The sequence below is a fragment of the Agarivorans sp. 1_MG-2023 genome (assembly GCF_030548385.1).
GTDB lineage: Bacteria > Pseudomonadota > Gammaproteobacteria > Enterobacterales > Celerinatantimonadaceae > Agarivorans.
The window spans coordinates 1-57,671 of sequence record NZ_JAUOSJ010000001.1; the positions used below are offsets into that span (position 1 = coordinate 1).

Annotated in this window: 54 protein-coding genes; 38 read left to right on the forward strand and 16 right to left on the reverse strand. The window is 43.2% G+C overall.

The window, feature by feature from the left end; genetic code table 11:
* Window positions 1-170: 170 nt before the first annotated feature.
* The 10 genes from Q4592_RS00005 to Q4592_RS00050 all read left to right on the forward strand — a co-directional run bounded on the left by Q4592_RS00005 (window position 171) and on the right by Q4592_RS00050 (window position 7,400).
* Window positions 171-722 carry a hypothetical protein gene (locus tag Q4592_RS00005; RefSeq protein ID WP_303508190.1) on the forward strand — a complete coding sequence of 184 codons (552 nt, stop codon included), beginning with the start codon at window positions 171-173 and terminating at the stop codon, window positions 720-722.
* Window positions 723-866: 144 nt separating this feature from the next.
* The gene (locus tag Q4592_RS00010) at window positions 867-1,247 is read left to right on the forward strand and encodes a hypothetical protein (RefSeq protein ID WP_303508191.1); all 381 of its coding nucleotides are present in this window, start codon (window positions 867-869) and stop codon (window positions 1,245-1,247) included.
* A gap of 77 nt (window positions 1,248-1,324) precedes the next feature.
* Window positions 1,325-1,516: a hypothetical protein gene (locus Q4592_RS00015; protein WP_303508193.1), complete on the forward strand. Its 192-nt coding sequence runs from the start codon at window positions 1,325-1,327 to the stop codon at window positions 1,514-1,516.
* 117 nt (window positions 1,517-1,633) lie between these two features.
* The gene (locus Q4592_RS00020; protein ID WP_303508196.1) at window positions 1,634-2,002 is read left to right on the forward strand and encodes a VOC family protein; all 369 of its coding nucleotides are present in this window, start codon (window positions 1,634-1,636) and stop codon (window positions 2,000-2,002) included.
* Window positions 2,003-2,072: 70 nt separating this feature from the next.
* Window positions 2,073-2,387 carry a hypothetical protein gene (locus tag Q4592_RS00025; RefSeq protein ID WP_303508198.1) on the forward strand — a complete coding sequence of 105 codons (315 nt, stop codon included), beginning with the start codon at window positions 2,073-2,075 and terminating at the stop codon, window positions 2,385-2,387.
* Between the two features lie 111 nt (window positions 2,388-2,498).
* Window positions 2,499-2,735 (forward strand): hypothetical protein, encoded by a 237-nt coding sequence (locus tag Q4592_RS00030; protein WP_303508200.1) that lies wholly within the window; start codon window positions 2,499-2,501, stop codon window positions 2,733-2,735.
* A 111-nt stretch (window positions 2,736-2,846) separates the two neighbouring features.
* Window positions 2,847-3,260 carry a GFA family protein gene (locus Q4592_RS00035; RefSeq protein ID WP_303508203.1) on the forward strand — a complete coding sequence of 138 codons (414 nt, stop codon included), beginning with the start codon at window positions 2,847-2,849 and terminating at the stop codon, window positions 3,258-3,260.
* Window positions 3,261-3,667: 407 nt separating this feature from the next.
* Window positions 3,668-5,782, forward strand: a complete 2,115-nt coding sequence (locus Q4592_RS00040) for an LruC domain-containing protein (RefSeq protein WP_303508205.1) — start codon at window positions 3,668-3,670, stop codon at window positions 5,780-5,782.
* A gap of 7 nt (window positions 5,783-5,789) precedes the next feature.
* Window positions 5,790-6,332: a hypothetical protein gene (locus Q4592_RS00045; protein ID WP_303508208.1), complete on the forward strand. Its 543-nt coding sequence runs from the start codon at window positions 5,790-5,792 to the stop codon at window positions 6,330-6,332.
* A 12-nt stretch (window positions 6,333-6,344) separates the two neighbouring features.
* Window positions 6,345-7,400, forward strand: coding sequence for a glycosyltransferase family 4 protein (locus Q4592_RS00050; protein WP_303508211.1), 1,056 nt, complete (start codon window positions 6,345-6,347; stop codon window positions 7,398-7,400).
* Between the two features lie 93 nt (window positions 7,401-7,493).
* Here the strand turns inward: Q4592_RS00050 and Q4592_RS00055 are convergent, their stop codons facing one another.
* Both Q4592_RS00055 and Q4592_RS00060 read right to left on the reverse strand, forming a co-directional pair.
* Window positions 7,494-7,670, reverse strand: a complete 177-nt coding sequence (locus Q4592_RS00055; protein WP_154675871.1) for a hypothetical protein — start codon at window positions 7,668-7,670, stop codon at window positions 7,494-7,496.
* Between the two features lie 359 nt (window positions 7,671-8,029).
* The gene (locus Q4592_RS00060; RefSeq protein WP_303508219.1) at window positions 8,030-8,974 is read right to left on the reverse strand and encodes a glycosyltransferase family 2 protein; all 945 of its coding nucleotides are present in this window, start codon (window positions 8,972-8,974) and stop codon (window positions 8,030-8,032) included.
* Between the two features lie 70 nt (window positions 8,975-9,044).
* Between Q4592_RS00060 and Q4592_RS00065 the strand changes: the two genes are divergently transcribed.
* The 6 genes from Q4592_RS00065 (at window position 9,045) to Q4592_RS00090 (ending at window position 16,241) form a co-directional block, all read left to right on the forward strand.
* Window positions 9,045-10,442, forward strand: coding sequence for an O-antigen ligase family protein (locus tag Q4592_RS00065; protein WP_303508222.1), 1,398 nt, complete (start codon window positions 9,045-9,047; stop codon window positions 10,440-10,442).
* 101 nt (window positions 10,443-10,543) lie between these two features.
* Window positions 10,544-11,596, forward strand: a complete 1,053-nt coding sequence (locus Q4592_RS00070) for a glycosyltransferase family 2 protein (RefSeq protein WP_303508224.1) — start codon at window positions 10,544-10,546, stop codon at window positions 11,594-11,596.
* Window positions 11,596-12,561 carry a glycosyltransferase gene (locus Q4592_RS00075; RefSeq protein ID WP_303508227.1) on the forward strand — a complete coding sequence of 322 codons (966 nt, stop codon included), beginning with the start codon at window positions 11,596-11,598 and terminating at the stop codon, window positions 12,559-12,561. The genes Q4592_RS00070 and Q4592_RS00075 overlap by 1 nt, the downstream gene beginning before the upstream one ends.
* Complete coding sequence (locus tag Q4592_RS00080; protein WP_303508230.1) at window positions 12,548-13,987, forward strand: lipopolysaccharide biosynthesis protein; 1,440 nt, start codon at window positions 12,548-12,550, stop codon at window positions 13,985-13,987. The genes Q4592_RS00075 and Q4592_RS00080 overlap by 14 nt, the downstream gene beginning before the upstream one ends.
* Before the next feature lie 345 nt (window positions 13,988-14,332).
* The gene (locus Q4592_RS00085) at window positions 14,333-15,052 is read left to right on the forward strand and encodes an acyltransferase (protein WP_303508233.1); all 720 of its coding nucleotides are present in this window, start codon (window positions 14,333-14,335) and stop codon (window positions 15,050-15,052) included.
* Window position 15,053: 1 nt separating this feature from the next.
* Window positions 15,054-16,241: a glycosyltransferase gene (locus Q4592_RS00090; RefSeq protein ID WP_303508235.1), complete on the forward strand. Its 1,188-nt coding sequence runs from the start codon at window positions 15,054-15,056 to the stop codon at window positions 16,239-16,241.
* A gap of 57 nt (window positions 16,242-16,298) precedes the next feature.
* On the opposite strand, the gene Q4592_RS00095 is transcribed toward Q4592_RS00090, so the two are convergent.
* Entirely contained in the window at window positions 16,299-16,925 is a 627-nt protein-coding gene (locus tag Q4592_RS00095) for a hypothetical protein (RefSeq protein ID WP_303508239.1), read from the reverse strand.
* 161 nt (window positions 16,926-17,086) lie between these two features.
* Between Q4592_RS00095 and Q4592_RS00100 the strand changes: the two genes are divergently transcribed.
* On the forward strand, window positions 17,087-17,428 hold the full coding sequence (locus Q4592_RS00100) for a YajD family HNH nuclease (protein ID WP_137673096.1): 342 nt from the start codon (window positions 17,087-17,089) through the stop codon (window positions 17,426-17,428).
* A 289-nt stretch (window positions 17,429-17,717) separates the two neighbouring features.
* Entirely contained in the window at window positions 17,718-19,802 is a 2,085-nt protein-coding gene (gene fusA / locus Q4592_RS00105) for an elongation factor G (RefSeq protein ID WP_303508248.1), read from the forward strand.
* A gap of 136 nt (window positions 19,803-19,938) precedes the next feature.
* Here fusA and Q4592_RS00110 read toward each other — a convergent pair whose 3' ends face one another.
* The gene (locus tag Q4592_RS00110; RefSeq protein WP_303508251.1) at window positions 19,939-20,382 is read right to left on the reverse strand and encodes an RNA-binding S4 domain-containing protein; all 444 of its coding nucleotides are present in this window, start codon (window positions 20,380-20,382) and stop codon (window positions 19,939-19,941) included.
* Window positions 20,383-20,608: 226 nt separating this feature from the next.
* Here Q4592_RS00110 and Q4592_RS00115 point away from each other — a divergent pair, with 226 nt between their 5' ends.
* Entirely contained in the window at window positions 20,609-21,451 is an 843-nt protein-coding gene (locus Q4592_RS00115) for an alpha/beta fold hydrolase (protein WP_303508254.1), read from the forward strand.
* Between the two features lie 3 nt (window positions 21,452-21,454).
* On the opposite strand, the gene Q4592_RS00120 is transcribed toward Q4592_RS00115, so the two are convergent.
* The 3 genes from Q4592_RS00120 to Q4592_RS00130 all read right to left on the reverse strand — a co-directional run bounded on the left by Q4592_RS00120 (window position 21,455) and on the right by Q4592_RS00130 (window position 25,437).
* On the reverse strand, window positions 21,455-22,366 hold the full coding sequence (locus Q4592_RS00120; protein ID WP_303508257.1) for a heparin lyase I family protein: 912 nt from the start codon (window positions 22,364-22,366) through the stop codon (window positions 21,455-21,457).
* Window positions 22,367-22,395: 29 nt separating this feature from the next.
* Window positions 22,396-24,420 carry a methyl-accepting chemotaxis protein gene (locus Q4592_RS00125; protein ID WP_303508260.1) on the reverse strand — a complete coding sequence of 675 codons (2,025 nt, stop codon included), beginning with the start codon at window positions 24,418-24,420 and terminating at the stop codon, window positions 22,396-22,398.
* A 243-nt stretch (window positions 24,421-24,663) separates the two neighbouring features.
* The gene (locus Q4592_RS00130; protein WP_303508263.1) at window positions 24,664-25,437 is read right to left on the reverse strand and encodes a family 16 glycosylhydrolase; all 774 of its coding nucleotides are present in this window, start codon (window positions 25,435-25,437) and stop codon (window positions 24,664-24,666) included.
* Window positions 25,438-26,243: 806 nt separating this feature from the next.
* Here Q4592_RS00130 and Q4592_RS00135 point away from each other — a divergent pair.
* From Q4592_RS00135 to Q4592_RS00150, 4 genes are all read left to right on the forward strand, one after another.
* Window positions 26,244-27,173, forward strand: coding sequence for a GGDEF domain-containing protein (locus tag Q4592_RS00135; RefSeq protein ID WP_303508265.1), 930 nt, complete (start codon window positions 26,244-26,246; stop codon window positions 27,171-27,173).
* A gap of 212 nt (window positions 27,174-27,385) precedes the next feature.
* Window positions 27,386-29,443 (forward strand): TonB-dependent siderophore receptor, encoded by a 2,058-nt coding sequence (locus Q4592_RS00140; protein WP_303508267.1) that lies wholly within the window; start codon window positions 27,386-27,388, stop codon window positions 29,441-29,443.
* Window positions 29,444-29,451: 8 nt separating this feature from the next.
* Entirely contained in the window at window positions 29,452-29,994 is a 543-nt protein-coding gene (locus Q4592_RS00145; protein WP_303508269.1) for a YfiR family protein, read from the forward strand.
* Entirely contained in the window at window positions 29,991-32,033 is a 2,043-nt protein-coding gene (locus Q4592_RS00150) for a bifunctional diguanylate cyclase/phosphodiesterase (protein ID WP_303508272.1), read from the forward strand. Before Q4592_RS00145 ends, Q4592_RS00150 begins: the two co-directional genes overlap by 4 nt.
* A gap of 19 nt (window positions 32,034-32,052) precedes the next feature.
* On the opposite strand, the gene Q4592_RS00155 is transcribed toward Q4592_RS00150, so the two are convergent.
* Together Q4592_RS00155 and Q4592_RS00160 are read right to left on the reverse strand one after the other, a co-directional pair.
* A complete protein-coding gene (locus Q4592_RS00155; RefSeq protein ID WP_303508274.1) occupies window positions 32,053-33,354 on the reverse strand; it encodes an inosine/guanosine kinase in 1,302 nt (433 codons plus the stop codon).
* 161 nt (window positions 33,355-33,515) lie between these two features.
* On the reverse strand, window positions 33,516-34,181 hold the full coding sequence (locus Q4592_RS00160; protein ID WP_303508276.1) for a tRNA (adenine(22)-N(1))-methyltransferase TrmK: 666 nt from the start codon (window positions 34,179-34,181) through the stop codon (window positions 33,516-33,518).
* A gap of 314 nt (window positions 34,182-34,495) precedes the next feature.
* On the opposite strand from Q4592_RS00160, the gene Q4592_RS00165 reads away from it, so the two are divergent.
* The 7 genes from Q4592_RS00165 to Q4592_RS00195 all read left to right on the forward strand — a co-directional run bounded on the left by Q4592_RS00165 (window position 34,496) and on the right by Q4592_RS00195 (window position 40,228).
* Window positions 34,496-35,554: a porin gene (locus Q4592_RS00165; protein WP_303508279.1), complete on the forward strand. Its 1,059-nt coding sequence runs from the start codon at window positions 34,496-34,498 to the stop codon at window positions 35,552-35,554.
* Between the two features lie 106 nt (window positions 35,555-35,660).
* Window positions 35,661-35,933, forward strand: a complete 273-nt coding sequence (locus tag Q4592_RS00170) for a hypothetical protein (protein WP_303508282.1) — start codon at window positions 35,661-35,663, stop codon at window positions 35,931-35,933.
* A gap of 368 nt (window positions 35,934-36,301) precedes the next feature.
* Window positions 36,302-36,553: a DUF4212 domain-containing protein gene (locus Q4592_RS00175; RefSeq protein ID WP_137673083.1), complete on the forward strand. Its 252-nt coding sequence runs from the start codon at window positions 36,302-36,304 to the stop codon at window positions 36,551-36,553.
* Window positions 36,554-38,290 carry a sodium:solute symporter family protein gene (locus Q4592_RS00180; RefSeq protein ID WP_137673082.1) on the forward strand — a complete coding sequence of 579 codons (1,737 nt, stop codon included), beginning with the start codon at window positions 36,554-36,556 and terminating at the stop codon, window positions 38,288-38,290.
* Window positions 38,291-38,435: 145 nt separating this feature from the next.
* Window positions 38,436-38,876, forward strand: a complete 441-nt coding sequence (locus Q4592_RS00185) for a hypothetical protein (RefSeq protein ID WP_303508289.1) — start codon at window positions 38,436-38,438, stop codon at window positions 38,874-38,876.
* 79 nt (window positions 38,877-38,955) lie between these two features.
* On the forward strand, window positions 38,956-39,843 hold the full coding sequence (locus tag Q4592_RS00190; protein ID WP_303508291.1) for a LysR family transcriptional regulator: 888 nt from the start codon (window positions 38,956-38,958) through the stop codon (window positions 39,841-39,843).
* Between the two features lie 139 nt (window positions 39,844-39,982).
* Entirely contained in the window at window positions 39,983-40,228 is a 246-nt protein-coding gene (locus tag Q4592_RS00195; RefSeq protein ID WP_137673079.1) for a hypothetical protein, read from the forward strand.
* Window positions 40,229-40,231: 3 nt separating this feature from the next.
* On the opposite strand, the gene Q4592_RS00200 is transcribed toward Q4592_RS00195, so the two are convergent.
* A complete protein-coding gene (locus tag Q4592_RS00200) occupies window positions 40,232-40,627 on the reverse strand; it encodes a SufE family protein (protein ID WP_303508293.1) in 396 nt (131 codons plus the stop codon).
* Complete coding sequence (locus tag Q4592_RS00205) at window positions 40,620-41,834, reverse strand: aminotransferase class V-fold PLP-dependent enzyme (RefSeq protein WP_303508296.1); 1,215 nt, start codon at window positions 41,832-41,834, stop codon at window positions 40,620-40,622. The genes Q4592_RS00200 and Q4592_RS00205 overlap by 8 nt, the downstream gene beginning before the upstream one ends.
* Window positions 41,835-41,942: 108 nt before the next feature.
* On the opposite strand from Q4592_RS00205, the gene Q4592_RS00210 reads away from it, so the two are divergent.
* Together Q4592_RS00210 and nhaD are read left to right on the forward strand one after the other, a co-directional pair.
* Complete coding sequence (locus Q4592_RS00210; RefSeq protein ID WP_303508299.1) at window positions 41,943-43,118, forward strand: GGDEF domain-containing protein; 1,176 nt, start codon at window positions 41,943-41,945, stop codon at window positions 43,116-43,118.
* A gap of 60 nt (window positions 43,119-43,178) precedes the next feature.
* Window positions 43,179-44,594 (forward strand): sodium:proton antiporter NhaD, encoded by a 1,416-nt coding sequence (gene nhaD, locus Q4592_RS00215; RefSeq protein WP_137673075.1) that lies wholly within the window; start codon window positions 43,179-43,181, stop codon window positions 44,592-44,594.
* A gap of 80 nt (window positions 44,595-44,674) precedes the next feature.
* Here the strand turns inward: nhaD and Q4592_RS00220 are convergent, their stop codons facing one another.
* The 3 genes from Q4592_RS00220 to Q4592_RS00230 are packed head-to-tail and all read right to left on the reverse strand — an operon-like array spanning window position 44,675 to window position 49,394.
* Entirely contained in the window at window positions 44,675-46,174 is a 1,500-nt protein-coding gene (locus tag Q4592_RS00220) for a SpoVR family protein (RefSeq protein WP_137673074.1), read from the reverse strand.
* A 7-nt stretch (window positions 46,175-46,181) separates the two neighbouring features.
* The gene (locus Q4592_RS00225; RefSeq protein ID WP_303508304.1) at window positions 46,182-47,453 is read right to left on the reverse strand and encodes a YeaH/YhbH family protein; all 1,272 of its coding nucleotides are present in this window, start codon (window positions 47,451-47,453) and stop codon (window positions 46,182-46,184) included.
* Between the two features lie 18 nt (window positions 47,454-47,471).
* Window positions 47,472-49,394, reverse strand: coding sequence for a PrkA family serine protein kinase (locus Q4592_RS00230; protein WP_303508307.1), 1,923 nt, complete (start codon window positions 49,392-49,394; stop codon window positions 47,472-47,474).
* A 770-nt stretch (window positions 49,395-50,164) separates the two neighbouring features.
* On the opposite strand from Q4592_RS00230, the gene Q4592_RS00235 reads away from it, so the two are divergent.
* The 6 genes from Q4592_RS00235 to Q4592_RS00260 all read left to right on the forward strand — a co-directional run bounded on the left by Q4592_RS00235 (window position 50,165) and on the right by Q4592_RS00260 (window position 55,480).
* Window positions 50,165-51,844, forward strand: a complete 1,680-nt coding sequence (locus tag Q4592_RS00235; RefSeq protein ID WP_303508309.1) for a sodium:solute symporter family protein — start codon at window positions 50,165-50,167, stop codon at window positions 51,842-51,844.
* A 236-nt stretch (window positions 51,845-52,080) separates the two neighbouring features.
* On the forward strand, window positions 52,081-53,493 hold the full coding sequence (locus Q4592_RS00240) for a triacylglycerol lipase (RefSeq protein WP_303508311.1): 1,413 nt from the start codon (window positions 52,081-52,083) through the stop codon (window positions 53,491-53,493).
* Window positions 53,494-53,619: 126 nt separating this feature from the next.
* Window positions 53,620-53,829 carry a DUF2061 domain-containing protein gene (locus Q4592_RS00245; protein ID WP_303508314.1) on the forward strand — a complete coding sequence of 70 codons (210 nt, stop codon included), beginning with the start codon at window positions 53,620-53,622 and terminating at the stop codon, window positions 53,827-53,829.
* Between the two features lie 126 nt (window positions 53,830-53,955).
* A complete protein-coding gene (locus Q4592_RS00250; RefSeq protein ID WP_303508316.1) occupies window positions 53,956-54,357 on the forward strand; it encodes a hypothetical protein in 402 nt (133 codons plus the stop codon).
* 83 nt (window positions 54,358-54,440) lie between these two features.
* On the forward strand, window positions 54,441-55,040 hold the full coding sequence (locus tag Q4592_RS00255; protein WP_303508319.1) for a hypothetical protein: 600 nt from the start codon (window positions 54,441-54,443) through the stop codon (window positions 55,038-55,040).
* The gene (locus Q4592_RS00260) at window positions 55,040-55,480 is read left to right on the forward strand and encodes a DUF411 domain-containing protein (protein ID WP_303508321.1); all 441 of its coding nucleotides are present in this window, start codon (window positions 55,040-55,042) and stop codon (window positions 55,478-55,480) included. The genes Q4592_RS00255 and Q4592_RS00260 overlap by 1 nt, the downstream gene beginning before the upstream one ends.
* A gap of 83 nt (window positions 55,481-55,563) precedes the next feature.
* Here Q4592_RS00260 and Q4592_RS00265 read toward each other — a convergent pair whose 3' ends face one another.
* Together Q4592_RS00265 and Q4592_RS00270 are read right to left on the reverse strand one after the other, a co-directional pair.
* Entirely contained in the window at window positions 55,564-56,439 is an 876-nt protein-coding gene (locus tag Q4592_RS00265; protein ID WP_303508324.1) for a radical SAM protein, read from the reverse strand.
* A 225-nt stretch (window positions 56,440-56,664) separates the two neighbouring features.
* Window positions 56,665-57,510 carry an enoyl-CoA hydratase/isomerase family protein gene (locus tag Q4592_RS00270; RefSeq protein ID WP_303508327.1) on the reverse strand — a complete coding sequence of 282 codons (846 nt, stop codon included), beginning with the start codon at window positions 57,508-57,510 and terminating at the stop codon, window positions 56,665-56,667.
* Between the last annotated feature and the right edge of the window lie 161 nt (window positions 57,511-57,671).

A 57,671-nucleotide genomic window follows, 5' to 3' on the forward strand; every position in this document is an offset into this window, starting at 1 on the left:
GAAATTAATTAGATCAAACCACGGGGTGCGCGTCTACTTATATGAGTTCTCAGAGGATTATGAGGGGATTCGCTAGAACAGGGCGTTAAATTCTCTCAGACACTTGAAACTCTTCAGTACTGTTCATATATACATAAGTGACACTTATTGCTTAAGGTTGAAGATGGACTATGTATAAACAAGAATTCAAAAACGCGGTAGAAAGAACAAAAGGATTTGGACTTAATTGTCCAATTGTGAGATTCCAAGAAGGTCGACTGTTAACCCCTGAACTGATGGGTGGTTTTGCAAAAGCATTTCAGGAACATATTGGTGAACCGGATGTTGAAGATGTGGTTGCTCAATGCTTGTCCTTCCATTTTAGATTGTTGGAACCGATGAGTAATATAGTGGGTATGCCATGCCAATTTACTATCGGTTATGTTGAAACGAACGAAAGGTTAATGTTCCATCAAACAGAAGAGAGTTTGTTGAACATCTTGGAAAATGGAATCAAAGGTTCAACTTTAAATATCCACGCTTGGTTGACTCTACCCACTATGGAAATAATCGATCTTTCACTCCCTACTAGCTATGCGGTGATTAACAATCACAAAGAAGGTATAGGTGGAGTGATAGCCCAGCATCCAGATGAGCTAACGGGAGGGATGAAATACCACCCAATGTTAATTGGTGAGGATTTTCTAATCAAATCAGGTGCTATGATTGGGTTCCGAATTTAACAAAGCGTTTAAGACAGATTCCCAACGCATGGCATTTTTCATTCCATCGTTGGGTTTTGTGTTTAAGGTAGTATGGTTTAGGTTTGGTGGTAGCGTTGCTCACTACTTAACGCGGCGTTATAACTTTCTCTGAATATGGTGCACATGGCTAGATCAAAAGAACAGCAAATAGTTGCAGATCAAATGTTTGATAAATTACGGGATGACTTATTGTCACGAGATTTGTCGAATACAGAAAATTATGACAAAGCAATACTTACTTTATCTTCTAGTAGTCTAGCTCTGTCTTTGACTGTATTAAAATTTGTTGTTCCATTTAATACAGCTACACACACCTTGTTATTAAAATCTGCTTGGGTCTTACTAGCAATAAGTGTCATATGTTCATTGTGTGCGTATCTAATAAGCAACAAAGCTATATCAGTACAATTAAATAACGCCAGAGATTATTATAAAAATTGTATTGAAGATGCATTTTCTAAAAAAATGTATTTGCTTCTATCAATTATTACCTTAACTTATTAACAGGTTTGACATTTTCTGTAGCAATCTGCCTTTTAATAGCATTTATTACATTCAACTTAACAAACGGAGAAACAACTATGACGGATAAAAAATTTATTACAGGTGAATCAAATATCACTAAAAGTGCAAATATTCCAAGTATGGAAAGCGTTAATACAACATTAGATAATGTTGGTAATAGTGCCAATATACCTACAATGGAACAAGCGCCAAGTACAGCACCGACATCAGGTGGTGACGATTCAGGCTCGTCTGATAGTAAAGAGTAAAAAGTTATAACAAGAAGTTCAAAAGGAAAAAATACAGTTGGCTGTTCGCTTCGCTCAAGTATAGCCAACCATATTTTTCCTCTTAACTAGGCGTTATGTCCAATTGGAGAATCGGTAATGAAACTAGGGAAAGGTATACCTCAATTGCCATCTGGAGATATAAAAGTTACTGCGGAATTTTTTGAATCTAAGATTGGATTTAAAGTAGAAGCAATATTTCCAGATCATGGACACTTAATTCTTACCCGAGATGACGCAGAGATTCATTTTTGGAGCGCAGAAAGTGAAAATCACGCCCGAACTATTGGTTCTGATAGTAGCTGTTATATTAGAGTGGAAAACGTATCAGAACTTTATGCGGAGCTGAAAGAGCGAGATGCTCCATTCCGGTACGAATTAACCGAACAGCCTTGGGGTATGAGTGAAATGCAAATTGACGACCCCTACGGGAATGCAATTCGGTTTGGCGAACCTGTCGCTAAATAGCGACATAACAATCACAGGCAATGGACGCGAAAAAGACCGCGCCAATGCTGTAAGCGTTATAAGGCAAAACATGAATCTCAATGAACTTGCTGGATCTTACTTGCTGTCGATGAACCATGAACAAGAGAGCCTATGTATTGAGTTTGTATTGTTATCTGAAAGTGGGCAGAAAGTTAAATTATTTGCTCACAACAAAAACACCAGTCCAATTTTAGTTGAGTTTGTTGGGCTAACGTTGAAGGCAAACTTTACCACATGCGACGGTGTACCCAGCCTTGGAGAGGTAGAATCGGTTGAAGTAACTGATTCAGGTTTCAGTCTCGAAGGTGATATGGGGTTTATTAACGTTTTTGCTGACACTTGGTATTTTGAAAATGCCTTATAACAAGGTCATGTTGCGGAACTTCGTGTGCTGTCACTTTTTGTGCGGAGCACAAAAATCGCCAACCCACTCCGTCCGTAAATGGCGGCGTTAAATTTTCACAGGAGATGAACTATGAAATCATGGATCATTATTTTGGCCGGTTTATGGTCAACATGGCACTTCATGGCCATTGAGTCTGATAGTGATTTTTTCAGTGTGTTTCTTCCAATCCTATTTAGCCTTTTTGTTCTTGCCTTAGTAATAAAACTTTCTGGAGTTTCAGGTAACAGTGGTGGCGGTTATTGCGGCGGTGGCTTTGGTGGTGGAGATTCAGGCGGTGATTCGGGTGGTTGTGGCGGTGGTGATTGACGCTACACGATTTAACAATCGTTTCTAGCGGAACAATTAGCGCCGCTTAGCAGCTAAATAAAGCGTTAGCGGCTACTATAGTTCACACACATTGCAAAGATTGAGGGATTTATGAAAGGTAAAGGAACGTGTTTATGTGGCTCGGTTAAGTTGGAAGTAGAGTACGTTAGTAACGAATTGGCCGCTTGTCATTGTAGTATGTGTAGAAACTGGTCTGGCGGTCCGATGTTAGCTATTGATTGTGCTGATTCAGTTAAAATATCAGGTGAATCAAACGTTGTTAGGTATCAGTCATCTGATTGGGCTGAAAGAGGTTTCTGCGGTAAATGTGGTACTCACTTGTTTTACTATTTAGTGCCAAGTAACCAGTATCATCTTCCTGTTGGGTTATTGATATCAGGGGATGATTACACGCTAACTCATCAAATATTCATTGATGAGAAGCCCGAATACTACGAATTTAAAAATGAAACACAAAATATGACAAGTGCTGAAGTTTTTGCCCACTTTGAAAGTGGAGAGTAAATAGTTAATTGGTCGTTAACCCCGCCTATTCAATGCCTCCGTTAATCTTAACCCCTTTTGAGTAAGGGAATGCGCTAACGCATTTCTGTACAGAAACGCGTTTGAAAATGGTCAATATTTATTGTCCTCCAGCACTTTGTTGTTTTACTTGAAGGCTATTGCCAATAACGCTTACTCGTCGAAACAAAAAAGCAAATTCAAGTGGTAGCAGCAAGCGCCTGCAGAAATTTGTTAGCTAAATTTTCCGTTTGATATTTTAACGTATCGTCTGTTGCAAGATGCAAAAGGCTTTAGCTTTTCTTTTATTTACCTCATTTAATTTCTTACTAATCATATCGTTACAAGTTTGGCTCGGCTCTTGCTGATAAGCAGTATCTGACCTAAATCAGTAAACGATAGGATTACTTATGAAACCATGGAAACCTTTAGCTTTTGCCTTACTCTGCTCACCATTGAGTAGTTATGGTGCAGCATTTTCTAGTTGCCCTACACAGGCATTTCTCGTGCAACAGAACGTGGCGCAATTGTTTGGCGTTAATCTCGCCACCGGCTATTACCAAACGCTATCTGAAGACATGGGAACCACCGGTAAACTCAATGCCATTGGCTTTAATCTGCATGACGATTATTTGTATGCTTGGAGTTACCAGCACAAGACGCTGGCGCGAATTGGCAACGACTACCAAGTAGAGCCTTTAACGCTGGATTGGAATGGTTTTGCTAGCGATGTGAGCTTTTATGTTGGTGATGTGGCTGTAGAGAACAATGCTCATTACCTTTACCGAAGCGGTTCGGCATATGGCTTGTTTAGGGTGTCATTAGACTCAGCAGATGCAGATTATTTAAGCATGCAACGTGTGATTGATGGCAGTGCGCTTAATCTTAGAATTTTTGATATGGCGTTTCACCCTGATAACGGCATGCTTTATAGCGTAGATAACCAAGGACGTTTATGGCGAATTAACCCAGAAACTGGTGCCAGCGAAAACCTTGCCAATGTTGGCCAAGTAGGTACGTTTGGTGCGGTATATTTTGATGTAAGCGGCCATTTGTACATTAGCCGTAATTCAGACGGTTTAGTGTTCCAAATTGATATCGCGTCTAACTCTCCTGAGGCTCAGCTTTATGCTCAAGGCCCTGCATCAAGCAATAATGACGGTGCACGTTGTGCTATTGCTCCTATAGTAGCCGCCGATGATGCCAATATTGACTTTGGTGATGCACCAGACAGCTTTGGCACTTCATTAATTAACAATGGTGCTCGCCACCAGTTAGTTGATGGGGGGATTCAGCTTGGTTCAAATGTTGATGGTGAAGCAGATGCTTATGTTTACCCGGCTAGCGATGATAGCTCACGCTTATTTGATGATGAAGATGGAATAGCATTTGTTACCGATGTACAAGTAGGTTTGGACTTTGTTATTCAAGTGGACAGCTCGGCGAATGGCTTTTTAAGCGCTTGGTTCGACCTTAATGGCAATGGCACTTTTGATAACGAGGAGCAGTTGCTTACCGACCAAGCTGTAGTGGAAGGTGTGCAATCACTATTGGTGTCGGTGCCCGAAGGCTACGAAAGTGGCGACCGTTGGGCGAGGTTCAGAATCAGCTCTGGCGGCGGGAACACTGCTACAGGTGGTGCGCCAGACGGTGAGGTAGAAGATTATCAAATCTATGTAGGCGACTCTGCTACGCAAGTGAGTTACTACCCAAGTGCTGATGGTTATGCCACGGTAGCCTTTGAAGATAATTGGCCGGCAGCTGGTGATTACGACTTAAATGATTTAGTGGTTAATCTGCAAACCAAGGTGCTTAGCTTTGCTAACGGCGATGTAGCCCGCATTGAGCTGCAAGGCGAAGTACGTGCAGTAGGTGCCAGCTTCCATAATGGTTTTGCTATACGCATACCGGGGATTGATAAGTCGCTGGTTGATGTTGCCGCTATTCGTTATGAGATAAACGGTGAATTACTACAAGCCAGTGTATTGGACGAGAATACTAACGATATTACCGCCATCATTGCCGCTGACGTACGTGAATACATTAACAATCAAAATCAGTGTGACTTTTATAAAACCCAAGCTGATTGTAGAGGTACCGGGCAATTGCACTTTAAAGTGCTACTACCCATGCATGAGGGTTTAGCGAAAAATACCTTACCAAGTGCGCCGTTCGACCCATTCATTTATGCCACAGAGCATTCACGTAACCCTTATTTTGCCAGCTCGCCAGGCCGTGGTTTAGAGATTCATAGTAAAAATCAAAGCCCAAGTGCTGCTGTAGATAGCAGTTTGTGGGGAAGCTTTGATGATGTATCAAATCCCTCAGCCAGCAGCTATTACCAAACAGGTAACGGCTTACCGTGGGCGATTATTGTGCCGTACAACTGGCAGTATCCATTCGAGCGTATCAGCGTGGCTGATGCTTATCCAAAATTCCTAGAGTACGCCCAAAGCGAAGGCCAACAAAGCAGTGATTGGTATCTGCTTGAAAATGCCCGCGGCGAACTTATTTATCAAGATTAGGAGCAAGATGATGACTCAGTTAATTAAGTTAAAACAGTGTGTAAACAGTAGCCTATTGGTGTTAAGCGTTAGCGTATTGGTGGCTTGTGGAGGCGGAGGCGGGGGGGGAGAGAGCGCTACAGTTGTTGATACCACCGAGCCTAGCCCTGAGCCAGTAACAACAACGCCAACCGAGCCTACTACACCAGAACCAAGCCCAGAGCCAGTGGCAACCAGCTTAGAAGAAGTGCAAGTAGCAGAAAGTTTTACGTTTAGTAACCAGCAAGATGTGGCGGTAAACGTCTCTTACCCCTATCAAGAAAGTGAGCGTGCTTACTTAAACATTTGCACTCAATGGAAGGATCTTGCTAGTAACAGTGTTGAATACAGCTCGTGTGTATGGCGTGGCCAAATTAGCCAAGCACAAATGGCAATCAACTTTACTTTGCCTGCACATGCTTCAACCTTAGTTGCCGAAGTGTGGCAGCTGTCTTCGGGCAATGTAACGCGTATTCATCAAGAGCTAAGTATTGATGAGCTTAGTGCTGCTACACCTACGTTTAGCTTTTAATAGGTGACCACTATGCAAGCCTATATCACCAGCATCACTAAGCCTCGACAGGGTGCTGTTTGGCTGTTTATCGACAGCCAGACAGTGGGAGGCATTGAGTCTCATGTGGCTAATTTAGCCATTGCGCTACATCAGCGAGGTCACAATGTGTCGGTGGTGTTTTGGCGAGATTACGCCCAAACACACCCGATGTTGCAGCAGCTTAATCAGCAAAAAGTACCTTGGCTGATTTTAGATGGCAGCGTTGGCAGCTTATTGCATGCGGTGAACGATTTGTTACCTAGTGTGATTCATAGCCATGGCTATAAAGCTGGTTTAATCAGTCGTATGTTACGACTCCTCAAACCCATTAAGCTGGTCTCTAGCTTTCATGCTGGCGAGGTGAGCAAAGGGCGTTTAGCCTGGTATGACTGTATCGATCGTTACTCTGCGGGCTTGTCTCATGTAAGAATCGCAATAAGTGAAGACATTGCGAACCGTTTAGCGGCTAGCTCAGAGATCATCAATAACTTTGTTGAAGTGCCAAACCAAGTGCCTGCAATTGATAGCCAAGATAAACCCACCATAGGATTTGTTGGTCGTTTAACCCATGTTAAGGGACCAGACCGTTTCTACCAGTTAGCGAAAGCCTTACCGCAGTTTAACTTTGTTGTGTTTGGCGAAGGTGAGCTTAAGCCCAGTAAATCATATGCTTTACTGGAAAACTTACAATGTCGTGGAAAGCAAAATTGTATGGACGCCTGTTGGCAGGAGATTGATTTGTTGTGTATGCCTTCGCGAAACGAAGGATTGCCCTTAGCGGCACTTGAAGCGATGGGGCGGGGTATTCCGGTAATAGCGAGTGATGTTGGCGCATTGCCTAGGCTAATTACAGATCATAAAAATGGCTTTTTGTTATCGGGGTTTGATTTACAGCAGTGGACCTCTTCTATTGTTGAGTGGTCTGAGAATGCAGCACTAAGGCAGTGTGTAGCCATTCAAGCCAGCAAAACAGTAGAGCAGCATTATTCTGCGCAAGTGGTACTGCCGCAATTTGAAAATATTTACCAATGTTTAAGTGAGGCGTAGCAGGCGGTTGAGCTGAAGAGTATTGCCTTATAGTGGCTTAGAGCATGTAAAAAAGCAGTGAGTTTATCACTGCTTTTTTGTTTATGCTCGACGCTAGTTTTTCATTTTCATCTTGCAATCATCTATCACCGCTTTGGTGATAGGGCCACGAGACTGCTCGCTTTTAAGTACCTTAGTACAATCGAAATCTTGATTGAAAACGTAAATACCGACTGCTTGAGCAGAGCCCGCTGCAAAGGCAAGCGCTAAAAATAAACTTAATACTTTCATAGTTATCCCTTTTTCAAAGACCTCTTTTGCGTAACTACCAAGAGGTAAAACCGTTAAGTAGATTGAAAGGCCAATGCGTTCATTAACGATACTGCAATGATCCATCATGCAGTGTAAGTAATGAGTTAACTTACAGTTAAATGTTAGGTTAAAGATTCAAATTTGTGAAATAAAATAAAGGTGAAGTATTAGTCTTTTCTTTAGAAGAGGCGCATTTTAATTTTTATTGTTATTAAACATGGGTTTGAGCGGTTTGGCAGATACTAATATTTTATAGTGGCGGGTTTTAATAAACGATATTTCGTAATTCGCTTTACTTTTTAGTCTTTACTTAAAAAGTAAAGCGAGCCATGCATGCTTCATTTTAATAGGAGTAAGTTGCGAGCATCTGCCAAAGTTTCGATGAAGCGGCGTTTATCTGGCGATAAACTTAAGGCTTTTAGTCTCATCATCATCGCTGACATTCGTTGTTTCCTCTCATTGAATAACTCTGCTTCAGCAGTGGCTATTCTGGCTTTCGCTTGGGTGAGAGCGGCAGTGGATTGGCCGCTGATGCGGCTAGCATAGCGCTGATAAATAATATGCATTGCGTTAAGTCTCTGCTGACTTTTGCTGCTTTCAGAACCATCGCGCATTAGATATTCGCAGTCACAATAGCTACCCACAGCCACCGGCCCGGTTAAGGCGAGTTTTAACCAAAGATCCCAGTCTTCTGCAGACGGTAGGTGTTCGTCAAAACTGAAACATGATAACAAGGCCTCTTTAGACGCTAGCACGGTTGATGTGCCCACTACGTTTTCAGCAAATAACTTAGCCGCTGCATTAATTTGGAATTGGTATGATTTTTTTTGTTGGCCAAGGTGGTGGTAGCTGGGCCAAAACTCAAAGCAGGTTCCGCGGTCTTCGCCTTGTTCGCTTACGTGGCGATAGTCGGTAAAGCTAAAGCTAAGTTCGGGATGTTGTTGATGGTAGTCAATTTGGCGCTGTAATTTACCTTCCAGCCAAATATCGTCGGCATCTAAAAAGGCGATGAGTGGGGCATTGGCTTGTTTTATCGCAATGTTTCGCGCATAGGCTGGCCCGTTTCCGCTTAATTTTATACTGCGTAGATGAGGGTGGCTATGTTGATATTGCTGTAGCCATTGCCAGGTTCCATCACTGGAATTATCGTCGACAACAATGATCTCTAAGTTGTCTACGCGTTGTTCCTCTACGCTCGCTAAAGCTTGCTTTAAATAGTTTAAGCAGTTGTAGCTAGGAATTATCACACTACAAACGGGGTTTGGCTTAGTGGGCTTCGACATATTGGTGTCCTTGGCATTGAGGTTGCTTATGTAGCTACATAAGCACGACTTATGCCAGAGAGATAGAAAGATGAATTTAAGCCTTAAGCAACACTCAAGCATTCCCCGTAGTTACTTAGCAGTAGTGAGCGCTTTGTTAGCGGTAGCCTTAATTAGCTTAGTGTGGCTTAAGTTACCTAATGTACTGATTCCCATAGCTTTAGGGATTATTCCTTTGTGTGTCGTGGTGGTATTTAAGCTACCTTTTTGGGTTGTGTTAGGCTTTGTTTGCTTCTCATTTTTTCGTATTCACGAGGCTTTTCCCGCACTGTATGTATTACGAATACCGCAGCTTTTGGCGCTAGGTTCGCTAGCCTGTTTAGCTTGGCATTTGTTTATCTCTCGCAAATTGCAAATCTTCTGGAGTAGAGAGTTAAGCTGGTTAACGGCTTTTTTTGTTTTGTGTGCGATTGGGGTTATTTTTGCAAGTAGCAGACCCGTAGCCATGGCCTACTTTAATGGTGTATTTAGTAAAATTGGTTTAATGACGGTAGCTATTGCATGGTTAATGCGTAAGCCGGAAGACTTTGGTAAAGCTGCAATCGCCTTTTTTATCTGCGGTTTAATGATTGCCATTGTGGCCTTGCAAAATGCTGCTGCTGGCAGGGAGATGGTAGAGGGGACTCGCGTTACTATTGGTCGTTCTATGGGATCGGTACTGGGAGATCCTAACGACTTAGCCTTAACCTTATTGTTTCCTTTAGGTTTTGCCTTAGCATTTAGTTTGCAGCGAGGATCTTGGTTTATTCGGCTGTTAGCCGTTTGCAGTACCATTGCGATTATCGCGGCTATGTTAGCCACTCAGAGTCGCGGCGGATTGCTGGGCATTGCTACTATTAGCGCGGTATTGGCTTGGCGACGGGTTGAAAACAAAACCCTATTAATCAGTATTGGTGCCTTAGCTCTACCCATTTTGTTTGTGCTAGCCGGGGTGTCAGAGCGCAGCTCGGGTGGTGCCGGCGAAAGCGGTATTGACGAATCTTCAATGGGGCGTATTTATGCCTGGCAAGCGGCATTTAAAATGGCTCTGTATAACCCCTTAACCGGGGTTGGTTTAGATAACTTTTACGCCAATTACTATTTCTTTTCATCGCATTGGGATGGAAAAAACCATGCCGTTCATAGCACGTGGTTTGGGGTATTGGCTGAAACAGGTTTTTTAGGATTTACGGTCTTCTGTATCTTAGTGTTTAAAGTGTGTCGCTTGGCTCATGGGAATCTGCATTTGTTAGCCAAACAGCAAGCCAATGTTAATCTAGGTTTGCTTGCATGCGCAGAAGGCGTGTTTGCTGGCTTACTCGGCACCATTGTATCTGGCACCTTTTTAACTCAAGGGTTTACTTGGCCAGTGTATATTTTTACCGCCTTAGTGGTGGCTATTGCTCAGCTACTTCGTCAACCATTGCAGAATGCAAAACCTGTAATTTAGCGCAATTAAAATTTGCTTTTTCCTTCCTTATCTTACTGAAATTATTAAACTTTAAATTAGTGGTCTAGCTCTTGCTGTATTGCTGTTATAGGCGCTGCTTTATGAGGTTTAACCATTATCGGCAGCATCATAACTATGAGGGCTATCCCATGTTTAATGTGTCGATAATCGTTCCGGTATATAAATCTGAACAATACCTAGCCAGCTGCTTAGATTCGCTAGCCAAACAAACCTTAGAAAACGTAGAAGTAATAGTAGTGATAGATGCTTCTCCAGATAGCTGTGCCGCTATTGCGGGAGAGTATTGCTTAAACTACCCAGAGCGTTTTCGAAAAATTGTTTTAGAGAAAAATGTCGGTGTATCAATGGCTCGTAATATTGCCATGCAATCAGCTCAAGGTGAGTACATTGGTTTTGTAGATAGTGATGACTACGCTGAAGCCAACATGTTTGAACTGATGTTTTCCGAAGCGCTAAATAGCAACGCTGACGTAGTGAGTTGCCAAATGCGCTCATTTGAAACACATGACTCTAGTGTTGAGTATCACAACCTTCCTACTAAAGAGTATTACGACGATACCTTTGTTACCAATAAGCTATTTCGCCGAGTCTACCTGCTGTCTAAGCAAATCAATTTTTACAGCAATGTGATTTTTGAAGATGAACCTTTTGCTTACACTGCGCGTTTCGCCACCGATAATCTCGCAGAGGTGAACCAAGTTCTTTACAACTACCGTATGAGCCCCGAAGGACTATGTAGGGGTGACAATCATGGCCGATTTAACCTTTACGACAAGCAATTAATGCTGGCGCGTTTTCTAGCTGACATGGAACGCCGAGGTGCGATTGATGCTCACGCTGAAGAGTTATTGCAGTGTTTAGCTAATCACGCTTTAAGCGCACTTTACTACCACATTTCTGCGATTGATTTGGTCGGCTTCTTTAGTTTTGTTGATCATTTAGTGATTAAGTATCAACTATTAGAGCGTGCTGGTGATTGCTCGCAGGACTACAAGGTGAGTCGCTACCTTAAATTTAGAGGCTCTGCCCCCCGCATCATTTTGCTCAGCTATTTTGTGAAGGCTCGTCAAGCAAAGCAAAAATTCTTAGATAATATTGATCTTGCCAACCTCACCGCACAGGGAGCGAAGTAATGAGTGTGATTCTTAATCGTTCGCCTAGTGTTTCAATTGTGGTGCCGGTGTTTAATACCGAACAGTATCTGTGGCAATGCCTAGAAAGCCTCGCTGAACAAAGCTTAACGTCGATTGAAGTGATTGTGGTGATTGATGCTTCGCCAGACAATGCTTATCTGCTAGCTAAACAGTTTGCCGAGCAATCAAATTTGGCGATGAGAATAGTCAACCTTACTACCAACGTAGGGTTGGCTCAGGCTCGCAATATTGGAATGAGTCACGCCAAAGGGCAGTACCTTGGTTTTGTGGATAGCGACGATTACGTTGATAAACAAATGTATAGCCATTTGTTTAACCAAGCGGTTGCCAACAATGCTGATTGGGTGAGTTGTGGGTTTAGTAAGTTCTCTGCGCAAGGAATTGAGCAATACGCACATAGCAACATAAGTGAGAATACTTCGGTATGTAACAAGTTGTTTCGTCGCAGTTTTATTCATCAACACCAAATTTGTTTCCCTGCGGGGGAATTATTTGAAGACGAAATCTTCTCTTATATGGCGGAGCTATACGCCCAAACAATATTGCATATTGAAAACCCGTACTATTTTTATCGCCATAACGCTAACGGTATTTGCCGCAAACCGGGGGCAGACAAAAGCCGTTTGTATGCGCGTATGTGCTCAATTGGCGACTTTATGCAACGCATGGAACAAAGCGAGTTATTACCAAGTGCAGCGCCATTATGCTTAGAAATGCTTTGTCGACATGCCTATTTGCAGTTACGTACCCAGGTGAGTTGGTTTGATTTACTGTGCTATTGGCGTTTCACTCAACATTTAATCGAGAAGTATCACTTAGCTCAAAGCATCGACTTGGTGAAAGACAACTATTTTGTGAGCAGCTTTAACAAGTGGCAGCATCGCGAATGGGCTTTATGGCTAATTCGCCTGCGAGCAGGGAGAGCCAATTATGCTGTGGAATAAGATACGTAACGCTCGCCAATCGCTGCAAGAAATGGGTGTGTATGGGCTACTAATGGTGCTGCAAAAAGGCATGGGGCTGATGATGCTGCCTGTCACTACGCGTTACCTGAGTTTGCATGAATACGGCTTGTTAGAAAGCTTAGTTGTGGTGTTCTCTCTGTGTTCATTACTAGAAATTAGCGCAGGTGCCTTGCCGCGATTTTATCCAGAATGTAAAACGGCAGCGGCAAAAAGTAACCTTATTTCATCATCATTATTACTCAGCCTCACTTATGGTTTATCGCTAGCTGTTTTAGCCGCTGTTAGCTTGGCTGCGTTGCCTTTTGATTTGTTCTCGGCTTTGCACTTTTGGCAGTTTGCCGGGGTAGCTGCGGTGATTGCCTTTTCGATTGCCCTGCAGCCTTTAATGATGTGGTTGCGCATTGAGCGCCGAGCCGATTGTTACTTTTATTTAGTCGTTTGCCAGTGCCTTACTCAAGTAGGGCTTACTCTGTGGGGGCTACAACAAGGCTGGGCTATGGACGCCATTATCGTCGCCAGCGTTGCGGCAAATGCCGTGGGGCTAAGTTTAGGGATTTGGTTTTGTCGGCAACAACTCAAGCTTAAACTTGATTGGGCTTTGGCTAAATTAACCATGAGTTACCAACGCTGTTTAATAGGAGCATCGTTAGCCTTGTTTGTTATGCACGGTCTTGACCGACTGTTATTAGCTGAATGGTTGGGGGCAGAAACGCTGGCGCAATATGCCATTATGATTAAAGTGATAGAAGCAACCGCGATGGCATTTGGCGTGTTAGAAAGTTGGTGGTTACCGCGAAGATTTGCGGTATTGCAGCAAGCCAATGGCCAAGCGGAAGTGGCTTTAACTCATCAGCGTTTAATGTTGGTGATTATGTTATTGCTATTAAGCGCTGCGCTATTTGCCCCCTTACTAATTAAACAAGTGCTGCCGTTAGCTTATTTGGGCGGTATTGATTGGTTGCCACTAATGCTGCTAGCGCTAGGCTTTAAATTAGCGACAGCGGTTACCGACATTGGCTGTTATTTACCTAATAGCCCAGTATGGTTACCGAGAATCAATATTGCATCTGCACTATTGGCGGTTGTGCTTTATTACAGCTTGATTCCTACTTGGGGAGTGTGGGGTTTAATTGTTGCCTCAAACATTGTGTTTGCCTTGCGCTTTGTATTGTTCACTACCATTAGTTTGGTTCTACAACCTTTGCGCTATCGCGTATCGACTTTGCTAAGTGCTTTTATTCCTCCCTTGTCCGTGTTGCCTGCGTTGGCCTGGTTAAATCACAGCATTTGGTTACACATTCTGCCCGCTTTGGCGTTATTGTGGCTGTTGGTATGGTCTGTTTGGATCATAAAGCCTAGCCACGATGCACCCAATACTGCCTTGGGCATCGTTGCTAACCATTGATTTTATTTAAGGCTGCACGAATGGGGGCTTAGTCAGGTTTTAAGTGCTTTGTGTTTTGTCTGTGTCTTCTTCTTATCTTTGTGTAAGCACTGTGAGTGCTTACACATTCTTTCCCCCTTCTCGTTTTAGCTAAAGCTCGTTCTGCACGTAATGCATTTGGTAGATAAAGCTTGGTCATTTAGCCCTTATTACGACCTTAACTTAGCCGTTAGTCGCTGATTTTCATTTTGCAAAACCACTTTTCGAAAGATTCTAAGTAATTGTTTTATAGTTGATTTATTTGCTGGCACGGATGCTGCTAATACCTATTCAATAGCAACAATATGATGAATTGAGGAAAAGCGGATGAGCAGCCTTTTTTTGCACAATACCAAGTTATGGTTAAAACGTAGCGAATCGCCGTTAGCGAAAGCAGTGTTTTCATTCTTAAAAAACCTACGGCTTTTTCAATTACCTAAAATCCCCGTGTTGTTTAGCGGCTTGTATCGTATACACAAACTGCTGAGTGGCGTGATGCAAAGTACGCTGAGGATCTTATGGTGGACTCCGCTATTTAGAAGCAAAACCCTGGGGCCGTCAAAACGCCTCTACTTATATGGTGGAATGCCGTTGCTCGGAGAAGGCTTGGTTATTCACTTAGGCAACGATTGCCGTGTTTCGGGCGCAACCACATTTAGTGGTCGCTGCAGTGCTGCGCAGCAAGCGGTATTGCACATTGGGAATAATGTTGATGTGGGTTGGCAAACAACTATCGCAGTGGGTAGCAAAGTAACGATTGGGAATAATGTACGTATTGCCGGACGCTGCTTTATTGCGGGTTATCCGGGCCATCCATTAAACGCGGAGCAGCGAGCGGCCGGATTACCTGAGAAAGACGAGCAGGTAGGGGATGTAATACTGGAAGATGATGTTTGGTTGGCTACTGGAGTGTCTATTATGGCCGGCGTCACTATCGGCAAGGGAACCGTTGTAGCGGCGAGCAGTGTAGTCACTAAAAGCCTGCCAAGTGGTGTTATGGCTGCAGGCGTTCCTGCCAAAGTAATAAAAGCCATTGAGGAGAAGTGATATGAAACGCGATCTCATTGTATTTGGTGAAGATTGGCAACGTCACCCTAGTAGTAGCCAACATGTAATTACCGAATTGGCTAAAAACCATCGTATTCTTTGGGTTAATTCTATTGGCTTACGTCGTCCGCGTTTAAGTTTTCGCGATGCAAAGCGGGTTATAGAAAAAGCTAAGTCGATGCTAAGGACAGCTAAAAACGCATCTGGGGAAAAGGAGCAATCGACGGAATTTTCGAGTAAGCCTTCAATTAAACCAAGCAGCATTCATGTGTTATCGCCGATTGCATTTCCTGCACCTCGTAGTCGCTTTTTTCGTTGGCTAAATCGCTGTATTTTGAAAATGCAGGTTAACAAACAAGCTGAACAGTTGGGCATTAGTAACCCCGATCTTTGGATAGCATTACCGACTGCAGTAGATATGCTGGGGCACCTTAACGAGCGCCAAGTGATTTATTATTGTGGCGATGACTTTAATGCTTTAGCGGGAGTGGACCATCAGCACGTGACCCGTTGCGAACGAGAGCTGGTGAATAAAGTTGATCATGTACTAGTGGCTAGCGATATGCTGTTGCGTAAATTTAGCAAACAAGCTGCGGTGGCAGCAAAAACTCGAGTACTACCTCATGGCGTTGATTACAATTTATTTGTACACCCATCAAGCCCTGCGCCTTCATTGTTGGAAGGTGGACCAGTCGCTGGATTTTACGGCAGTATTGCTGCTTGGTTAGACATTCCGCTAATCGTAAAAGTAGCGAAAGCACTGCCAGAATGGCGCTTTGTATTTATTGGCGATGTACAAACCGATGTATCCGCGTTTAAAGAGGTGAGCAATATTGAGATTGTTCCAGCGATAGCGCACAACGAGTTACCTCATTACGTACAACATTGGCAGGTCTCTTGGCTGCCGTTTAAAGCCTGTAAGCAAATTACGTCGTGCGACCCACTTAAGTTACGCGAATACCTAGCTGCGGGTAGGCCGGTGGTGAGTACGCCATTTCCGGCGCTAAAACCTTATGCCGGAATGGTGACTCAAGTGAAAGAAGCTTATCAAATGGTACAGGCTCTAGAAGATAGTTTGAATACACCACAAGCCTTGCAGCATCGCAGAACATCATTCCAACGGATGAGCGTGCGGTCTGAGAGTTGGTATGAACGGGCTAAGCAAGTGAATCAATTGCTATCTTGTTAGCTATAACATAGCCATATAAAAGGTGAGGCTTTGCAACTGAGCAAAGCCTTGGCTTTATTAAGCCACATTTTGCTGGTTCTTTTCATCGTGTGATGGGGGATTTATCAAGCCTTTCGAATCTTGTAAATTCTCCGCTTGCTGAGGAATAGCTTGGTTGTTTACTGTTGTAGATGCCGGTCGAGCAATGAATTCGCCACCACAATTTGGATGAGTTAAACCGGTAGCAATGCTATGTGGTTCATGTTGTTGCCAAAACTGTTCGATGAGGTTGAGTGACGAATTAATCACTGAAACCTCTAGCGAGCCACAGCTTATACATTTGGCTTTATTGGAGCGCTGCCTAGCAACATCTAGCTCAGCTCCTAGCGTTAATAATGTTTCCACCGAGCGGCGGCGCAAACGGCGTAGCTTTCGGTTAAACAAGCGTTGCCAATAATTGGTTTTAAGGGTGCCCTCGTAAGCGGCAACCTGTTGTACCAATTCACCCATTTCTTTAATGATAAGGTCAAGGTCTCTCAATTCTTCGGCGCTAACCAGTTGTTCACACTGCTTACACCAGCCTAAGGTTTTACGTAACGGTAACGCCAAACCATGGTGTAAAAATACTCTCCAGCCATTCACTTGTTTAGTGGTGGTTTCACAATCACAGCGGTTACAAAGTATTTGGGTAAGCGGCTTCGGCATAGCGTCATCCTTTAGTGATACTGATTTAAGTGTGGCTTATGATTGATAGTTTTGAAACCGCTTACTGGGTTTAGGGTGTAGATTCAAAATATTATTTTTTGAATAAGCGTTTTTCGACCCGCCAGTGGTATAGTATTTGGCAAAAATAGCGGGAGATGAACATGGCTAATATTCCAAATAATTATGCAAGCTTAGAACAAGGGTACCGCGAGAAAGCGCTAAAGCTGTTTCCTTGGGTATGTGGGCGTTGTGCTCGTGAATTTCCCTATTCAAATTTACGTGAATTAACGGTTCACCACATTGACCATGACCATACCAACAACCCTAATGATGGCACTAACTGGGAGTTACTGTGTTTGTATTGTCACGATCACGAGCATTCTAAATATACCGAGGCAGCACAATATGGTTCAACGGTAGAAGCTGGAGCCGACTTAAAACAAGAACAAGCTACTTCTAATCCTTTTGCTGACCTTAAAGCAATGATGGCAAACAAGAAGTAAATACCTCTCTGTACCTTTCATTTATGTTGAGTTGCGTTGCTGCTTAAGCCCACTATGCTATTTAGTGGGTAGGGGAGTCGCCCAATTATTGTTATGACGGATTGAAAAAAGGCTTTTTAGGCTCAAGTTTGCTAGTTATTGCGTTTTTAATTAACCAATTGCAGCAGTTTGAGATACTTTTTTTAAGAAAATTTGCAATAAATCGCTCAAATACAGTTCACCCTCTCGCCTTGTGCGACAGTAGTGGTATACTCCCCGCGAATTTGAAACAATTGATTAGAGTTGAACAATGGCTGATTTATCAAAATATAGAAATATTGGTATTTTTGCTCACGTTGATGCAGGTAAAACTACCACAACTGAGCGTATCCTAAAACTTACTGGTCAGATCCACAAAACTGGTGAAGTACATGACGGTGAGTCTACTACTGACTTCATGGAACAGGAAGCTGAGCGTGGTATTACTATTCAGTCTGCAGCAGTAAGCTGTTTCTGGGATGACCACCGCTTCAACGTTATTGACACTCCTGGACACGTTGACTTCACTGTTGAAGTATACCGTTCACTTAAAGTGCTTGATGGCGGTATTGGCGTATTCTGTGGTTCTGGTGGTGTTGAGCCTCAGTCAGAAACTAACTGGCGCTACGCGAACGAATCAGAAGTTGCACGTATTATCTTCGTTAACAAACTAGACCGTATGGGCGCTGACTTCTACCGTGTTGTTAAGCAAACTCAAGACGTACTAGCGGCTAACCCGTTAGTAATGGTTCTGCCTATCGGTATCGAAGACGACTTCGTTGGTGTTGTTGATCTACTAACTGAAAAAGCGTACATCTGGGATGACACAGGTCTTCCAGAAAACTACGAAGTAACTGATATCCCTGCGGATATGGTAGAAAAAGCGGCTGAATACCGTGAAATGTTAGTAGAAACTGCCGTTGAGCAAGACGATGACCTAATGGAAGCTTACATGGATGGCGTAGAGCCAACTATTGAGCAACTTAAAGCGTGTATCCGTAAAGGTACGCGTACTATGGACTTCTTCCCAACTTACTGTGGTTCAGCGTTTAAAAATAAAGGTATTCAATTAGTACTTGATGCTGTTGTTGATTACCTACCAAGCCCAACAGAAGTTGATCCACAACCTCTTATGGACGAAGAAGGCGAAGAAACTGGCGAGAAAGCTATCGTTTCTACTGATGAAACATTCAAAGCATTGGCATTCAAAATTATGGATGACCGCTTTGGTGCATTAACCTTCGTACGTATCTACTCTGGTAAATTGAACAAGGGTGACACCATCCTTAACTCGTTTACTGGTAAAACAGAACGTATCGGCCGTATGGTTGAAATGCAAGCTGATGACCGTAACGAATTAACGAGTGCGCAAGCTGGTGACATTATCGCCATCGTGGGCATGAAGAACGTACAAACTGGTCACACATTATGTGATCCTAAAGACCCTTGTACGCTAGAGCCTATGGTTTTCCCTGTTCCAGTAATCTCGATTGCTGTTGCGCCTAAAGATAAAGGTGGTTCAGAGAAAATGGGTATCGCAATTGGTAAAATGGTTGCTGAAGATCCATCTTTCCAAGTTGAAACTGACGAAGATTCAGGCGAAACCATCCTTAAAGGTATGGGTGAGCTTCACTTAGATATTAAAGTTGATATCTTGAAGCGTACATACGGCGTAGATCTTGTTGTTGGTCAACCACAGGTTGCTTACCGCGAAACTATTACTCAAGAAATTGAAGATAGCTACACGCACAAGAAACAATCTGGTGGTTCAGGTCAGTTCGGTAAAATTGATTACCGTATTAAGCCTGGTGAAGCAGGTTCTGGTTTCACTTTCACCTCTTCGGTTGTTGGTGGTAACGTACCTAAAGAATTCTGGCCTGCAGTACAAAAAGGCTTCAATTCAATGATGGAAAATGGTCCTCTAGCGGGCTTCCCATTATTGGATATGGAAGTTGAATTGTACGATGGTGCATTCCACGCAGTAGATTCATCAGCCATTGCTTTTGAAATTGCAGCTAAAGGCGCTTACCGTCAATCTGTTCCTAAGGCGGGACCTCAACTTCTTGAGCCAATCATGAAAGTTGACGTATTCTCTCCAGAAGATCACGTTGGTGATGTTATTGGTGACTTAAACCGTCGTCGTGGCATGATTAAAGACCAAGAAGCTGGCGTAACCGGTGTACGTATTAAAGCTGACGTACCACTAGCAGAAATGTTTGGTTACATTGGTTCTCTACGTACTATGACTTCTGGTCGTGGTCAGTTCTCTATGGAATTCTCGCACTATGCTGCTACTCCACAAAACGTGGCTGAGTCAGTAATTGCTGAAGAAAAAGAGAGACAAGCTAAAAAGTAACTTAACTTTTTAGTACGAAGCCGCTCCTAGAGCGGCTTTTTTTATGCCTTAAATAATGTTCTATCTATTTAAGTTAGCGATTAAAAAAGCAGCCACTGGCTGCTCTTTTTGATTTGATTAGGATGAAAGTTGCCGGTTAAAACTTAATGGAATGACGTCCGGTTTTTTGATTCTTTTTAGACGTATCTACCGGTTGTTGGCGTGCTTTGGTGGATGGTTTTTTGCTCTTGGCTTGTTTGGTCACTTTATTGTTGGTTTTAGAACTGGCCACTTTTGATGTTTTATCTTGGGGGATCACCGCAGTCGCTTTTGTCTCTGTAACAGCTTGATCGCACACGACATACAAAAATTGGCCATTAAACTCAATGATGTCGCCAGCATAGATCTTCTTACGCTTTTGTTGCTCTAACTCACCATTTACGCCAACGTAACCCTCGGCTATGGCCATTTTGGCTTCGCCACCGCCGTTCACTAAATTGCCGATTTTCAGCACTTTATAGAGTTCAATAGGCTGTTGTTCTACAAAGACTTCAAGTGCTTCTACTTCAATTTCTTCGGGAGAGTCTTCGTATTCGTTCATTGATATTGGCCATTCTTTTAAAGTGCAGGGATTATCGCGAGCCGCTTTGCTGGGGTCAAGTGAGTAATCGGGTCATTCATGATGAAATAATAGTAGCCGTTTGGCTTTCTAGTGCATTAAGGGCTAATAATATGTTCAGCTAATAGTGTATCGAGGGCCAAGTAGAATGGGCGTACGCCACGGATTAACCATACTCTTTTTGGGCGTTCTCACAGCTTGTAGTCCAATGCCTGAGGCGATTCAACAGCAACAAGACTTTATTAAAACAAATTTGTTAAACAACCCTAATGTTAACCATTATCAAGTAGTTGATGGTGAATTTTCTCTCAGCGTACACAGCAATGGGCGGGCTAAAAAAGCGGTGATGCTTTGGGTACACGGCACGCCAGGTTCTTGGCAAGATAGCGCTTATTTGATCACCGAACCGAGCTTGCTTAGTGAGGTATTAGTGGTCAGTATCGATAGGCCAGGCTGGGGGGAATCTCAATACACAGCTGCTCCTCAACCAGTTGCAAGTATGTTTGACCAGGCGCGATTGATAAGCCCTCTTATTCAACAACTAAAACGGCAGCATCCTGATGTGCCGTTGATTGTTGTGGGCCACTCTTGGGGAGCGTCTTTAGCGCCTATTTTAGCCCAACAACATCCCAGTGACGTAGGCGGCTTACTATTATTGGCTGGGGGACAAAGCGCTGAGCTCACCGAGCCTCGCTGGTACAACAAATTTGCCGCTAACGGAGTGGGCCATTTTTTGCTGTCTCTATCTGAAATGGGGAGGCAACTTAATCAAGCTAATTTAGACATGTACGCTTTACAAGATGGGTTAGCAAATTCTGCTGAGCGTTTAGCATCGATAAGTATTCCGGTCGTTTTGGTGCAGGGCGGTGAAGACCATTTGGTTGATCCTAAAAATGCCGATTTTGCTGAGAAGTATTTGTCAACGGAACATAGCAAGGTGATTCGTTTGCCCAAGCAAGGGCATTTTATGCAGGTTGAACAAGTTAGCTTAATTGTTAGCTGCATATTTGCATTAGCAGCCAATCAGCTTGACGATTGTAATCCCGTTTAGCCGCTATTTGTTAGCAAACTGCTTTACCTGAAAATTAGCAAAGTCGACATGCGTTTCTGGCTTGAGTTTGTGCGCTTCGACTGTTGAGCGGTAGATCCCCCATTTCGGGCGCACAAAGTGCTTGCTAGTGTTACCACGCCACATATCAAGGTTGTTCTCATGAAGATTAAAAATCTGATGGCCGTCGCTCAGTCGAGTGAGGGTTAAGCTAAACCAACCTTGGTCACTGTATTGAGCTTTTACCACAGCTTCTAGCCATTGACCTTGTACCAAATGCCAATCGTTACGCGCTAACACATTGGTTTTTACTAAAGGGCTATGACGAACTTCTATACCTGATTTGCCATTTCGGGTATTGCCGGTGAGGGTAATAATTGGCATTGAATCCTCGCCCCCCACGGCTTTTAGCTGAAATAAATGCGTAAACTTGTTGGTTACTTGCATTTGCTCACTGACTCTAAACTTCCAAGAGTATTCGAAAACGCTATTTTCATAGCCTTTTAGTTTATCTGGCGAGCCGCCGTATATTTTGATCTCGTTGCGTTGACGGTCAATGAACTTGCCTTTGTTACCATCTGCATCACGATGCAAGATAAAACGAAAGTAAGGGCCTATTTCTGGGTCACTGTGTTCTTCAATGTGGGCTACACCTTGATGGTCGCCGCTGAATCTATCGGGAGATTCAGCGGCGTTACTTCCAAACTGTGCTTGTACTAATTGGTAAGGTGTTAAACCGCTATTTTTGCCATCTGCGTCTAAACGAGCGCTGGCTATAACTCTTTCACCAAGCTCTTGGCTTGAGGGCTCATGCTTAAGTGCTGAGTGGGTAGGTATTGCGCTACTGCAAGCCAGTAGCGCAGGTACACTAAGCAATACCAATAAATACCCAACGGCGTGTTTAGCTTGAACATTCATCCTGTTTACTCTTGTTTAAGTGTATGTGCTTAAGTGGTTAATGGTTGCTCAGAAGCTGCAATGCAGTCTTTAAGTTTAAAGATGGCTAGCTGGCCAAGCTGTTGCTCAGACTTAACTTTTAATGATTCACTGGCTTGCTCGTTGTGCTCTGCGTCTTTATGAGCCGAATGACCGAGATCTACTATTTTTTGTACATTGTTTGCAACTTGCGAGGCTACTGCCATTTTCTCTTCAGCAGTGCTGGCAATTTGTTGGCTATAGGCGCGAATTTGCTCCAGCATGACCGCAATATTCTCTAATTGCTGGTCACTTTGCTCGGCTTGGGTTAAGCATTCTGCCACCATTGACTCACCTTGTTTCATTAGCTCAACCGCAGCGTTGGCACCTTTTTGTAGTCCGTCTATCACACTGAAAATCTCGGTCGTTGAGTTTTGGGTTCGGCTAGCCAGATTGCGCACCTCGTCTGCAACGACCGCAAAACCGCGACCTTGTTCACCAGCTCGGGCGGCTTCAATGGCTGCATTTAGCGCGAGTAGGTTAGTTTGCTCGGCGATGCTTTGAATAACATCAAGGATAGAGCCGATGTCGTCGGAATTTTGTTTTAAGGTATCTACTTTCTCAGCGGCATTAATAATGGTGGCCTTAAGTTGAGTGGTTGTATTGCGGGTAGTATGTGCGGCTTTTCGCCCTTGTTCAGTGAGTGCAGATACATCGCCAATATCATCGCGCGAGGTATTAGCTTGCTGGGAGACATCTTGTACGCCTTCTTCCATGGCTTTAACGGCATCGGCCACAATGTTGGTTTGAGCGCGTTGCTCGGAAATAATGGTGCGAGAATGCTGGCTAGCATTTAGGCCGGTTTCGGCACTGCTTTCTAGTTGTTTGGCACTGTCTACCATAGAGCCGATAACCTGGTTAAATTGCTCGGTGAGTAAGTTGAGTTGTTGGGCAATTTGGCCAAATTCATCATTCTTCTCAATAGTAATTTGCTCACTAAAATCACCGTCTACTAGCTTTTTCATTTGTGCCAAAGTGCGTTTTAGTGGCCCTTTGATGCTAGAGGTTACGCTCCACGCTACCACCAGTGAGATAGTTAACGAGGCTAACACCACCGCAATCATGGTTGTTATGGCAGTTTGAGAGGTGTTGCTTACTTGGGCTTTTGCCTTAACAATCATGGATGACACCGCATCGCTAGCGAGTGTTAGCTGTTCTAGGGCTTCTGCGGTTTGGGTATTAATTACCTCAAAGTTATTGCGTTGTTGTTGGCTCAAATGAGTGAGGTGATCAATTTCACTAAACAAACCATTTTTGTTAATGGATTCATTGAGCAACACAAAGTAGTTCACGACACTTTCAATATCATCTTCAATGTAGAACTCAAGCTCGTCGCGTTTTTCTATCATTTGTGCATAAAGCTTTTTAAGTTGAACCAATTGCTCGGTGGTTTGTTTGACCGTTTTGGCATAAAAGGCTTCGTCTAGCAGGCGCTCTAAAATGGCACCATCGGCTTGTAAAGCAATGGCTATCCATTGCGCATCACCATCTACAGAGTCAGCAATAAACTGAAGATCCTCGTGGTAGCCACTCCATTGCTGCTTAAATTGGCGACGCAGGCTTTGAACGGCTTTGTTAGTTTTTACCCATTGTTGGTGATTGGCAAACTGGGTGCTAGCTGTGGTAAAGGTTGTTTCAGCGTGGGCTTTAACGGGTTTAAGTATTTGGTTTAGCTCAGGGTAGCTTTTGGTGAGTGTCAGTAAGTCTTGATAGGTGTTTTGATAGGTTAGGGTAAGGGAGGCTGCTTGGCCTTCTAACTGATTCATTTGCTCAAGAGATTCGGTGTTGCTATGTAAGCCAATCACCCAGGCTGAGTTAAGTAGCAAGCCCGATAAACGGTTGGATAGCTCTGCAGTGGGCGTTAGCTGGTCAACAGTCTCGTTAAGTTGAGACTCCAAACCTCTAATATTAAATTGGCCAATCAATGCGATGGCAATTAACAGCACCAGTAGAGTGGCAAAACCGATTAGCGTTCTCATCACAACAGAAATTTGCATGGGCCATCCTTAGCGTTCAGTCAATTTACAGCTTGTTTATTGCGCAATGTATTTTTGTTGTTATGGTATTACAATTAAATTATTGCGCAGATGTGATTAAACCAACACTTATGCCATAAATGAAAAGCGTTAAAGAGAGCTAACGCAGATGCTTTGAGAGCGATATATTTAGGAATGGTTCAAGGGGGACTTAGATAGAACTTGAAACAGCAGACTTAAAATAAAGTCTGCTGACAGCTTAGATTACTTTGGGGTGTATTCTAGATAATCGTAGTAAGCCCAGTTGTTTTGGTTGAAGTACTCTTGTGGGAAGTACTTTGCATCTGCTGAGTTATCTCCATGCCAATGGTTAATCATTATACGTGTGGGATCGACTGGCCAAGCATATTGTGGAACCTCGTTGGCAGCAACATAGCCATCTCCATTGTCTTTATATAAGCTGCGAATAATTCGCGTATTTCCTGAAGAGTCTATTAAGTACCAATCGATTTTCCAACTCGACCAATCAAAGCCTATATGGACCATATCTTGGTGGATGTTGAGTCCGTATTGGCCTAAATCTATATCTTGCTCCCAACTCTGATATTGGCCTCCTTGAGGCTGGTAGATAAGATTAGTGTGCACCACGTTGCCAAGGCTAGGCAAAAACTCGATATCAATTTCTTGCCAAGCTCGACCAGGAACATCGTGCCACGAGGTGTAAGTAAAGATTGAAGATACAGTGCCGCGTGCGTTACCTGTTTTTAGGCTCGATTGCACTTTGCCATAACTTAGTAACGATTTTGTTCTAAGTTCGGCGCATTGGTTTGGCGCTACGTTAAGTGTAATTCCGTGTGAACTGGGTGAAATTTTGGATGGGGTAAACTTACAGCCAAAGGGGCTGCCGTTACTGCCATCGCGAGCTTGCCAAATGCCTGAGTTGTATCCCCAGCTAAAATCATCTTTAAAAAAATTAGCATGCGCAGGTGTGATCGTCGCTACGGTTAATGCAATTGCAAATATAGAGGTAACTTTCATTTCTATCATTTTCCTTATGTAGAGTTTGTTGTTATTTTTAATGATGTTACTTTTGTCTAAACGTCGCTAAACCCAATAAATACTGAGGCTGAGTAGCGTTTGGGACTCGGTGCAGCCCTGCCTAACACAAGGTTAATAGCTCAACATTAACTGAAGAGGTATTGATATAGGCACGGCTTTTAAATGCGTTATTGATAGCGATTAGCCATTGATTGCGTAACTGCTTAGGCCTGTGGCTATCGACACGAAAATGGCTAGGCGAATCAGTGACGCAGCTAGAGAACCTACCCACCTAGTAGAGTTTAATGTTGTAAATGAGTTCATTAGCTGTCCCTAGCGTTCATAAATTCTTAACAATTGATTAATACTTTTATCTTGAACGCTTGGTAACACAATTGTTGTTTTATTAGGCTGTGACAGTTTTAACGGTTAAAAGCATTTGCCTGAAACACCATCAAGAAACTTAGCTTTTACTGGTTTTAAGGGGACGATGCTCTAGAAAACGCGTTACCAATAAGCTTAAGCACTAGCATGAGAACGCTAGTCTCAGAGAGATTGTTGGAATGTTCTACTTTAGGTGGACAAATATTCTTGGTATGTATGATTTTTTAGATTTACTTACTATTTTTTTAGCTAATTGATATAAATCAAATTTGGACTTGGGTGGTCGGAGTAGTCTGATAGTTGAGCTTAAACTGAAATTGTCATCCTTGGTTGAGCATAATAATTCTAATAAATTCAAACTAGTATTTGATACGCGTAACTAAACCTTGTCGATTGTTTTTGCAATTAGTTAAGGCTCCAGAATGCATTTATCTACTGCCCAGTTACTAGAAATCGTTTCAGCATTTCCTGACTCGACCCTCGTGTTCACTGAAGACGGCTATTGTATCGCTCACCTTGGCGACCAAGAAACACACTCTTTTTCCTGCAGCCGCTTGTTAACCGGACGTTTTGTTGCGGACGTATTTTGTGAAGAAAAAGCTAAGTGGTTTATGCAGCAAATACGGATGAGTATCTTTGACCAAAATTTACGCGTATCCGAATATTCCATCTCTCCCATGGATATGAGACTTCCTTGTAGCGAGAGCAGCAAGCTAGAGCGTGAAGAGTGGTTTGAAGCCCGAATTTTACCATTACAGTCCTTTATTGATGGGCAGCGTGGGGTGGTGTGGGCTGCACGCAACATCAATGAGCGCTATAAGTTGGAGCAGCAGTTGCGTTTTTTGAGCGAAACCGATGCACTAACAGGCGCCTTTAATCGTCGTCGATTCTTCGAAAGCTTAGCGAATCATTTTCAAACTTATCATCGCCATTATTTGGATTGCAGTTTAATAATGATCGACATTGACCACTTTAAAGCAATTAACGATGAGCATGGTCACCCTTGCGGTGATCGTATTTTGAAGCAGTTATATGAGGTTATAAAGTCTCAGTTAAGAGATGTAGATCTATGCTCTCGTATGGGCGGAGAAGAGTTTGCGATTTTGTTACCGCATACTAAGGTTAATGACGCGTTCGTAAGTGCTGAGCGAATTAGAAAGGCCGTAGAACAGCAACTGTTTAGTTATCAGCACGGTTGTTTACATGTCACCGTTAGTATCGGGGTTAGCAGTATTGAATCAAGTGATATTAGTCGTGACAGTGTTTTACAGCGGGCTGACGATGCCCTTTACCAAGCTAAAAAATCGGGGCGAAATCGTAGCTGCCAACATCGCCACTTAATGAAAGTTTAATTATAATTTTCAATAGTTTGTTTATTATTTTAGCAATTTAAAATCCCCGCTAACATTATTAGTTTGTGGTTTTCCTTGATCTATTTCTTTGAGATAAATACTATCAATTTTTGCTGAATAAATGCTCATGGCCTTAGCCATTTCATACCCTTGTTACCTCGAGCTTTTTTGTTTCAGATACTAAGGATAGTTTTAAAGACCAAGGAGTTGTCTTGTTGAAGCCTTCAACTAGTGCTTGTTTTTTGTTGTTTTGCGCAAGCAATCTGGTCGCAGAAGAAAATAATCCTCTGTCGAGCTTAGAATTAGAATCGCTAATGGCCACCGACGTGCAAGCTACGTCGGCGATGAAGCGTGCCCAATCTGCGTTTACCACAGCCGCCTCTTTATACGTATTAAGCAAAGAAGATATTAAAGCGTCTGGTGCGGTTACCGTTGCTGAGTCTTTAAAGCTGGTTCCTGGTTTAGAAGTGAGGCAGCTTGATAATAATCAGTGGGCTATAACAGCAAGAAGTGTGGCTGGCCGTTATACCAGTAAACTGTTAGTGATGGTGGACGGCCAAAGTGTATATAACCCGTCTTTTGCTGGCGTTTACTGGGAAACCTTAGATGTGCCTTTATACGATATTGAACGTATTGAGGTGATCCGCGGACAAGGTGGCTTGTTATGGGGCAGTAACGCCACCAATGGGGTGATTAACATCATCACTAAAAGCAGCCTAGATACGCGAGATACATTGGTACAGGTGAGCAGCGGTGACCAGCTTAATTACGATGTAGGTCTGCGTCATGGCGGCAATTTGGGTAATAACGGCAGTTATCGCGTATATGGTAGCGTACGTGATTCCGATGCGTCGAAACATGGAACTAAAGCAGAACCTAACGATGATGCTAAGCAAAAAAGTATCGGCTTTCGATTAGATTTTGCGCCGAATGATGATTTATCTATTCTTACTCAGCTGAACTATACCCACACTGACATGGGGCAGAATTTGAAAGCTTTGTCAGTAGAAACTAATCAAAACACACTTCATCAAGATCGGTTTCAGCGCCAAGATGGGCGGGTAATGGCGCGAGCGGAACACCGTATGTCGCACTCATCGAATCAAATGTTGCAGGCTTCGTGGGCGATTCAAGATGGTGAGCAGCTTTATTTAGATGAACGCTTTCAGTCATTAGACATCGATTATCAAATGAATACTTTATTTGGTCGTACTCAGTTTGATTGGGGTTTAAATTACCGTAATAGCGATCTACCTTTCGAAGAAAATGCGTTAATTAGCAGCGACGCAGACCTGTCGCGTTTGCAACAATATGGCGCATTTGTTCAAGCTCAGTTTACGCTTGTTCCGGAAACCTTAAATTTAATTGTGGGTAACAAGTCAGAGCACAATAGTTTTACCGGCTGGGAACACCAGCCTGTGGCACGATTGTTATGGCAACCAAGCAATAACCATGTAGTTTGGGGAGCAGTATCGCAAGGGGTGCGCACTCCTTCGTTGGCCGAGTATGATTACGACTCGGCGCTCAACGGCACCCGTGTAGGAGAGTTTATACAAACCGGTATCGATGCTATTGATCAGTATCACTTGCGAACGGTTTTAAATGGTAACCAACAAGTCGAGCCAGAAAAGTCTCTGTCTTATGAATTAGGTTACCGTTTTAGCCAGTCTAACTGGTCTTTAGATGTGGCGTTGTTTCATACCCAATCTAAAGATGTATTTGCAGTTCAACCCAATACGTCTCCTGAAGGTGTTGACGAAATATTTGCGTTGTTAGCGGCCGGCAAATACCAAGAGGCGCAACAAGCGCTTACTGAAACGGTAGTAGAGTTTGATGTTGTATCTAATGCAGAACTCAATGTGAAAGGCGGCGAGGCCTTAATTGCTTGGCAGCCTAACCCTCGATTTACCAGTGAGCTGGGCTATAGCCAAATGTCGTATCGCTATAATTTACAGCCAGATACCCAGCCAGCCATTGGTTACGATTCTGATTCAAAGCAATTGTTTGCTAAAGCAGGTTGGCAGGTATTTAAACAACATTCTTTATTTGCGCTATTCCGTTCAATCAACAGCGATGCCTATAGAGTGGATGACTATGATGTTTTAGATCTTAGTTGGAATTGGCAGTTTAAACCCAGCACCCAATTATCTCTTAGCGGTAAAAACCTGTTAGCTGGTAGCCATGTTGAGTATAACAATACCTCGGAAACATTTACTGTCCCAAACTATATTGAGCCCAGTGTAGTGATTCGTTTAATGGCTGAGTTTTAGGTTGTTTAATGCGATTAATTAAGCGCTTTTTCAAATCAGTGGGTGTGCTATTACTGCTACAAGTAGCGGCTGTAAACGCAGAACTCAATGATAAAGAAGCGGCGCTAAAAGCTGGCTTTTTGTTTAACTTTGCGCGTTATAGCGATTGGCAAGTAGCGGCGACTCCGGTGGGGTATTTTAAGCTGTGTAGCCCCGATAGTGACTTTTTAGATACTGCGAGTTGGGTATTACACCAGCAAACTATTCATGGTTTAGGCATTAAAGTCGCCCTTGTCGAGCTAGACTCATTAAACATTAACCAATGTAACTTGTTGTTTGTTACTCATCGTTATCGTGAGCAATGGGTCACCACCGATAAAAGTTTGCTGCTACATACTATGCTAGTGGGCGAAACTCCTGATTTTATTAAGCTTGGCGGTCATATACGATTTTTCTTAGCATCAGGGAAAATTCGCTTTGAGGTTGCTCCAGAGTCGTTGAAAAAGGCTGACATTGTTATGAGCTCCAAGGTATTAAGGCTGAGTAGAATTGTTAAAGAGGGCGAGCAATGAAATCCTTTTTTAGCATGAATACCATGAGCAAAAAGTTGCTACTGATATTAATGAGCATGGCTATTTTTTCCAGTGCGATGGTGGCGGGTGTATTTAGTGCCTACGAAGTCGTCAGTGCCAAGCGCGATCAAACTGAAAGTCTGCAGAATATGGCTGACATTTTGTCACCTAATATCACCGCGGCCTTGTTGTTTGATGATCAAGAGGCGATGCAAGAACTGGTTGAATCTTTGTTGTTACGTGAAGACGTAATGAAAGCAGAAATAAGAAATACCGAACTTAAGGTACTCGCCAGCATTCAAAGTATGACTAAGCATCATGAGTTTGGTGAAGAACCTGGTGAAGTTATTGAAATCATCAGTTTATTGATACTCGATGAGCAAGTGTATGGGCAACTGATTGTTTGGGCTAACGATAGCTATATTGACCAACGGATTGGCTTTTATAGCCAGTTTTTAGTCGTACTTTTATTGTTTACCTTTGGTTTGAGCCTGTTCTTGTCGCTGTTCTTGCAACGCGGTTTTTTACGTCCTTTATTGCACCTTTCCCAGGTGGCAGAACGAGTAACGCGTAGCAGCGATTATAGCTTGCGCGCTCAACAATCTAGTGCCGATGAAGTGGCTGATCTCACCGAGTGCTTTAACAGCATGTTAGAAACCATTGAGTTACGTGAACGGATGTTAGAGAAGCAAGTGAGCGTGCGAACGCAAGAGCTTGAGAATGCCAATGAACAATTGTTGCAATACGCCTACACCGATGGCTTAACGGGTTTACCTAACCGCCATTATTTCTACGAAAAAATCCAAGAGTTAGTTAAGCAAAATAGTCATTTTGGTTTGATATTCATTGATTTAGATGGCTTCAAAGAGATTAACGATACCTTAGGCCACGATTATGGCGACATTTTACTTAGCCAAGCTGGTCAACGGATCCTTAGATGTGTACGAGAGCAAGATACGGTCGCGCGCTTGGGGGGCGATGAGTTCACCATTGTTATTGAAGGGGTGAGTGAACAACAACCATTGGCCAACATTGCAGAAACCGTGCTGCAAGGTTTAGCTAAGCGCTTCACAATTAAACAAGAAGACGCCTATGTTAGTGGCAGTATCGGCATCGCTTTTCATCCTTTAGATGGCGCTAACGTAGAAGAGTTAGTGAAACATGCCGACCAAGCGATGTATGTTTCAAAGGACCGTGGGCGTAATTGTTATCAGTTTTTCTCATCTGCTATGCAGGTAGAAGCTCAACAAAAACGGCGCTTGGTTGAAGAGTTACGTACGGCTTTGGTTGAGCAGCAATTCGAGTTGTATTTCCAACCCATTACTGCCCTTGAGTTCTCGGCAGAAACAAGCGCGGTGACTAAGGCTGAAGTACTCGTGCGCTGGAATCACCCACAACGTGGTTTAGTTTATCCAGGCGAGTTTATTGAGGCAGCTGAACAAGCCGGGCTAATTAGAGAGCTTAGCCAGTGGGTCATGCATCAAACCGTGGAAACGGTGGCAGAGTGGTATCGACAAGGGGAGTGCAATATTCAAGTGGCGGTTAATACCTCTCCCTCGCAGTTTAATGATGGCGGTAAATGGATTGATGATTGGTTGCATGCCATCGCAATGCATCAACTTCCAGCTCATAGCATTATGATTGAAATCACTGAAGACGTGTTAATGACTACCGATGCTTCGATTAAAGATCAACTCGCGCGATTACATCAACGGGGTATTGATGTTGCGATTGATGATTTTGGTGTGGGGTATTCATCGTTAGCTTACTTGCAGCAACTCGATATCGATTTACTTAAAATTGATCGTTCGTTTATTCAGCACTTAACGACCGACAAAGATAGCGTGGCCTTAGTTAAAGCGATTGTAACAATGGCCCATCATTTGGGTTTGAAAGTTGTTGCGGAAGGGGTGGAAACTGAGCAGCAACGCCAACAGGTATTAAGCGTTGCTTGTGATTATGTGCAGGGTTATTTAGTCTCTAAGCCAATACCTAAAGACTTATTTAGTCAGCGCTATTTGTTCCAAACTACTGAATAGCTTTGTTGATTTAGCTCACTTAACGCTCCCAGTAAGCCTCTTCTAGGCTTTCTTCTCGCTCTGGCAGGCCACGTGATAAACGTGGACTGTGTTGGGCGAGTACTTCATAACTTACGCGGTTAGCGTATTTACAAATTTGTGCAAATGATGAATAGCTAAGTGCATCGAAGCGATGTTTGCTAGATTGCTCAACATTGCTACGGTGGAATACATTGGCTGCCATGTCGTGTAATAGTGCAGACAATGCGCCATCACCCGCACCGTTGGTATTGGTGATTTTTTCAGGCCCACCCATAAATGGTGCAATATGCGAGTACACCTTAACTGCTTGTTTACAATCTTGTTTTAGCATGGGGCGAGAAAACTCATATTGATTGAATTCTGGTATCGCTCCTGGCAATAGCGTGTGGCTTGTTACGCGTTTATGGCTTTCATCGGTGTAACCTGCCATAAACAGCCCCCGAGAACCGGCAGTACAAAGGATTAAATCACACCATTCAAGTGCGGCTTCACAAGCTAGTAGTACATCGCTATGTCCGGTTAGGGCTTCCGCTTCTTCTTCGTTCATTGCTAGCACAGTAACGTGCTCCGCGACAAACTGTTGCCACCACTTTGGGTCGTCTTCAATTAAGAAGCGAGTCCCTAGTGTGAGAACAACAGGTACCTCTGCTTGCTTGGCGTAGTCAATCGCCTGCATGGCGGCTTGAGTAATAGGGTCATTACCCGCTCGCATCAAATAGGCGGTAAGCGCTAATGCTGCGCCAGATTTAACTAAGCTTTCATCAATGTATTCTGGGCTTAGTTTGTCCATATGCCCTTTAGAAATGGCAAAGGTACGCTCGCCGCACTCGGTAATTAATGTAAAACAGCGGCCAACGGGCCCGTCTACGGATTGCAGGTGGTTTAAATCAACCCGAGAAGAGGTATTACAAAGGTAGCGGTAGGCATAGTCACCTACAGTAATGTTTTGGCTCATCACGCCAAACATGACAGAACGGCCGTCAGCAAGGGTAGAATAATTGTGTAAAGTATTGCCTATAGTGCCGCCAGCAAATTCTGCTGCGATCAGTTGCTTGTCTTGCAGCTCTTGGTATAAGCGTTGAGCCGCTTGATCGTCAATCAGTAACGAATTTCCTTTTACCAGTTTATGGCGTTGAATAAAGGCATCATCTACGTGCGCCTCTATATCCACCAAGGTTTGGTCAATGCCAGTAATATGGGTGAGTTTTGGGCGTAAAACCGGGTTTAGCTCGTTCGTTAGTGGATCGCGAGACTCAACCGGGAAATAATGCTTTGACTTACGTTGACCAGGAAATTTCATGTAAAAGATCGCTTGTTTTTATTTAGTCATATTTTAGCAGTGTAGTTGGCTCACTACTCAAGGGCGGCGATTCTAGCACACCCGATACAAAATGTTGCTTACTGTTTTATATGTAGATTTAAATATTTTATTTATTGAATATAAGTGATTGATTCGGCCTCTCACTGCCATTCGTTGAGTAGAGTTTGGTAGGCCAGTAATGCGGGGTGAGCATGGCTAACACTTATACGTTGGTAGTGAGCGATGGTTTTGTCTAAATACTGCTGATGTTCAGGGTTATTGGCCTGCCACATTTGGCTGCCGGTTAAGCTAATTGCTTGTGACACTTCAGTGCTTAAATGAAGAACTTCATAATAGCGTTTGTTTTCAAGTACAAGGTGTTCGCTAAGTAGCCCCAGTTTTTGTTGACTTAAAAACTCACGAAGTTCGTATTGGTGATGTACCGGGCACAAAATCAACTCAAAGCGTTTACCGACATTGTGGGCGAAGAACTTTTTCAAAATACTGATACACAACTCTCCACCAACGCCGGCGATAATTACTAGTTGCTTAGCGGTATCTTCAAGAGAAATTTCAGCCGAATCCATACAATAGACCCGCCACGAACTGGTGTTGGAATTAGCCGAGTAGGGCAGGTGTTTTGCCAGTTTTATCTCAAGTTGTTGAGTGATCTTGGGGACGCAATCTACAAAGTGAACACGCTCGGCCGCCTTGCGCTGAACTAAGTGTGCGCCAAGCATTCCATGGTCGCAGCAGCAGTCCCAAATATCTTGATAAGAGTGTGTTATCAGTTGGTCGATACAGGCTAAACGGTGGCTGAGTTTCACAAAATACTCCTTAGTAAGGTTATGAATAGTAGTTATTTATTCAGTGGTGGCAAGAAACTTTGCCAGCTTGAATAGAAGTAAATAGCAAGAAAGAACACATACACGCTAAAAAACACTGATTCTTTGTTGATTATTAACAAACTTCACTAAGTTACTCATAAGCCTATCAATGTCAGCATTATCTTCTTACAACAGCCAGTTTGTTCATTTAAAGATTCGTTACTACGCTAAATTTTGGGGTGTTTAACTGTTAGCACAATTTCCCACCTCATTTGTGAAGAGTTTATGAAGAAAGCTCAAACCAAGGAGTGAACATGAATAAGTTAATTGCAGGGCTCGCACTTAGTGCGATGGCAAGTAGCGTCTCAGCCGCTACTATTTATGAAAATGGTAAAACAAACGTCAGCATAGGTGGCTATCTAGGTATAGAAGCCTTCTATCAGGCGGGATACGGAGATGGGGCTAATAAAGACAGCTCATTTGAACTACAAAATAAGACCTCACGGATCCGGTTTGCCTTTGAGCATGAAATGGTCCAAAACTGGATAGCGGGTGCTCAGCTAGAGTGGGGGTTTAACCCTACAGAAGGCTCTAGTGCTAGTGACCCTCTGTTTAGTAATCGTTTAGGTAACATCTACTTTAATAACGATGGCTTTGGAGAATTGCGGGTTGGTAAGCAATGGTCTGCTTATTACGACATTGCAGTATGGACCGATCAATTCTGGAAGTTTGGTGGTGATGCCTCTGGCACCTATGACGGTCGTAACGGCGGCGATGAATCTGGTATGGGTCGTGCCGACGAAGCAATTGTTTATCGCAAGTCATTTGGTGGTTTTGGTATAGCCGCTCAATATCAATTTGAAAAAGATGATAGTGCTCGGGATTATGGTTATCAAATTAGCGGTAAGTATGATTTTGATTTTGGCTTGTCCTTTGGTGCTGCGTACGCGGCGAATGGATATGACAACACTAAAACAGGTTACGTAGGTGCTGCTGATCAAGATAAAGCCAAATCTTGGTTAGCGGGTGCGGTGTACGAAGACGATATGTTTTATGTGGCCGGTTCCTACGGTGAGTATGAAAACCTGAGTCGGAAGTTTAGTACCTTAGCCGATAAAGCTAATGGTGTAGAGCTAATAGGTTTCTACAAAATCGATGGCGGTCTCTATCACGTATATGCCGGTTATAACGGCTTAGAGGATAAAACTAGTGGTAGCCAAGGCGAGTTAAGTTACGCCGCGGCGGGTGTGGGTTGGAAGCCAGGCCAAGTATTGCTAGCACTTGAGTACAAATTCGGTTTAGAAAATAAAGACGCAGCAGGCGCCGACAAAAAGCAAGATGAAATGTCGATACAAGCGCGTTACTACTTCTAGCTAAACGTTATGGCGCTAGTTCAGCTAGCGCCGCTTTTTAATCTGGGTCAACACGCTTCATTTGTAAAAGCTGATACAATTGCTTCTTTTTAGTTAGAGATTGAAAATGAAGTGGTTAACGGTGTCTTTTCTGGTGATTATTGCTTTGGTTAACTTTGGCCCTAGGGTAAGCGCTATGTTTTTTTCTAAACCTAATACCACGGTGTTGTTTAACAGCGGGTGTTTCCTTTACGGCGAATTACGGATTAATCCCGTTAACCTTTCCTACTTTATCGTGCTAGATGATGGCCAAGAGCTGTCTTTTGCTGATGATAGTTATGCTGAAATTTCTTCTGAAGATAACCCTATCGATATCTCTGAAGTAGATTTTTGCGTATAGTCTGATTACAAAATATTTACATTTATAAGCCTGAACCCTCAGGCTTTATTACTCTTCTCCATTGATTTTTCACCCACATAGCTGAAGTGGTTTGGTGTTCAGCTTATCCCTCATAATAATTCCACTTATTTTTATAGCCTAGATCTCAGTTTTTGCCTATATCACTTGGGTTTAGACTAAAGATTAATACCTAGCCTGTTAATCGTTTGTTAACTTTTACTTCGATAGGCTTGAATTGAGTTTATATGTGTATCTATCTGAGTAGCTGCAGATAAAAACTCAATGATTTGTTCGGCCGTTAACATTTTAGTTACATCCTTAATACCATAACACTGCAGTATCCTTTGCGATCTGCTCGGAGAAATATCATGGAAGAACAGACTACATATTGGCAAGAAAACTTGCGTCTAATATTTACCTGTCTCGTCATATGGTTCGTGGTTTCATTTGGTTTTGGTTTGCTATTAGTAGAGCCGCTAAATGAAATTCGATTAGGTGGTTACAAGTTAGGTTTCTGGTTTGCACAACAGGGCTCAATTTACACCTTCGTAGCTTTAATATTTTGGTATACCGTCAAAATGAACAAGCTCGATAAAAAATACCATGTTGAGGAGTCTTAGATGGACGAGTTAAAACTCTATACATACATCGCTGTATTCGGTTCGTTTGGTTTGTATTTTGCTATTGCTTGGTGGGCACGTGCGTCTTCTACTAGTGACTTTTATGTGGCTGGTGGGGGGGTTACACCTATTCAAAACGGTATGGCAATTGGTGCTGACTGGATGAGTGCAGCTTCGTTCATCTCTATGGCGGGATTAATTGCCTTCCTTGGATATGGTGGTTCTGTTTTTCTAATGGGCTGGACAGGTGGCTACGTTCTATTGGCCATGTTACTCGCCCCGTATATGCGCAAACACGGTAAGTTTACCGTCCCTGAGTTTATTTCCGACAGATATTACTCAAAAGGTGCGCGTATAGTTGCGGTGCTGTGTTTAATCATTGCATCTCTTACTTATATTATTGGCCAAATGAAAGGTGTAGGTGTTGCCTTCTCTCGCTTCTTAGAAGTTGAGTACGACATGGGCCTATACATAGGTATGTTTGTTGTTTGGGTTTACGCAGTACTAGGCGGCATGAAAGGAATTACCTATACCCAAATTGCCCAATATTGTGTGCTTATCTTTGCTTACACTATTCCTGCTGTGTTTATTTCATTGCAACTTACCGGTAACCCGATCCCTCAAATTGGCTTGGGTAGTACCTTGGCCGATGGCAGTGGTGTATATCTGCTAGACAAGCTGGATATGGTCGTTACCGATTTAGGCTTTAAGGAATACACCACCGACAACTTGGGTGGCACACTTAATATGTTTGCTTACACCATGTCGTTGATGATTGGTACTGCAGGCTTACCTCACGTAATTATGCGCTTCTTCACTGTTCCTACGGTACAAGCTGCACGTTCTTCAGCGGGTTATGCCTTAGTATTTATTGCCTTGCTGTACACCGTTGCTCCTGCGGTAGGTGCTATGGCTCGCTTTAACTTAATGAATACTATTGTTCCAAGTGCCGGTGATAACCTGGTTTACAACGAGCGTCCTCAGTGGTTTAAAGATTGGGAAAAAACTGGCCTACTTCAATACGAAGATAAAAACGGCGATGGCAAGATCCAATATGTTGCGGATAAAGAAACCAATGAAATGGTGAAAGTAGACCGAGACATTATGGTATTGGCTAACCCAGCTATTGCTAACCTACCTAACTGGGTAATTGCCTTAGTGGCTGCTGGTGGCTTAGCCGCAGCATTGTCTACAGCTGCGGGTTTGTTGTTGGCTATTTCGTCCTCGATATCTCATGATTTGATGAAAGGGGTGCTTACGCCTAATCTCTCGGATAAAAATGAACTGTTAGCAGGGCGAATAGTGATGACCTTGGCCATTTTGGTATCTGGCTATCTCGGTTTAAATCCGCCTGGCTTTGCCGCAGGTACTGTAGCCTTGGCCTTTGGTCTTGCTGCATCCTCTATCTTCCCGGCATTGATGATGGGTATCTTTGCTAAGAAAATGAGTGGCACTGCGGCTGTAGCTGGTATGTGTTCTGGTATCGGTGTGACTATGCTGTATGTATTCCAGCATAAGGGCATTATGTTTATCCCTGGCACGTCATTCTTGGGTGATATGGGACCAAACTGGTTCTTAGGTATTTCTCCAAACGCCTTTGGTGTAGTGGGTGCCTTAGTGAACTTCGCTGTTGCCTTTGCAGTATGTAAAGTAACAGGGCCAGCGCCTCAGCATATTCAAGATATGGTAGATAACTTCCGCGTTCCACATGGTGCGGGCGCTGCTCACGACCATTAATTTTGAATGAATCTAATCCCTAGTAAGCAAAAGGCTCCCTAGTGGGGGCCTTTTTTTGTAAAAGTATTTGCAAAAGTTGTTACTATTCAACGCGCTGCCTATTAGGTAAAGAGAACTAAATAATCGAATACAGGAAGTAGTAAGGATGAATAGACATACCAAGTTGGCTTTATTAGTAATGCCTTTTTTGGCGGTTGGTGGTTACATTGCATCCGACATTTATTTAGAGCATGACGCAGACAAAGACCGAATTTACCAACTGAGTACTTTTGGACATTGCGACATTATTAATCAAAAATGTATTCTCGAATCTGGTGAGTTTCAGTTAAACATTAGCGATGAAATGGGCACCACCATTGTAAATTCCACTTTCCCGCTCGACAGTGCCACGTTGTTTTTAGTGGACAGTTCTAACGAAGCCACTGCTTATCCGCTAGGCATGAGCGACAGCCCTTACTATTGGCAAAGTGAGACTCAGCTACGAAGTTTTATCCCAAACCAAGGGGATAGTTACAAGCTTAGGGTGATAGCAAATATTAAAGGCGGTAAATATATTAGTGAGTTTTATAGTCAAACGGTACGTTAATCTCCACGCGGTGGGTAGGAAACTATGGTGGTCAGTGCTACAGTTTAACTAATAAAATCAATACCCTGATAGGTACCGCATGCACATTACTCCCGAACGTTTGATTTATTTGGTCACAGTTGCAGAAACACGTTCGTTTTCAGCTGCGGCGAGAAAACTTGGAGTGAGCCCTTCTGCAGTAAGCCAAGTTGTGCAAAACATGGAGGTGGATTTAAATGTTCGGTTATTTAATCGAGTGTCTGGTCAGGCTCCCACATTGTCAGAAGTCGGTAAAACCCTTTATGTACAGGCTTTAGAAATCTTGCCGCGTTTACGCGCGATGGAGCAAAAAGCACAGTCTTATCTCGATGGTGTAGAAGATAAGCTCACTATTGGGGTATCGGGTTACAGCTTCTTCCCCGGCTATAGCCAAAAGATTAAAGATTTGTTGGCTAAGTTCCCTCAATTAAACTTGAATATTATCGATGTCGACGAGTTTGACTCTGTTAATTTTGGTATCGATACGGCCGCTGATATTTTGATTACCCCTGCGGAACTGATCCCTAGAAGAGGGGTTGAGAGTGTTTTAATTGGCCGTATTAAGTGGTTGTGCGTGTGTGCCCCTAATCACCCTCTCGCCAGCATCAAACACGCCTTGTCGGTACAAGATTTGTTATCACATATTCAAATAACCCCAGCGGTATCTAATTTTATTACCGACGAAATGGCAGAGTCTGTGCGTTTAAGTTCACAAGTGGTTAACTGTTCTAGAATGTATCAATTCAAGCAGTTGCTTTTAAGTGGTGTTGGTTTTGGCTTATTTCCAGAGCCTTTGGCGAAAGAGTTACTTGAAAGTAATCAACTGGTGGAATTAGAACGTGATTTTATTATTGATGACTTTGAATGGCCGATAGAAGTGGTGTGGAGCCAAGCAATTGGACCTGCAGGCGAGTGGTTTATTGAACAGCTAACCCGCATTGATGAGTAAAGCTGTTATAATTGTTACCGGTCGGCGAGAGTAAATCACTGGCTAGATCATTAATTGTTTAAATTGTTGTGATTAATACAAGATGATCAAATACACTTAGTAATTATGTCTTTTCCCCTTGTTTGTATAGGAATGAGTAGTGAGCTCTAATCAAAAATGCCCATCTTGTGGCGGCCATAAACCAGCACTCATGGCATGTCGCGATTGCGGCTTTACATATACGGTAACTAGCCGTCCGCCTGCCGCAGCAAAACCAGTAACACCCGTCGCTAAATCTGTACCGCGCAGTGAGTACCGCGCAGTAATGGAAGAAGGTGGCCCTAAATCGCAGGTAGTGATTAAAACCAAAAAACGTCGTACTTACACTATCCCAAGTGAAGAGTAAGCCCTAATCTAAACTAGATATTTCCCGCCAAATAGCGCTTATACCATTGTTTCTAGATTCACTTAAATGGTGAGCCAAACCTAGCTCTTGTAGGGTATGGTTAAAAAGCGCTTTAGCCTCTTTAGTTGGCTTGTTTAAGCAAGCGAGTACAATGACTAATAGGCCTTTTATGATGCGAGCATTGCTATCTACATAGAGCTTGTTATCGTGAAAGTGGAGCCACACCTCGCTTTCACAGCCTTCAATTTGCTTCTCTTCTATTTTCAACGAAACATCCATGGGTTTAAGTTGTTTGGCTAATAGTAATAGCTGTCGGTAGCGTTCTTCCCATGCGCCACAGTCTGAGAAACGTTGTGTTATGGCCTCTAAATCAAGTTCTATTTGTGGAGTGTTAATCATCAAATAACTCCATAATTTTGTTGATTGCGTCTAAAGCTTGGTCAATGTCTGATTGCTCACTGTAAATACCTAGCGACAAGCGAATACTGCCTTGCGGAGATAAAGTATTGCTCAATGGCATGGCGCAGTGGTGCCCGCAACGCAAGGCGACATTATATTGGTCGAATAGCGTGGCAGCGTCTTGTGGGTGAACATTTCTTAGATTAAAAGCAATGATGCCCACTCGCATCATTGGTTTGCCAACCAGTTCAACCTGTGGATGCTGCTCCAGTTTTTGCAAAGCATAGTTGAGCAGTGAGCGCTCAACACTAAGGCGCTCTTTAAGGGGGAATTGGTTCAAGAATTTGACCGCAGAAGCAAGACCAATTGCACCAATAATATTTGGAGTACCTGCTTCTAGCCGGTATGGAAGAGTATTCCAAGTGCTTTGCTCAAACGACACCTTGCTGATCATTTCCCCGCCAAACACGCTGGGCTTTATTTGCTCAAGCGCTTGCTCGGTACCGTAAAGCACGCCAATGCCGGTTGGTCCGTATAGTTTGTGTCCGGAAAACAAATAGTAGTCACAGCCTAAACGGTTTACATCAATGTCTAAGTGAGCCACTGCTTGTGCGCCATCTACTACAATTTTAGCGCCTACTTGATGAGCAATACGAGAAAGCTCTGGTATTGGTTGCATTGCGCCTATGCTGTTTGAGACATGCGTAACGGCAACTATTTTACATTTATCACTGATGTGTTGACGAAAATACCCAAGGTCTATATCACCATTCTCTAATACCGGAATGACTTTTAGCTCGGCGTTGTTACGTTTAGCAAGCTGTTGCCAAGGAACTAAATTTGAATGGTGCTCCATTTCCGATAACCAAATGTGGTCACCTTCAGCGACTAGGTGCGCTAAGCCATCGGCGAGTAGATTTACCGCTTGGGTGGTTCCGCTAGTAAAAATGATGTTTTGCGCTTTGGCTCCTATAAACTCTGCTATAGTTTTTCTTGCCAACTCAAAGGCGTTGGTCGCGTTGCGAGCAAAGCTATGGCTTGCGCGGTGTACATTTGCGTGGCCCTGGCGGTAGTATTGTTCTATCTCTGACAATACCTGTTCAGGAACTTGAGTTGACGCAGCGCTATCAAGATAAGCAATTTGTTGATTGTTACCGTTTAGCGACGGGAAAAACTGGCGATAGCGAGTATGCTTAAGTGAAGTCACATTGATTCTTTATTTGGCAACTAAAACCGATATTGTAGCCTTAGGCGCTTAGCTAAACTAGCTTATATCGGTGTTCTCTTCGATTTAACATTAGGAGTTAAGGGTAAGATGCAACAGCCTCCCGTTTCGCAGGCATGGAAAAGTGTTTTTTTAGGTTTCCCCCTTCCTAGTCAAGAGCGGCAATTTAGTAATTTTCAATGGCAGCAACAACGGCGGTTTCTCGCTTGGGTACAGCTTGTTTATTGTGGCTGCATATTAGGTTTTTTACTTTTCACTGGTTTATTGCTCGAAGGGTGGCAGCAAGCTAATTGGCAAGCGTCTTTGGGCTTGGCGTGCTGGCTACTTTCACAGTTGATACTGACTTGGTGTAGCTTACAGATTGTAAAAGCGCGGGTCGCGCATTGTTTGTTTGCGGTACTGACACTGCAGCATTTTGTGTTAATGGCTGTATTAATGAGTTCGGAAATTTTGCTTAGCATCAGTGCGCCTAGTTGGTTAGTGTTTAGCCTGCCAGTATTACTGATGTTGTTTTACATGCCATTTTTCTTAGCATTGCTCGTGTTACTAGTCGCTAGCTCATATTCCTTTGTTGCAGCGAATTCATTGCATATAGAGACTCAAAGCGACTGGTTTAACAGTGAGCTGGTAAATACTTCACTCATTTACGCTTTGCTGGCCTTGCTTATTGGTTTGTCACATAACTTAAGGCGCTTTCGCTATACCTACGAACAAGGCATTGATTTATGTAACGACAAAGCAGAAGTGTCCACGGGAGCTTCAAGCTTAGAGCACTCCTCGAGCGATACTGATGAGTTAACGGGCTATGCTAATTTTGTACGGTTTAGGCAGTTTTCTGAAATAGAAATTGAACGTAGCTCCCGTTATCAAAATGCCTATTCGATACTTTTGATTAACGTCAACCATTTCAGCGTGTATCGTGATAAGTTAGGCAGTGATGACGCTAATCAGTTGCTGGTGAAACTTGCCAATTTTTTACAGTCTAAAATTCGTAAAGTTGACCTGCTAGCTCGTTGCGATAATGACCAATTTGTTATTGGTTTACCTGAGTCGAGCCTCTATCAAGCGCTAGATACCGCCGAGCGGATCCACGATGCGCTGAATAGTGAATTTTGGGAAATATTCCCTGATGATTTAGATTTAGGATCGCGCTTAGGTGTTGCTTGTATAGACGGTACAACAAACACCATTGACCAGTTAATGGCCAAAGCTGAAAATGCAATGAACAATCATCGAAGTGCAAGTGCGCTAAGCTACGGGCGTTAGCACTAATTTCAAAAAACAATCGTTAAACAAAATCAGCATTCGCCTAAGGAGTGGGAATTGATGCGTATATTGTTGTCCTTACTATTGTTGTTATTCTCTTCCGCCAGTTATGCCTCTGAAGGACTCAACTTAGTGAACTCTTGGGTGGGTTATACCGCCTTGGTTATTTTTGCTTTTGCCTATCTACTAGTTATGAGCGAAGAAGTGATTCATTTAAGAAAATCTAAACCAGTACTAGTGGCCGCCGGCTTAATTTGGTTTTTGATTGCCATTTATTACCGGGGGTCTGGCCAAGAAGAGCTGGTCACCGCGGCCTTCAGGCATAATCTTCTCGAATTCTCTGAGTTAATGCTGTTCTTGCTGGTGGCGATGACCTACATCAATGCCATGGAAGAGCGCCGTTTGTTTGATGCCTTGCGGGCTTGGCTTGTGAGTAAAAAGCTCAGCTATAGAAAATTGTTCTGGCTTACTGGTTGCCTCGCGTTTGTGATTTCTCCAGTCGCCGATAACCTCACTACAGCCCTGTTAATGTGTGCAGTTGTCACCAAGGTGGCTCACGGCAACAGCCGCTTTATTAACTTGGCTTGTATTAACATTGTGGTAGGTGCTAATGCCGGCGGGGCCTTTAGTCCGTTTGGTGATATCACTACCTTAATGGTTTGGCAAAAAGGTTTAGTCACTTTTGGTCAGTTCTTCGATTTGCTGGTTCCGTCTTTTGTTAACTTTGTAGTGCCTGCTTTCATTATGTCGTTTTTTGTTTCTGCAGAAAGAGTAGAGGCTGAAAACGAAACGGTTGAGTTAAAACGTGGTGCACGCCGTATTGTGGGTTTATTCCTAGTTACTATTGCTACCGCTGTTATGGGGCACAGTTTGTTCCATATGCCGCCAGTGATGGGCATGATGATGGGCTTAGGTTATTTGCAGTTCTTTGGTTATTTCCTACGTACAACATTGGCTAGCAGCTTACACAAAAAAGCAGTAAACGCGATTTCTCACCGCGATGATGCTCGTTTAAAAGCCCTGGGTAGTGTGGTGCCTTTTGATATCTTTAACCGGGTTGCGCGTGCCGAATGGGACACGTTGCTGTTCTTTTATGGTGTTGTTATTTGTGTGGGAGGCTTAGGTTTTATTGGTTATTTAGAAATGGCTTCTAATATGATGTACCTGAACTGGGACCCTACCTACGCCAATATTGCGGTAGGGGTATTAAGTGCCATTGTTGATAACATTCCAGTGATGTTTGCAGTGTTGACTATGGAGCCTAGCATGTCTTTAGGCCAGTGGTTGCTAGTGACCTTAACGGCTGGTGTTGGCGGCAGTATGCTATCTATTGGTTCTGCAGCGGGTGTGGCATTAATGGGGCAAGCTCGTGGTCACTATACCTTTATTAGCCACTTACGTTGGGCACCGGTAATTGCAATTGGTTATGCAGCTTCTATTGTGTGTCATTTAGCCATTAACAAAGCCTTGTTTTAATCGTGGCGTATAATGACCATGTTTAGTTGAAGTAAAAGCCACCCTAGGGTGGCTTTTTTATTGGCTGAATCACAATGCAACTATTCGGGCTTAGGGCAACGAGCTAGCTCTTGTATGCTGCCGTTATCATCCACTTGTTCTAGTATCACATCAAAGCCCCATAAGCGGTGGAGGTGTTTTATTACCTCTTCTTTGCTTTTACCTAGGGGAATGTTTTGGTGGGGAACATAACGAAGTGTTAATGAACGGTCACCTCGCAAATTAACATTGTGTACCTGAATATTGGGCTCAATGTTACTTAGGTTGTATTGCGCGCTTAATGCCTCTCTTACTTGTTGATAGCCATGGTCATCATGAATCGCCTTCACTTTAAGGTAAGGTTTACTTTCGTTGTCATCAAGCGTAAAGAGCTTTAAATCGCGAATGACTTTAGGGGATAGAAACTGACTAATAAAGCTTTCATCCTTAAAGTTTTGCATGGCGAAATGTAAGGTTTTTAACCAATCACTACCGGCAATATCAGGAAACCATTGTCGGTCTTCATCGGTCGGGTTTTCACAAATACGACGAATATCAGTCATCATGGCAAACCCTAGTGCGTAAGGGTTGATGCCATTAAAGTATGGGCTGTTATAAGCAGGCTGCATCACCACGCTGGTATGGCTATGCAAAATCTCCAGAATAAAACGCTCGCTGACTTGTCCATGGTCGAACATATGGTTAGTAATGGTGTAATGCCAAAAGGTGGCCCAGCCTTCATTCATGACTTGAGTTTGTTTCTGCGGATAAAAGTATTGGCTAATTTTACGCACAATACGTACTACTTCGCGTTGCCATGTCTCAAGCAAAGGAGCGTGTTTTTCGATGAAATAAAGAATGTTTTCCTCGGGCGATGCAGGAAAGCGTTCGCGCTGTTCTACATCTGGGTTTTCTTTAGTGGGAATGGTTTTCCATAGCTCGTTAATTTGGCTTTGTAGGTACTCAGCTCGCGAATCTTGTCGGGATTTTTCTTCTTCCATAGAAATAGGGGAAGGGCGCTTGTAGCGATCTACACCGTAATTCATTAAGGCATGGCAAGAATCGAGCAGATCTTCAACCGCTTGCACACCGTGGCGAGCCTCGCACTTGCTGATGTAGTTTTTAGCAAATACTAGGTAATCAATAATTGAACTGGCATCAGTCCATGTTTTAAATAAGTAGTTATTTTTAAAGAAACTGTTGTGGCCGAAACAAGCGTGGGCAATCACCAATGCCTGCATCGGCATGGTGTTCTCTTCCATTAAATAGGCAATACATGGGTCTGAGTTAATCACGATTTCGTAGGCCAGCCCCATTTGACCGCGTTTATAGGTTTGCTCAGTTTGAATAAACTTTTTGCCGTAGGACCAGTGATGATAACCAATTGGCATACCTACACTGGAGTAAGCATCCATCATTTGCTCTGCAGTTATCACCTCAATTTGGTTGGGGTAGGTATCTAACTGGTAATGCTGAGCTACCTTTTCAATTTCTTGGTGGTATAGCTCTAACATCTCAAAGGTCCAGTCTGGTCCATCGGGCAACATTTTGGTTTTGCTCATGTGGGCCTCACGCAGTGGTTTTTTTGAAGAGGTCTCTAAAGGTCGGCAGAATTTCTTCAGCATTTTTCACATGACGAATAGAGAAGTTGGGGAAAATTTCACTGAGTTGTTCGTATTCGTGCCATAAGCTTTGGTGCGCTCGGCTGGTGATTTCTATATAGGCGTAGTGACGGCTTAGCGGAAGTAAGGTTTTTTCTAACAAGGCACGACATTTTGGGGAGTCGTCAGCCCAATTATCGCCGTCTGACGCTTGCGCGGCATAAATATTCCATTGGTTTTTGGGGTAACGCTCTTCAATGATTTTATCCATTAAGTTGAGCGCACTGGATACAATGGTTCCGCCCGTTTCTTGGGAATAGAAGAATTCGTGTTCGTCTACTTCTTTAGCTTGAGTGTGGTGGCGAATGAATACAACGTCGATTTTTTCGTAGCTGCGGGTTAAGAACAAATACAGTAATAAATAGAAACGCTTGGCGATATCTTTAGTCGCTTGGTCCATAGAGCCTGATACATCCATTAAGCAAAACATGACCGCTTGGCTGCTAGGCACAGGATGTTTGGCAAAGTTATTAAACTTCAAATCAAAGGTATCTATAAAAGGGATATTCTTGAGTTTTCTTTTTAGCTCAGTTATTTCGGCTTTTATCGCTTCAATTTCGCTGTGAGGAACGTGTGAGTCCTGCTTATTTTCTTCAAGCTGAGTCTCTAATGCCCGTAAACGCTTGCGTTTATCTCCACCCATGGCCATACGCCGCGCTAAAGAGTTTTGCAAAGAACGCACAATATTAATGTTGGCTGGCACCCCATCGTTAGTAAAACCAGCACGCGCAGTACGGTATTCAACGATACTGTCTACGTCGGTTTCCTGCAGGTTAGGTAGTTCCAAATCGTCAAACAGAATGTCTAGATATTCATCTTTTGAAATGTTGAATTGAAATTCTTCAGACCCTTCGCCTTGGTCACTGGCATCGCCATCACCAGGGCCTCCGCCGCCTTCTCCTTGAGGCGGACGTTCTATTTTGTCGCCGGTACCAAATTGGTCATTGCCGGGTAGGGTACGCTGGCGATGGCCACCTTCGCCCTGATGAAAAAACGGCTCGGTAATATCTTTATGCGGAATGCTAATGCTTTCGCTGTTTTCCAAATCTTGAATACTACGCTGATTAACCGCGTCGTTTACGGCGCGTTTGATTTGGCTTTTATAGCGGCGAATAAAGCGCTGGCGGTTAACCGCGCTTTTATTCTTACCGTTTAAACGTCGATCGATAAAATGAGCCATAGGCGCCCTCCAACAAATCTATGAAGATTTACGAACGCGTAAATACCATTCCGATAACAAGCGAACTTGTTTACGGGTGTAGCCTTTTTCCATCATTCGAGACACAAAATCATCGTGTTTTTGCTGGTCGTCGGCTGAGGTTTTAGTATTGAATGAAATAACAGGTAATAGGTCTTCAGTATTTGAGAACATCTTTTTCTCAATCACTGTGCGAAGTTTCTCGTAACTGCTCCAGTTTGGGTTTTCTCCATCGTTTCCGGCGCGAGCGCGAAGCACAAAGTTTACAATTTCGTTACGGAAATCTTTGGGGTTACTGATACCTGCCGGCTTCTCTATTTTTTCCAGCTCAGCATTTAAGGCTGCACGGTCAAATAGTTGACCTGTGTCTGGGTCTCGATACTCTTGATCTTGAATCCAAAAATCAGCGTAGATTACGTAACGATCGAAGATGTTCTGCCCATATTCGGAGTAAGATTCTAAATATGCGGTTTGAATTTCTTTGCCTATAAAGTCTACATACTTAGGAATTAAGTAGCCTTTTAGGTGCTCTAAGTAGCGGTCTGATACTTCTTGGCTGTACTGCTCGCGTTCAATTTGTTGCTCTAATACATAGAAGAGATGCACCGCATTGGCGGCGACTTCGGTGGTATCAAAGTTAAACACTCGAGATAAAATTTTGAAAGCAAAACGAGTAGACAAGCCTTCCATGCCCTCGTTTACCCCGGCAAAGTCTCGGTATTCTTGATAAGACTTCGCTTTAGGATCGGTATCTTTTAAGGTTTCACCGTCGTAAACCCGCATCTTAGAGTAGATACTTGAGTTTTCAGGATCTTTGAGTCGAGATAACACTGAGAATTGAGCGAGAAGTTCTAAGGTGCTAGGCGCACATTTTGCTGTGTTTAGTTCGCTATTATCTAGCAGTTTCTGATAGATGTTTATTTCTTCGCTTACTCGTAAACAGTAGGGCACTTTTACAATGTAAACGCGGTCTAAAAAGGCTTCGTTATTTTTGTTATTTCTAAAGGTTTGCCACTCAGATTCATTAGAGTGGGCCAAAATAATACCTTCAAATGGAATGGCAGATAAACCTTCGGTGCCGTTAAAGTTACCCTCTTGAGTGGCGGTAAGTAGCGGATGTAGCACCTTAATCGGGGCTTTAAACATCTCCACGAACTCCATCAAACCTTGGTTGGCCCTACATAACGCGCCAGAATAGCTGTAGGCATCAGGGTCATTTTGAGCGAAATGCTCTAACTGGCGAATATCAACTTTACCCACTAAGGATGAGATATCTTGGTTATTTTCATCACCAGGTTCAGTTTTCGCGACAGCTATTTGATTCAGTATTGATGGGTAACACTTAACCACTTTAAACTTGGTAATGTCCCCACCATACTCTTGCAAGCGTTTAGCGGCCCAAGGCGACATAATGGTCCTGAGGTGGCGCTTACTAATACCATATTCTTTTTCGAGTATGTGGCCATCTTCATTGGCGTCGAATAGGCAAAATGGGTGGTCATTAACAGGTGAGCCTTTAATGCGGTATATAGGTACTAGCTGCATTAACGCTTTAAGTTTTTCGGCTAAAGATGATTTACCTCCACCCACAGGCCCAAGTAAATACAATATCTGCTTACGTTCTTCTAGGCCTTGAGAGGAGTGCTTTAAGTAAGACACAATCTGCTCGATACTGTCTTCCATGCCATAAAACTCTTTAAAGGCTGGGTAGCGGGCAATAACACGGTTGGAAAATAGTCGGCTTAAGCGTGGGTCTTTAGAAGTATCGACCATTTCTGGTTCGCCAATGGCCAACAACAAGCGTTCGGCGGCACTGGCATAAGTGCTAGGTTGTTCTTTACAAAGTGTTAAAAATTGATCGAGAGATAACTCTTCTTCTTGAGCTTGCTCATAACGCTGTTGATAGTGGTCAAAAATACTCATGGCCTAGGCCTCCTAAAACAAGCTATCTCTATAAAAGATAGAATTTGGAAACAAAAGATTTCATGAAGCGCTAAAATAAGCTTATACCATGGTCAAAATAAATTTATAAAAAATAAGCATTTTTTTGCAAAGTTAAAGTCATCAATTGTTGCCACGCTGTCAGATAAAACCAGATTGTTCAAAACTCGCCGTATTCAAAATTTTTTTCTAAAAAGCATGAGTTGTTGTTAAGTAAAGTACGTTTGAAACCTTAAAAGAGATCGAAAAATGGTTCGTTTCTTCAGCATGTTAGCTTGTTCACATAAAGTTAATGAATTGTAAAATTTAAGGTTGACCTTCCAAATTAACATGCTAATTTAGATTGGTAGCTTGAACCTTCTAGCTTTGGTCGGCGAGCACTACATCGAGGGGAGTAGTGTTGAAGGTTTCCAAAAAGCACGTTTCCATTGGCTCTTGCTTTGCAAGAGCTCTTTTTTTGTCTTTTCCTATGTGTCCTACGTTTGTATCCGCTTGAATTATCCTCGTTAGACTAAAGGATAGCTTTTTAACTCTTGGTCTTTACTCTTTGTATTTCATGTTGTTACAGCTTCAATTAAATTAAGAGCTGGGTTTATCACTATTGAGTCACTCATCTATACCAAAGTCTAAGTTTCAAGCACTTAATAAACACCTAAGTTGATATGTAACAATTATTTAACCTTTGGGTTTTTGTGACAGATTTGTTCAGTGGGCAACTAGCACTATCTTTTAAAAAAGTAGCGCTGCATTAAATGGATATTCAAACTTGGACATCGATATTTATCGCTTCTAGCTTTACCCTGTATATGATTATTGCGGTATGGGCTAAGGCCAAGACTACCCACGATTTTTATCTCGCCAATGCACAAATTCATCCTCTTACAAATGGCCTCGCTAGTGCTGCTAATTGGATGTCGGCTGCTTCTTTTATTTCTTTGGCTGGACTGATTTCTTTTTTAGGCTATGACGCGGCGGTTTATCTCATGGGCTGGACCGGCGGATATGTGTTGCTAGCTTTATGTTTAGCCCCGTATTTAAAGCGCTTTGGTCAGGTAACCGTGGCAGACTTTATTGGCGAGCGCTATTACTCCCAATCGGCGCGTTTATTGGCTGTAACCTGTACGGTGTTTATTAGCTTTATCTATGTTGCAGGCCAAATGCGCGGCGTAGGCGTAGTGTTTGCTCGATTTCTTGATGTAAATGTAAACCTTGGTGTCATGTTAGGCATGGCTATAGTGTTTGTTTACGCAGTGTGGGGAGGAATGAAAGGCATCACCTATACGCAAGTGGCGCAATATTGCGTATTAATTTTTGCCTTTTTAGTGCCGGCTATTTTTACCTCGTTCGCGCTTACCGGGCAAGTATTCCCACAAATAGGCCTCGGAGCCAGTTTAAGTGGCAGTTCTGAGGTGTATTTATTAGACCGCTTAGATGGTTTGTCGCAACAGCTAGGTTTTAACTCTTTCACCAATGGCGCACGAAGTTTAGCCGATAGGTTCTTTATTACCGCTGCATTGATGATGGGAACAGCGGGCTTGCCGCACATTATTATTCGCTTTCAAACCGTTGCGAAAGTAAAAGATACCCGTTTATCGGTGGCTTACGCTTTGGTGTTTATCGCTATTTTGTATACCGCCGCACCTGCTGTGGCCGCTTTTGCCAAAGTGAATATTATTGAATCAATTAACGGCGCAAATATGCAGGGTGTTGCTGAAGAGCAAAGCCCTGCCTGGTTGCGTAATTGGCAGCAAGCCGGCTTAGTAGAGTGGAGCGACAACAACGGTGATGGACGGTTGTTTTATTCAGGCGACCAGCGAAATGAGATTGGCATTAATCCCGATATTATTGTGTTAGCTTCCCCTGAATTAGCCCAGCTACCTAACTGGGTGGTCGCCCTAGTGGCGGCCGGTGGCTTAGCAGCTGCATTGTCTACCGCTGCAGGTTTATTGCTGGTGATTTCTAGCTCCATTTCTCACGACATACTTAAGCAAACGCTGAACAAAAATTTGAGTGACCAACAAGAGCTAAAGTGGGCGCGAATAAGTGCGGTTATAGCGATTATTGCTGCCGGCTATTTTGGTGCTAATCCCCCTGCGCTTGTAGCTGAAGTTGTTGCCATTGCTTTTGGTTTGGCGGCGAGTTCGTTGTTTCCGGCAATCATCTTAGGCATTTTTGTCCGTAAAATGAGTCGACAAGCCGCTATCGCAGGCATGCTTAGTGGAATGTTATTTACGCTTGGTTACATTGTTTATTTTAAGTACCTGAATCCTACAGCCAACAACGCCGATGGCTGGCTTTGGGGAATATCACCAGAGGGTATCGGAGCTTTAGGTATGGTGATTAACTTTTCCAGCGCATTTGTGATTCAATATTTTGTTAAACCTGCCCCTAAAGCTATCCAACAACTGGTTGTCAGCTTGCGCAAACCTTAGTCTATTGGCTATGTTTTTGTGGTTTAGCCTGCTCGTTACTGTTCATTATCTGCTACAGCCAAATCGGCAAATATTGGCTTTGCTGACAAGCTAATATCGCGAAACGTCGGGTTTCTTCTTAAGCTCATTATTAACGATAACAAAACTATCGTTGCTATTTGTTAACTATTGTTTAACATCTTGCCTTTTATTGTAAAGTACTGAAATAAATCTACTAATTACATGGAAGTAATAAAATGAAGCTGATTTTTGTGCATGGTTGGAGCGTAACCAATACATCTACCTACGGGGAGTTGCCGCAGTCCTTAGTGGCTAAGGCTGGTTCGGTAGGCCTTAGCATCGATATAGACCACATCTATTTGGGTAAATACATCAGCTTTCATGATGAAGTGTCGATGGATGATATTGCTCGCGCTATGGAGCAAGCCTTAAAAGATCTTCCTGGCAATCAAGACCAGATTCAACCTTTCTCATGCATTACTCATTCTACCGGGGGGCCCGTTGTTCGAGCCTGGGTTGATAAGTATTACGGCTCTGCGGGACTCTCCACATTGCCCTTGCAACATTTAGTGATGTTAGCGCCGGCAAATCATGGTTCTACTCTGGCGGCTTTAGGTAAGCAGCGGGTAGGGCGAATTAAATCTTGGTTTGCCGGCGTTGAACCTGGTCAGCGAATACTTGATTGGCTTTGTTTGGGTAGCCAAGGGCAATGGCAACTTAATGAAAACGGTATGGCTTATGATTATGCCAATAACAACTTCTATCCTTTTGTGTTATCTGGCCAAGGAATTGATAGCAAATTCTATGATTTTTTAAATGGCTATCTGGTTGAATCAGGATCTGATGGTGTTGTAAGGGTAGCTGGCGCTAATATGAATTACCGATATCTAGCCTTGGAGCAATCAGAAGAGCTGATTAATGGGGTGGCGGGCAAAGCTTACCGCTTAAAACCCAGTGACATTGAACCAATTCGTCGACCCGCTGCCGTGCCTATTGGCGTGTTAAGTGAGTTTAGCCATTCGGGTACCAAAATGGGTATTTTGGCAAACAAAGCCAACACCGCAAACCACCATATTGTGGTAGACCAAGTACTTGCCTGTTTAACAGTAAACTCAGCTGCGGATTATTCTCAGCGAAACCAAGAGATGAAGCTACTGACTCAATCTGAACAGGCCAAAGTGCCTATCGGTAAAAAGCAGCTTATTGGTAAGTATTGCATGTTGGTGGTGAGAGTACGTGACCAAAATGGCGAGCATATTCAAAATGAAGATTATGATATTTTGCTTCTGGCAGGCAAAGGTTATAAGCCTCACCAACTGCCCGAGGGCTTTTTTGTTGATAAGCAAATGAACACCGCAACTCATAGTTTGGTGTATTACATTGATGCGGACAAAATGTCGCAAATCAAAGATAACTGCTTTGGTTTGCAAGTGATGGCAAGGCCAAACAAAGGCTTCTCTTTTTACTGCAATACACAGTTTCGCTCAGAAGGTTTAGCCATAGACGAGGTGTGTGGCGCTAATCAAACCACTTACATTGATATCACTATCCACCGAGAGGTAGATAAGAATGTGTTTAGGTTTGATAAGGCCAGTAATCCTAGCGGTAGCTTTAAAAATATAAAACCTTCAGGTGATGTTATCTCTTAAATGCACTTCGTTGCGGCGTAATGGTGAGTCGCTTACTGTTACGCCCGCCTAATATCAGGTTACCGTAAGTTACTGCCTGTTGATTCAAATTCCGGCTAAGTTGGCTCTTTATTTACGGGAGTCCTTATGCAGTTATCTCAAGAGTTTCTTAAAACTATCAGTTTTGCCATTTTACATTTTAGTGTGGCGTTCTCGGTGACCTATACCTTAACCGGAAGCGCTTTAATTGGTGGTGTGATTGCCCTTATTGAACCAGCGATAAACACAGTGGCTTTCTATTTTCATGAGAAGTTGTGGCAGCAATTTGACAAGAAGAAACTGGCGCAAATAAATTAATAAAAGTGGTGTTGGTAAACGGCTCTTATTACACCCTGTTACCCGTTTGCAGAGTTGAGTCGCTTAGCTTGCAATTGTATAGGTGAGTGGGTATCGTCGCGTAGATTCAATCAATAACGTGGTGCTATGTTTACGCGCAGTATTCAAACTTGGCTAAGTTACTTTAGTTTGCTGGCATTTTTGCTAAGCGGCTTAAGTGCGAACGCGGCAATGCTTGAAATGTCCTTTATGCCTGCGCATAGCTCTCAGCAACAACTTGAATCCTCAACCCTTTCTCATCATTCAATGGTGGACTGCCATACTAGTCTTCTCAAAGGCTTTGACAATCGGCTTGGTGATAGTTCGACATCGTACACCATACCTAATAGCACCCATTGCTGCGGTGCTGCATGTGTTGTCCCGCCTTTAACTATCACTACCGCTTTACATGTTACCGAGTTAGCCAGTACTCGCTCGGTGCTACATTTGGAGCAACAACATGCTCCCTCAATCATCACCGACTCGCTCTACCGCCCTCCGATTCTATAAGTTTTGTTGTTTTTAAACACATCACCAACGCGGTGTTGTGATTATCCCTATTGGGATCTTTAAAATCATAAATCGGAATAGATATGACAATTTTTGTAACTAGCTCAAGGCTAATTCAGGCATTGGCTAGAGGGTATAAACCCATCAACACAAAACACCTACTTGTGCTACTTGTATCGTTTAGTCTAACGGCGATAGCTGACGAACATCTATACCAAACGGTAGGAGGCTATGGTTGCTCTGCTTGCCATGGTAAGTACGCAAATGGTGCTGGCAATATGGGAGGCAATATTCGCGGGGCTAGTTTGCTACAACTCAATCAAGCTTTAGAGAATGAGCCCACTATGCAGTTGTTAGCCCCTGCGTTGAACGCGCAACAGCGCGTTTCGTTGCGCGATTATCTGCAGGCTCTAAATGAAATGACGCTGATCGAGTGGAATCTTGCCGAAGGGGCTAAGCCTAGCCAAGTTCATTTGTTGCCTAATACAATCTATCAATTGGTGATTAAAAATGACACCTTTAGCGAGCTATTGCTTGATGTGAGTCCGTTAGGTGAACCGCAAGCTTTAAAAATTGCTCCCCTCGATACCCAAGCCGTTAGCTTTGTAACGCCTAAGCAAGTCGTAACCCTAAATGCTTTAAACAATCAGCTAACCTTAACCAATAAAGAATATGAGAACTAATGATGAGATTAACTAGAAACTTCAGCCTCATGCTGGCATTGCTTTTTAGCAATGCACTATTTGCTGCAACAACTATCGAACTCTATAAATCGCCTACTTGTGGATGCTGTAAGGAATGGGCAGCGATTATGGAACAGAAAGGGTATACCGTAAACGTTCACCATCAAGGTGATTGGACACCTATTAAGAAACAGTACGCAATGCCAGCGCAGTTACAATCTTGCCACAGCGCAGTAATAGACGGGTATTTGATTGAAGGGCATGTACCAGAAGCGGATATTGCCCGTTTACTAAAAGAGCGCCCAGCTAACATAAAAGGCTTGGCTGCTCCGGGGATGCCACAACATTCACCGGGTATGGCTAAACCAGGGCAAGCATACAAAGATTTTAAGGTGATTAGTTTTTCAGAAGAGGGACTTGGCTTGTATCAACAATATTAACTTTTGGTCTCAGTGATTAGTGGTCGCTGCTAAGCGAAAAACGCTTTGCTTAGGCAAAGCGTTTTTTATCGACAGTTAAACTGCTACCACGCGAAGGTTTGAATGATGTTTTGCTTAGTCACAGGGTTGTGGGCAATGTTGTCATTCACTTTATCTAAGAAAGGCTGACGTACTCCAGGGAACATGCCTCGCATTGGCGAAATGTTATTGCCATGGTCACCCCAGTAATAGCAATTGAAGTCAGCTAAGTTTTCTAAGAGGTATTTTTCTTCTTCTAAAATTTGCAAGGGTGTCGGTAATATAAACTCACTGCGCGCTACTTCACGCTCTAGTTCAGAGCCTGGTTGAACCGCCAAGGCCATTGGCGCGATGGCATCCGGCTGAATAATGTTAAGTAAACTCGTGGTATTGATGGCGTGCTCTTTTGAGCGCTCTTTACCGCCCAAGCCAAAAATAAACGAGGCTAATACTTTAATGTTGGCTGCTCGCGCCAGTTCCATACCTTCTATTGCATGTTCGCGAGTCATCCGTTTTTGGATACGCTGCAATACAATTGGGTCGCCAGACTCTAAACCGGTATATGCCATATCCAATCCAGCAGATTTGATTTCTTTAAGCTCGGTAATACTCTTACGGCGAAAATCATTAAAACCTGAGTAAAGCGAAATATTTTCAATTTCGGGAAAGGTCGTTTTGATTTTGTCCAATATGCTAACCAGCATTTCAGTGCGAATCGCCATCACGTTACCGTCAATCAAAAAGATTGATTTTACTCGCGGGTAAATAACTCTGGCTTCTTCAATATCGATGAAAATATCGGCTAGTTCGCGCACTTTAAACCGCTTATCATCAAACATCGTGCAAAACGTACATTGGTTGTTGCTGCAACCTAAGGTTGTTTGAATCAATACGCTCTCGGCCTCCATCCACGGGCGATAAATTTTACCTTGGTAATGCATAATAGCTCCTCAGCCATGCGTCTTTTGTTAGTGGTGAGCAGTTTAACAAGCAGCATTAGTGTTGATAATGAGCGCTGCAAGGGAATCAGTTTTAAGAAAAGTTTAATAATCAATTTGCCTTGAGTGAAACCATGTTCATGAGCGTTTAGTTGCGCTATTAAAGTCTAAAACGGCAAATGAAAAGGATCGCCATCGCGATCCTTTAAGCTAACTCTCTAGTTGTAACTAGTTAATGTCTTGAACATTCATTACTAGTTGATTCCAGTTCCGTTGGTTTTCTATGTCGTGCTCAAGGCCTTGCTCGTCTGCCACGGTGAAGCGTTTAATCGCAGCAGTTTTGCTGGTGGCTTGGTATAGCCAATACGCTTCTGCTTTAAGCGCTTCGTCGATGGGTTTATCAATTGACTCATAGACGGCTTGTTTGCAGGCGTTGATAGATTCAGCGGGGAAGCTGGCAATACGTTGCGCTAGATTATCTACGTATTCGCCAATTTCATCAGGTTCTAAGGCTTTGTTGATGGTGCCATAAGCTTCGGCTTCATCTGCGGTAAAGTCACGGGCACTAAGAATGATTTCCAAGGCGCGACCTAAACCTACTTGGCGCGCCATGCGAGAAGCGCCGCCGCCACAAGGCAAAATGCCCATCCCCACTTCCATTTGCATCAGTTTGTATTTGCCACGAGCGGCAAAACGCATATCACACGCTAAGGCAAACTCATGACCACCGCCTCGGGCAAAACCTTCTAATTTAGCAATGGTTGCTTGTGGTAGTTTGCTGATCCGCTCTAATACTACTTGCAGGTCGAGAAGGGTGACTTCATCTCGCGATACAGCTTCGGTAGACATATCCTTCAATAAATTTGTGTCGTAGTGACAGACCCATATCTCTGGATTTGCCGATTGAAATACCACCACCTTTACCGTTCGGTCTCGTTCTAAGCGCAAGGCTAAGCCGTTTAAGTCGGCCAGCATTTCCTGGCCTTGTACATTCACTGTTCCAAAATCAAAGGTGACATACAAAATGCCACCTTGCTGTTCTGCGTTAAATGTTGTGTAGCCCTGGTAAGCCATAGTGTTGTTCCTTTTATCCATTTGCTTTGTGATGCTCACAACCTGCAGCGAGCACCTAGTCCAAATTCAAGGTATCAGTTGACACACTGCTCAACAATTAAGCAGATATAGAAACAGTGTTAAGCAAAATTTAAAGGTTATTTGAGTGTTTTGGTGTAGCT

Excerpts from the sequence above, each read along its gene's own strand:
- Q4592_RS00130 (WP_303508263.1), bottom strand. The coding sequence starts at position 25,437 with ATGAAAGTTACCTCTATATTTGCAATTGCATTAACCGTAGCGACGATC.
- Q4592_RS00115 (WP_303508254.1), top strand. The coding sequence starts at position 20,609 with ATGCCTGAGGCGATTCAACAGCAACAAGACTTTATTAAAACAAATTTG.
- Q4592_RS00060 (WP_303508219.1), bottom strand. The coding sequence starts at position 8,974 with ATGTCGAAGCCCACTAAGCCAAACCCCGTTTGTAGTGTGATAATTCCT.
- Q4592_RS00040 (WP_303508205.1), top strand. The coding sequence starts at position 3,668 with ATGAAACCATGGAAACCTTTAGCTTTTGCCTTACTCTGCTCACCATTG.
- Q4592_RS00070 (WP_303508224.1), top strand. The coding sequence starts at position 10,544 with ATGAGGTTTAACCATTATCGGCAGCATCATAACTATGAGGGCTATCCC.
- Q4592_RS00250 (WP_303508316.1), top strand. The coding sequence starts at position 53,956 with ATGTTTACGCGCAGTATTCAAACTTGGCTAAGTTACTTTAGTTTGCTG.
- Q4592_RS00185 (WP_303508289.1), top strand. The coding sequence starts at position 38,436 with ATGAATAGACATACCAAGTTGGCTTTATTAGTAATGCCTTTTTTGGCG.
- Q4592_RS00190 (WP_303508291.1), top strand. The coding sequence starts at position 38,956 with ATGCACATTACTCCCGAACGTTTGATTTATTTGGTCACAGTTGCAGAA.
- Q4592_RS00020 (WP_303508196.1), top strand. The coding sequence starts at position 1,634 with ATGAAACTAGGGAAAGGTATACCTCAATTGCCATCTGGAGATATAAAA.
- Q4592_RS00170 (WP_303508282.1), top strand. The coding sequence starts at position 35,661 with ATGAAGTGGTTAACGGTGTCTTTTCTGGTGATTATTGCTTTGGTTAAC.
- Q4592_RS00005 (WP_303508190.1), top strand. The coding sequence starts at position 171 with ATGTATAAACAAGAATTCAAAAACGCGGTAGAAAGAACAAAAGGATTT.
- Q4592_RS00135 (WP_303508265.1), top strand. The coding sequence starts at position 26,244 with ATGCATTTATCTACTGCCCAGTTACTAGAAATCGTTTCAGCATTTCCT.
- Q4592_RS00050 (WP_303508211.1), top strand. The coding sequence starts at position 6,345 with ATGCAAGCCTATATCACCAGCATCACTAAGCCTCGACAGGGTGCTGTT.
- Q4592_RS00145 (WP_303508269.1), top strand. The coding sequence starts at position 29,452 with ATGCGATTAATTAAGCGCTTTTTCAAATCAGTGGGTGTGCTATTACTG.
- Q4592_RS00225 (WP_303508304.1), bottom strand. The coding sequence starts at position 47,453 with ATGGCTCATTTTATCGATCGACGTTTAAACGGTAAGAATAAAAGCGCG.
- Q4592_RS00030 (WP_303508200.1), top strand. The coding sequence starts at position 2,499 with ATGAAATCATGGATCATTATTTTGGCCGGTTTATGGTCAACATGGCAC.
- Q4592_RS00090 (WP_303508235.1), top strand. The coding sequence starts at position 15,054 with ATGAAACGCGATCTCATTGTATTTGGTGAAGATTGGCAACGTCACCCT.
- Q4592_RS00180 (WP_137673082.1), top strand. The coding sequence starts at position 36,554 with ATGGACGAGTTAAAACTCTATACATACATCGCTGTATTCGGTTCGTTT.
- Q4592_RS00125 (WP_303508260.1), bottom strand. The coding sequence starts at position 24,420 with ATGCAAATTTCTGTTGTGATGAGAACGCTAATCGGTTTTGCCACTCTA.
- nhaD (WP_137673075.1), top strand. The coding sequence starts at position 43,179 with ATGCGTATATTGTTGTCCTTACTATTGTTGTTATTCTCTTCCGCCAGT.
- Q4592_RS00270 (WP_303508327.1), bottom strand. The coding sequence starts at position 57,510 with ATGGCTTACCAGGGCTACACAACATTTAACGCAGAACAGCAAGGTGGC.
- Q4592_RS00045 (WP_303508208.1), top strand. The coding sequence starts at position 5,790 with ATGATGACTCAGTTAATTAAGTTAAAACAGTGTGTAAACAGTAGCCTA.
- Q4592_RS00035 (WP_303508203.1), top strand. The coding sequence starts at position 2,847 with ATGAAAGGTAAAGGAACGTGTTTATGTGGCTCGGTTAAGTTGGAAGTA.
- Q4592_RS00100 (WP_137673096.1), top strand. The coding sequence starts at position 17,087 with ATGGCTAATATTCCAAATAATTATGCAAGCTTAGAACAAGGGTACCGC.
- Q4592_RS00150 (WP_303508272.1), top strand. The coding sequence starts at position 29,991 with ATGAAATCCTTTTTTAGCATGAATACCATGAGCAAAAAGTTGCTACTG.
- Q4592_RS00230 (WP_303508307.1), bottom strand. The coding sequence starts at position 49,394 with ATGAGTATTTTTGACCACTATCAACAGCGTTATGAGCAAGCTCAAGAA.
- Q4592_RS00155 (WP_303508274.1), bottom strand. The coding sequence starts at position 33,354 with ATGAAATTTCCTGGTCAACGTAAGTCAAAGCATTATTTCCCGGTTGAG.
- Q4592_RS00175 (WP_137673083.1), top strand. The coding sequence starts at position 36,302 with ATGGAAGAACAGACTACATATTGGCAAGAAAACTTGCGTCTAATATTT.
- Q4592_RS00165 (WP_303508279.1), top strand. The coding sequence starts at position 34,496 with ATGAATAAGTTAATTGCAGGGCTCGCACTTAGTGCGATGGCAAGTAGC.
- Q4592_RS00055 (WP_154675871.1), bottom strand. The coding sequence starts at position 7,670 with ATGAAAGTATTAAGTTTATTTTTAGCGCTTGCCTTTGCAGCGGGCTCT.
- Q4592_RS00240 (WP_303508311.1), top strand. The coding sequence starts at position 52,081 with ATGAAGCTGATTTTTGTGCATGGTTGGAGCGTAACCAATACATCTACC.
- Q4592_RS00210 (WP_303508299.1), top strand. The coding sequence starts at position 41,943 with ATGCAACAGCCTCCCGTTTCGCAGGCATGGAAAAGTGTTTTTTTAGGT.
- Q4592_RS00095 (WP_303508239.1), bottom strand. The coding sequence starts at position 16,925 with ATGCCGAAGCCGCTTACCCAAATACTTTGTAACCGCTGTGATTGTGAA.
- Q4592_RS00220 (WP_137673074.1), bottom strand. The coding sequence starts at position 46,174 with ATGAGCAAAACCAAAATGTTGCCCGATGGACCAGACTGGACCTTTGAG.
- Q4592_RS00245 (WP_303508314.1), top strand. The coding sequence starts at position 53,620 with ATGCAGTTATCTCAAGAGTTTCTTAAAACTATCAGTTTTGCCATTTTA.
- Q4592_RS00010 (WP_303508191.1), top strand. The coding sequence starts at position 867 with ATGGCTAGATCAAAAGAACAGCAAATAGTTGCAGATCAAATGTTTGAT.
- Q4592_RS00255 (WP_303508319.1), top strand. The coding sequence starts at position 54,441 with ATGACAATTTTTGTAACTAGCTCAAGGCTAATTCAGGCATTGGCTAGA.
- Q4592_RS00025 (WP_303508198.1), top strand. The coding sequence starts at position 2,073 with ATGAATCTCAATGAACTTGCTGGATCTTACTTGCTGTCGATGAACCAT.
- Q4592_RS00200 (WP_303508293.1), bottom strand. The coding sequence starts at position 40,627 with ATGATTAACACTCCACAAATAGAACTTGATTTAGAGGCCATAACACAA.
- Q4592_RS00265 (WP_303508324.1), bottom strand. The coding sequence starts at position 56,439 with ATGCATTACCAAGGTAAAATTTATCGCCCGTGGATGGAGGCCGAGAGC.
- Q4592_RS00235 (WP_303508309.1), top strand. The coding sequence starts at position 50,165 with ATGGATATTCAAACTTGGACATCGATATTTATCGCTTCTAGCTTTACC.
- Q4592_RS00120 (WP_303508257.1), bottom strand. The coding sequence starts at position 22,366 with ATGAATGTTCAAGCTAAACACGCCGTTGGGTATTTATTGGTATTGCTT.
- Q4592_RS00110 (WP_303508251.1), bottom strand. The coding sequence starts at position 20,382 with ATGAACGAATACGAAGACTCTCCCGAAGAAATTGAAGTAGAAGCACTT.
- Q4592_RS00260 (WP_303508321.1), top strand. The coding sequence starts at position 55,040 with ATGATGAGATTAACTAGAAACTTCAGCCTCATGCTGGCATTGCTTTTT.
- Q4592_RS00085 (WP_303508233.1), top strand. The coding sequence starts at position 14,333 with ATGAGCAGCCTTTTTTTGCACAATACCAAGTTATGGTTAAAACGTAGC.
- Q4592_RS00065 (WP_303508222.1), top strand. The coding sequence starts at position 9,045 with ATGAATTTAAGCCTTAAGCAACACTCAAGCATTCCCCGTAGTTACTTA.
- Q4592_RS00015 (WP_303508193.1), top strand. The coding sequence starts at position 1,325 with ATGACGGATAAAAAATTTATTACAGGTGAATCAAATATCACTAAAAGT.
- fusA (WP_303508248.1), top strand. The coding sequence starts at position 17,718 with ATGGCTGATTTATCAAAATATAGAAATATTGGTATTTTTGCTCACGTT.
- Q4592_RS00075 (WP_303508227.1), top strand. The coding sequence starts at position 11,596 with ATGAGTGTGATTCTTAATCGTTCGCCTAGTGTTTCAATTGTGGTGCCG.
- Q4592_RS00080 (WP_303508230.1), top strand. The coding sequence starts at position 12,548 with ATGCTGTGGAATAAGATACGTAACGCTCGCCAATCGCTGCAAGAAATG.